45 protein-coding genes and 6 tRNA genes (2 of these 51 running past the window's edge) are annotated in these 57,671 nt (G+C 66.8%); 33 read left to right on the top strand and 18 right to left on the bottom strand.

The genetic code is table 11. The annotated features are described in order from the left end of the window. The 10 genes from AC0IZS_RS28980 to AC0IZS_RS28935 form a co-directional block, all read left to right on the top strand. Positions 1-554, top strand: the 3' portion of a protein-coding gene (locus AC0IZS_RS28980; RefSeq protein WP_471638840.1) for an SPOR domain-containing protein. It extends 346 nt beyond the left edge of the window; 554 of the gene's 900 nt are visible here — the last part of the coding sequence; its start codon lies off the left edge, out of view; its stop codon occupies positions 552-554. Between the two features lie 28 nt (positions 555-582). After that, on the top strand, positions 583-1,071 hold the full coding sequence (locus AC0IZS_RS28975) for a CvpA family protein (RefSeq protein WP_471639595.1): 489 nt from the start codon (positions 583-585) through the stop codon (positions 1,069-1,071). A gap of 72 nt (positions 1,072-1,143) precedes the next feature. Continuing rightward, complete coding sequence (gene purF, locus AC0IZS_RS28970; RefSeq protein WP_471638839.1) at positions 1,144-2,649, top strand: amidophosphoribosyltransferase; 1,506 nt, start codon at positions 1,144-1,146, stop codon at positions 2,647-2,649. A 214-nt stretch (positions 2,650-2,863) separates the two neighbouring features. Continuing rightward, complete coding sequence (gene gltX, locus AC0IZS_RS28965; RefSeq protein WP_471638838.1) at positions 2,864-4,288, top strand: glutamate--tRNA ligase; 1,425 nt, start codon at positions 2,864-2,866, stop codon at positions 4,286-4,288. Between the two features lie 99 nt (positions 4,289-4,387). Further along, a tRNA-Ala gene (locus AC0IZS_RS28960) sits at positions 4,388-4,463 on the top strand. Between the two features lie 36 nt (positions 4,464-4,499). Further along, positions 4,500-4,575, top strand: a tRNA-Glu gene (locus tag AC0IZS_RS28955). A gap of 58 nt (positions 4,576-4,633) precedes the next feature. Next, a tRNA-Asp gene (locus AC0IZS_RS28950) sits at positions 4,634-4,710 on the top strand. Between the two features lie 45 nt (positions 4,711-4,755). Next, positions 4,756-4,831 (top strand) — tRNA-Ala (locus AC0IZS_RS28945). 51 nt (positions 4,832-4,882) lie between these two features. Next, positions 4,883-4,958 (top strand) — tRNA-Glu (locus AC0IZS_RS28940). Positions 4,959-5,009: 51 nt separating this feature from the next. Further along, positions 5,010-5,086: transfer RNA gene (locus AC0IZS_RS28935), tRNA-Asp, on the top strand. Between the two features lie 274 nt (positions 5,087-5,360). Here the strand turns inward: AC0IZS_RS28935 and AC0IZS_RS28930 are convergent. Together AC0IZS_RS28930 and AC0IZS_RS28925 are read right to left on the bottom strand one after the other, a co-directional pair. Further along, the gene (locus AC0IZS_RS28930) at positions 5,361-5,996 is read right to left on the bottom strand and encodes a YbhB/YbcL family Raf kinase inhibitor-like protein (protein ID WP_471638837.1); all 636 of its coding nucleotides are present in this window, start codon (positions 5,994-5,996) and stop codon (positions 5,361-5,363) included. A gap of 77 nt (positions 5,997-6,073) precedes the next feature. After that, the gene (locus tag AC0IZS_RS28925; RefSeq protein WP_471638836.1) at positions 6,074-6,976 is read right to left on the bottom strand and encodes a LysR family transcriptional regulator; all 903 of its coding nucleotides are present in this window, start codon (positions 6,974-6,976) and stop codon (positions 6,074-6,076) included. Between the two features lie 184 nt (positions 6,977-7,160). On the opposite strand from AC0IZS_RS28925, the gene AC0IZS_RS28920 reads away from it, so the two are divergent. The 5 genes from AC0IZS_RS28920 to paoC all read left to right on the top strand — a co-directional run bounded on the left by AC0IZS_RS28920 (position 7,161) and on the right by paoC (position 13,232). Then, positions 7,161-8,306, top strand: a complete 1,146-nt coding sequence (locus AC0IZS_RS28920; protein WP_471638835.1) for a Bug family tripartite tricarboxylate transporter substrate binding protein — start codon at positions 7,161-7,163, stop codon at positions 8,304-8,306. After that, positions 8,236-9,297 carry a serine hydrolase domain-containing protein gene (locus AC0IZS_RS28915; protein ID WP_471638834.1) on the top strand — a complete coding sequence of 354 codons (1,062 nt, stop codon included), beginning with the start codon at positions 8,236-8,238 and terminating at the stop codon, positions 9,295-9,297. The genes AC0IZS_RS28920 and AC0IZS_RS28915 overlap by 71 nt, the downstream gene beginning before the upstream one ends. Before the next feature lie 120 nt (positions 9,298-9,417). Next, positions 9,418-10,074 carry an aldehyde dehydrogenase iron-sulfur subunit PaoA gene (paoA, locus tag AC0IZS_RS28910; RefSeq protein WP_471638833.1) on the top strand — a complete coding sequence of 219 codons (657 nt, stop codon included), beginning with the start codon at positions 9,418-9,420 and terminating at the stop codon, positions 10,072-10,074. Further along, a complete protein-coding gene (locus AC0IZS_RS28905) occupies positions 10,071-11,021 on the top strand; it encodes an FAD binding domain-containing protein (RefSeq protein WP_471638832.1) in 951 nt (316 codons plus the stop codon). The genes paoA and AC0IZS_RS28905 overlap by 4 nt, the downstream gene beginning before the upstream one ends. Positions 11,022-11,024: 3 nt before the next feature. Continuing rightward, a complete protein-coding gene (gene paoC / locus AC0IZS_RS28900; protein ID WP_471638831.1) occupies positions 11,025-13,232 on the top strand; it encodes an aldehyde oxidoreductase molybdenum-binding subunit PaoC in 2,208 nt (735 codons plus the stop codon). 11 nt (positions 13,233-13,243) lie between these two features. Here paoC and AC0IZS_RS28895 read toward each other — a convergent pair whose 3' ends face one another. Then, positions 13,244-15,835 carry a [protein-PII] uridylyltransferase gene (locus tag AC0IZS_RS28895; protein ID WP_471638830.1) on the bottom strand — a complete coding sequence of 864 codons (2,592 nt, stop codon included), beginning with the start codon at positions 15,833-15,835 and terminating at the stop codon, positions 13,244-13,246. Positions 15,836-15,916: 81 nt separating this feature from the next. Further along, the gene (gene map, locus AC0IZS_RS28890; RefSeq protein ID WP_057203586.1) at positions 15,917-16,732 is read right to left on the bottom strand and encodes a type I methionyl aminopeptidase; all 816 of its coding nucleotides are present in this window, start codon (positions 16,730-16,732) and stop codon (positions 15,917-15,919) included. 412 nt (positions 16,733-17,144) lie between these two features. Here map and purL point away from each other — a divergent pair, with 412 nt between their 5' ends. Continuing rightward, positions 17,145-21,152, top strand: a complete 4,008-nt coding sequence (gene purL / locus AC0IZS_RS28885; RefSeq protein WP_471638829.1) for a phosphoribosylformylglycinamidine synthase — start codon at positions 17,145-17,147, stop codon at positions 21,150-21,152. A gap of 81 nt (positions 21,153-21,233) precedes the next feature. Here purL and AC0IZS_RS28880 read toward each other — a convergent pair whose 3' ends face one another. Further along, complete coding sequence (locus tag AC0IZS_RS28880; RefSeq protein WP_471638828.1) at positions 21,234-21,938, bottom strand: class I SAM-dependent methyltransferase; 705 nt, start codon at positions 21,936-21,938, stop codon at positions 21,234-21,236. A gap of 206 nt (positions 21,939-22,144) precedes the next feature. Between AC0IZS_RS28880 and AC0IZS_RS28875 the strand changes: the two genes are divergently transcribed. Further along, positions 22,145-23,137, top strand: a complete 993-nt coding sequence (locus AC0IZS_RS28875) for a DUF808 domain-containing protein (protein ID WP_471638827.1) — start codon at positions 22,145-22,147, stop codon at positions 23,135-23,137. 309 nt (positions 23,138-23,446) lie between these two features. Then, positions 23,447-24,061 (top strand): OmpW/AlkL family protein, encoded by a 615-nt coding sequence (locus AC0IZS_RS28870; RefSeq protein WP_471638826.1) that lies wholly within the window; start codon positions 23,447-23,449, stop codon positions 24,059-24,061. Here the strand turns inward: AC0IZS_RS28870 and AC0IZS_RS28865 are convergent. From AC0IZS_RS28865 to AC0IZS_RS28855, 3 genes are all read right to left on the bottom strand, one after another. Next, entirely contained in the window at positions 24,058-24,684 is a 627-nt protein-coding gene (locus AC0IZS_RS28865; protein WP_471638825.1) for a LysE family translocator, read from the bottom strand. The two genes, AC0IZS_RS28870 and AC0IZS_RS28865, sit on opposite strands and share 4 nt — an antisense overlap. Next, positions 24,681-24,932: a DUF1272 domain-containing protein gene (locus AC0IZS_RS28860; protein WP_057203581.1), complete on the bottom strand. Its 252-nt coding sequence runs from the start codon at positions 24,930-24,932 to the stop codon at positions 24,681-24,683. Before AC0IZS_RS28860 ends, AC0IZS_RS28865 begins: the two co-directional genes overlap by 4 nt. Positions 24,933-25,045: 113 nt before the next feature. After that, on the bottom strand, positions 25,046-26,119 hold the full coding sequence (locus tag AC0IZS_RS28855) for a metal-dependent hydrolase (protein WP_471638824.1): 1,074 nt from the start codon (positions 26,117-26,119) through the stop codon (positions 25,046-25,048). A 387-nt stretch (positions 26,120-26,506) separates the two neighbouring features. Between AC0IZS_RS28855 and egtD the strand changes: the two genes are divergently transcribed. The 4 genes from egtD (at position 26,507) to AC0IZS_RS28835 (ending at position 35,455) form a co-directional block, all read left to right on the top strand. Further along, a complete protein-coding gene (gene egtD / locus AC0IZS_RS28850) occupies positions 26,507-27,463 on the top strand; it encodes an L-histidine N(alpha)-methyltransferase (RefSeq protein WP_471639594.1) in 957 nt (318 codons plus the stop codon). A gap of 100 nt (positions 27,464-27,563) precedes the next feature. After that, positions 27,564-28,877, top strand: coding sequence for an ergothioneine biosynthesis protein EgtB (egtB, locus tag AC0IZS_RS28845; RefSeq protein WP_471639593.1), 1,314 nt, complete (start codon positions 27,564-27,566; stop codon positions 28,875-28,877). A 204-nt stretch (positions 28,878-29,081) separates the two neighbouring features. Beyond that, on the top strand, positions 29,082-33,878 hold the full coding sequence (locus AC0IZS_RS28840) for an RHS repeat-associated core domain-containing protein (RefSeq protein WP_471638823.1): 4,797 nt from the start codon (positions 29,082-29,084) through the stop codon (positions 33,876-33,878). 620 nt (positions 33,879-34,498) lie between these two features. Further along, positions 34,499-35,455, top strand: coding sequence for a hypothetical protein (locus tag AC0IZS_RS28835; protein ID WP_471638822.1), 957 nt, complete (start codon positions 34,499-34,501; stop codon positions 35,453-35,455). Positions 35,456-35,863: 408 nt separating this feature from the next. On the opposite strand, the gene AC0IZS_RS28830 is transcribed toward AC0IZS_RS28835, so the two are convergent. Continuing rightward, positions 35,864-37,147: an O-acetylhomoserine aminocarboxypropyltransferase/cysteine synthase family protein gene (locus tag AC0IZS_RS28830; protein ID WP_471638821.1), complete on the bottom strand. Its 1,284-nt coding sequence runs from the start codon at positions 37,145-37,147 to the stop codon at positions 35,864-35,866. 163 nt (positions 37,148-37,310) lie between these two features. Then, positions 37,311-39,314, bottom strand: a complete 2,004-nt coding sequence (locus AC0IZS_RS28825; protein ID WP_471638820.1) for a peptidase U32 family protein — start codon at positions 39,312-39,314, stop codon at positions 37,311-37,313. A gap of 220 nt (positions 39,315-39,534) precedes the next feature. Between AC0IZS_RS28825 and AC0IZS_RS28820 the strand changes: the two genes are divergently transcribed. After that, positions 39,535-40,650, top strand: a complete 1,116-nt coding sequence (locus tag AC0IZS_RS28820) for a branched-chain amino acid ABC transporter substrate-binding protein (protein WP_471639592.1) — start codon at positions 39,535-39,537, stop codon at positions 40,648-40,650. A gap of 4 nt (positions 40,651-40,654) precedes the next feature. Here AC0IZS_RS28820 and AC0IZS_RS28815 read toward each other — a convergent pair whose 3' ends face one another. Then, positions 40,655-41,659 (bottom strand): GlxA family transcriptional regulator, encoded by a 1,005-nt coding sequence (locus AC0IZS_RS28815; protein ID WP_471638819.1) that lies wholly within the window; start codon positions 41,657-41,659, stop codon positions 40,655-40,657. Positions 41,660-41,758: 99 nt separating this feature from the next. Between AC0IZS_RS28815 and AC0IZS_RS28810 the strand changes: the two genes are divergently transcribed. The 4 genes from AC0IZS_RS28810 to AC0IZS_RS28795 all read left to right on the top strand — a co-directional run bounded on the left by AC0IZS_RS28810 (position 41,759) and on the right by AC0IZS_RS28795 (position 45,285). Beyond that, positions 41,759-42,379: a LysE family translocator gene (locus AC0IZS_RS28810; protein WP_471638818.1), complete on the top strand. Its 621-nt coding sequence runs from the start codon at positions 41,759-41,761 to the stop codon at positions 42,377-42,379. Between the two features lie 174 nt (positions 42,380-42,553). Continuing rightward, on the top strand, positions 42,554-42,817 hold the full coding sequence (locus tag AC0IZS_RS28805) for a hypothetical protein (protein ID WP_471638817.1): 264 nt from the start codon (positions 42,554-42,556) through the stop codon (positions 42,815-42,817). After that, positions 42,814-44,208, top strand: a complete 1,395-nt coding sequence (tadA, locus tag AC0IZS_RS28800) for a tRNA adenosine(34) deaminase TadA (RefSeq protein ID WP_471638816.1) — start codon at positions 42,814-42,816, stop codon at positions 44,206-44,208. The genes AC0IZS_RS28805 and tadA overlap by 4 nt, the downstream gene beginning before the upstream one ends. An 81-nt stretch (positions 44,209-44,289) precedes the next feature. Next, on the top strand, positions 44,290-45,285 hold the full coding sequence (locus AC0IZS_RS28795; protein WP_471638815.1) for an LD-carboxypeptidase: 996 nt from the start codon (positions 44,290-44,292) through the stop codon (positions 45,283-45,285). 40 nt (positions 45,286-45,325) lie between these two features. On the opposite strand, the gene AC0IZS_RS28790 is transcribed toward AC0IZS_RS28795, so the two are convergent. Beyond that, positions 45,326-45,682, bottom strand: a complete 357-nt coding sequence (locus AC0IZS_RS28790) for a hypothetical protein (protein WP_471638814.1) — start codon at positions 45,680-45,682, stop codon at positions 45,326-45,328. A gap of 417 nt (positions 45,683-46,099) precedes the next feature. Between AC0IZS_RS28790 and AC0IZS_RS28785 the strand changes: the two genes are divergently transcribed. The 3 genes from AC0IZS_RS28785 to AC0IZS_RS28775 all read left to right on the top strand — a co-directional run bounded on the left by AC0IZS_RS28785 (position 46,100) and on the right by AC0IZS_RS28775 (position 50,727). Beyond that, the gene (locus tag AC0IZS_RS28785) at positions 46,100-47,029 is read left to right on the top strand and encodes an adenylate/guanylate cyclase domain-containing protein (RefSeq protein WP_471638813.1); all 930 of its coding nucleotides are present in this window, start codon (positions 46,100-46,102) and stop codon (positions 47,027-47,029) included. Between the two features lie 124 nt (positions 47,030-47,153). Beyond that, positions 47,154-49,691, top strand: coding sequence for a penicillin acylase family protein (locus AC0IZS_RS28780; protein ID WP_471638812.1), 2,538 nt, complete (start codon positions 47,154-47,156; stop codon positions 49,689-49,691). Between the two features lie 25 nt (positions 49,692-49,716). Continuing rightward, the gene (locus AC0IZS_RS28775; RefSeq protein ID WP_471638811.1) at positions 49,717-50,727 is read left to right on the top strand and encodes an asparaginase; all 1,011 of its coding nucleotides are present in this window, start codon (positions 49,717-49,719) and stop codon (positions 50,725-50,727) included. Here AC0IZS_RS28775 and AC0IZS_RS28770 read toward each other — a convergent pair. Next, positions 50,716-51,453 carry a hypothetical protein gene (locus AC0IZS_RS28770; RefSeq protein WP_471638810.1) on the bottom strand — a complete coding sequence of 246 codons (738 nt, stop codon included), beginning with the start codon at positions 51,451-51,453 and terminating at the stop codon, positions 50,716-50,718. The two genes, AC0IZS_RS28775 and AC0IZS_RS28770, sit on opposite strands and share 12 nt — an antisense overlap. An 80-nt stretch (positions 51,454-51,533) precedes the next feature. Between AC0IZS_RS28770 and AC0IZS_RS28765 the strand changes: the two genes are divergently transcribed. From AC0IZS_RS28765 to AC0IZS_RS28755, 3 genes are all read left to right on the top strand, one after another. After that, on the top strand, positions 51,534-52,247 hold the full coding sequence (locus AC0IZS_RS28765; protein WP_471638809.1) for a hypothetical protein: 714 nt from the start codon (positions 51,534-51,536) through the stop codon (positions 52,245-52,247). A gap of 73 nt (positions 52,248-52,320) precedes the next feature. Further along, positions 52,321-52,746 carry an OsmC family protein gene (locus tag AC0IZS_RS28760; RefSeq protein WP_471638808.1) on the top strand — a complete coding sequence of 142 codons (426 nt, stop codon included), beginning with the start codon at positions 52,321-52,323 and terminating at the stop codon, positions 52,744-52,746. Further along, on the top strand, positions 52,743-53,144 hold the full coding sequence (locus AC0IZS_RS28755) for an OsmC family protein (RefSeq protein WP_471638807.1): 402 nt from the start codon (positions 52,743-52,745) through the stop codon (positions 53,142-53,144). The genes AC0IZS_RS28760 and AC0IZS_RS28755 overlap by 4 nt, the downstream gene beginning before the upstream one ends. 44 nt (positions 53,145-53,188) lie before the next feature. On the opposite strand, the gene AC0IZS_RS28750 is transcribed toward AC0IZS_RS28755, so the two are convergent. The 5 genes from AC0IZS_RS28750 to AC0IZS_RS28730 form a co-directional block, all read right to left on the bottom strand. After that, on the bottom strand, positions 53,189-54,463 hold the full coding sequence (locus AC0IZS_RS28750) for an acyl-CoA dehydrogenase family protein (protein WP_471638806.1): 1,275 nt from the start codon (positions 54,461-54,463) through the stop codon (positions 53,189-53,191). Between the two features lie 34 nt (positions 54,464-54,497). After that, positions 54,498-55,583, bottom strand: a complete 1,086-nt coding sequence (locus AC0IZS_RS28745) for a phosphotransferase (protein ID WP_471638805.1) — start codon at positions 55,581-55,583, stop codon at positions 54,498-54,500. 114 nt (positions 55,584-55,697) lie between these two features. Then, positions 55,698-56,417, bottom strand: a complete 720-nt coding sequence (locus tag AC0IZS_RS28740; RefSeq protein ID WP_007857510.1) for a Crp/Fnr family transcriptional regulator — start codon at positions 56,415-56,417, stop codon at positions 55,698-55,700. A 185-nt stretch (positions 56,418-56,602) separates the two neighbouring features. After that, complete coding sequence (locus AC0IZS_RS28735) at positions 56,603-57,382, bottom strand: oxepin-CoA hydrolase, alternative type (RefSeq protein WP_471638804.1); 780 nt, start codon at positions 57,380-57,382, stop codon at positions 56,603-56,605. 37 nt (positions 57,383-57,419) lie between these two features. Continuing rightward, a protein-coding gene (locus tag AC0IZS_RS28730) for a 3-hydroxyacyl-CoA dehydrogenase (RefSeq protein ID WP_471638803.1) crosses the window boundary here: on the bottom strand, positions 57,420-57,671 show its final stretch. 1,272 nt of this gene lie beyond the right edge of the window; only the last 252 of its 1,524 coding nucleotides appear in the window; its start codon lies beyond the right edge, outside the window; it ends in the stop codon at positions 57,420-57,422.

Genomic DNA, 57,671 nt, shown 5'->3' with positions numbered 1-57,671 from the left:
CTCCCCCCGTCCCGCCGTCCGGCAGTCGCACCGCCTCGCAGGGCCAGGGCAATGCCGGCAATGGCCTGAGCGAAGGCGAAGAGATCATCGCCAGCCCCAAGCCCGCGCTGGTGCCCAAGCCGCCCGTGGTGGCGGCCGCACCCAAGCCGGAGCACAAGCCCGAACCGAAGCCCGAGCCCAAGCCGGCCGTGGTGGCCGCCACGCCAGCGCCCGCGCCGGTGGCGCCGGCGCGTGCCAACGACGAAGCTGCCCGCGCCCGCGCACTGCTGGAAGGCCGCACCGCGGCGCCAGCCGTCGCGGCCGCCGCCTCGGCCAGTGCCGAGGATGCCCGTTTCATCGTGCAGGTGGGGGCGTTCGCCGATGCGGACAAGGCCCGTGAGGCGCGCACCAAGGTGGAGCGCTCCGGCCTCAAGACCTTCGTGCAGGTGGTGGATACCAAGGACGGCAAGCGCACCCGGGTGCGTGTGGGGCCCTTCAACAACCGCGCCGATGCGGACAAGGCCGCCGGCAAGATCCGTTCGCTGGAACTGTCGGCGTCGGTGCTGACGCTCTGATGTGATGCCGGAGCAGGCTGCGCCGCTGATGGCCGCGCTGGACTGGGTTTTCGTGGCCGTGCTGCTGGCCTCCATGCTGATGGGGGCCTGGCGCGGTCTGGTGTATGAGGTGCTGTCCCTGGTGGGCTGGGTGGCGGCTTTTTTTGTGGCGCAGTGGCTGGCCGACGATGTGGCGGCGCTGCTGCCCATGGGCGAATCGGCCGCCGGCCTGCGGTATGCGGCGGGCTTTGCCCTGGTGTTCATCGGCGCGGTGTTCGCGTGCGGGTTCCTGGCCTGGTTGGCCAAGAAGCTGGTGGAATCGATCGGCCTGCGCCCGGCAGACCGCACCCTGGGGGCGGTCTTCGGGGTGCTGCGGGGCATGGTGCTGCTGCTGGCCGTGGCCGTGGTGGCCGGGCTCACGCCCCTGCACGAGGCCGCCTGGTGGCAGGAATCGCGGGGCGCGCCGGTATTGGCCCAGGTGCTCGAAGGGTTGAAACCGGCGCTTCCGGAAGAATTTACGAGGCACTTGCCTTCGTGAGGCGGCAACGGCCAGAAGCTGTTGTCGTGGGTTTGCAGCGGGGATGTTCCCGCAAACGGATGGAAACGAACTATGTGTGGAATCGTCGGCGTCGTCAGTACCGCGCCCGTCAATCAGTTGATCTATGACGCCTTGCTGCTGCTGCAGCACCGGGGCCAGGATGCCGCCGGCATCGTGACCCAGCAGGGCCGCAAGTTCTTCATGCACAAGGCCAAGGGCATGGTGCGCGACGTGTTCCGCACGCGCAACATGCGGGCCTTGCCCGGCAATGTGGGCCTGGGCCAGGTGCGCTACCCCACCGCCGGCAATGCCTACAGCGAGGAAGAGGCCCAGCCCTTCTACGTGAACGCGCCCTTCGGCCTGGTGCTGGTACACAACGGCAACCTGACCAATGCCCAGACGCTGCGCACGGAGCTGTTCCAGACCGACCACCGCCACACCAACACCGACAGTGACTCGGAAGTGCTGCTCAACGTGTTCGCGCACGAACTCGAGCGTGCCACCGCCGGCGTGCCGCTGCAGCCCCAAAATGTGTTCGACGCCGTGCGTGCCGTACACAAGCGCATCAAGGGCTCGTACGCCGTGATCGCCATGATCGCCGGCCACGGCCTGCTGGCCTTCCGCGACCCGCACGGCATCCGCCCGCTGGCGATTGGCCGCAGCGCGGACGGCAACGTCATGGTGGGCAGCGAATCGGTGGCGCTGGAAGGCACCTCGCATGTGTTCGAACGCAACATCGAACCCGGCGAAGCCGTGTTCATCACGCTCGACGGCACCGTGCATTCGGCCCAGTGCGCCGAGAACCCGCAGCTCAACCCCTGCATCTTCGAGTTCGTGTACCTGGCACGCCCTGATTCGGTGCTGGACGGCATCTCGGTCTACCAGGCGCGCCTGAACCTGGGCGAGGCCCTTGCCAAGCGCGTGGTCTCCACCGTGCCGCCCAACGAGATCGACGTGATCATCCCGATCCCCGAGTCGAGCCGCCCCAGCGCCACGCAACTGGCGCACCTGCTGGGCGTTCCGTACCGCGAGGGCTTCGTGAAGAACCGCTACGTGGGCCGCACCTTCATCATGCCAGGGCAGGGCGTGCGCAAGAAGTCCGTGCGCCAGAAGCTCAACGTGATCGCCAGCGAGTTCAAGGGCCGCAACGTGCTGCTGGTGGACGACTCCATCGTGCGTGGCACCACCTCGCGCGAGATCGTGCAGATGGCGCGCGACGCCGGTGCCCGCAACGTCTACCTGGCCAGTGCCGCGCCACCGGTGCGCTACCCCAATGTGTACGGCATCGACATGCCCACCAGCAGTGAATTGGTGGCCCATGGCCGCACGGTGGAAGAGATCCGCCAGGTCATCGGCTGCGACGCCCTGATCTACCAGGACGTGGATGGCATGAAGCGCGCCATTGGCTCGCTCAACAAGGCTATCGTCGGCTTCGACGCATCGTGCTTCGACGGCACCTATGTGACCGGCGACATCACTGCCGAGGACATCGCGCGCCTGAACGAAGGCCGCGTGGGCGTGGAAGAGAACGAGGAAGACACCTCGCGTCTGGCGCTTCCCAACGCTCAAGACGCCTGAGCGCACTGAATGCAGCCTCGGGCGAGGCTGCATTCCTGCCTGGCAACCAATTCGTGGGCGCACCGATGAAACGGGGCGCCCATGCCGTTTGAGGAGCGCGGAACCGGGCGCAAAACCGGCGCCCGTGGCGCGGCACTTATCATTACCGGCATCGACCGCCGCCTTCGCACCTGCTTGACCGCGGCAGGGCAGGGCGGCCCACCCAGCAAGACCTATGACCGACCAGAACAACACCCCCGCCACCGGCCGCGTGCGCACGCGCTTTGCGCCGTCCCCCACCGGCTTCATCCACCTGGGCAACATCCGCTCGGCCCTGTACCCCTGGGCCTTCGCGCGTGCCATGGGCGGCGACTTCATCCTGCGCATCGAAGACACCGACGTGGAGCGCTCCAGCCAGGTCGCGGTGGACGTGATCCTGGAAAGCATGGAGTGGCTGAGCATGCAGCCCGACGAGGGCCCGTTCTACCAGATGCAGCGCATGGACCGCTACCGCGCCGTGCTCGAAGACCTCAAGGCCACCGGCCTGGTCTACCCCTGCTACATGGGCATCGCTGAACTCGATGCCCTGCGCGAAGCGCAGATGGCTGCCAAGGAAAAGCCGCGCTACGACGGCACCTGGCGCCCCGAGCCCGGCAAGACCCTGCCGGCCATCCCCGAAGGCGTGCAGCCCGTGCTGCGCTTCAAGAACCCGCAGGGCGGCGTGGTCGCCTGGGACGACAAGGTCAAGGGCCGCATCGAGATCAGCAACGACGAACTCGACGACCTGGTGATCGCGCGCCCCGACGGTACGCCCACCTACAACTTCTGCGTGGTGGTGGACGACATCGACATGGCCATCACCCACGTGATCCGCGGCGACGACCATGTGAACAACACGCCGCGCCAGATCAATATTTTCCGCGCCCTGGGCAAGGAGCCGCCGGTCTACGCCCACCTGCCTACCGTGTTGAACGAGCTGGGCGAGAAGATGAGCAAGCGCAACGGCGCCAAGCCCGTGACGCAGTACCGCGACGAGGGCTACCTGCCCGACGCCATGGTCAACTACCTGGCCCGCCTGGGCTGGAGCCACGGCGACGACGAGATCTTCAGCCGCGCGCAGTTCCTCGAATGGTTCAACCTCGATCACCTGGGCCGCAGCGCCGCGCAGTTCGACGAGGCCAAGCTGCGCTGGGTGAACGCACAGCACCTCAAGGCCATGGACGACGAGGCCCTGGCCGCCCTGGTCGCGGCCCAACTGGAAAAGCGCGGCTTGGCCGCCGCCGACCTGGCCGATGGCCGCCTGCCGCGCATCTGCGCATTGTTCAAGGACCGCTGCGACACCACGGTGGCGCTGGCCGACTGGGCCCAGGTGTTCTATGGCGACGTGACGCCGAACGATGCGGAACTCGCCCAGCATGTGACCGAAGCCATCCAGCCGGCCATCGCCGCCCTGGCCGAAGCGCTGGCCACCTGCGAATGGAACAAGGCTGCCATCAGCGCCGCCTTCAAGCAGGTGCTGGCCGCACACGGCCTGAAGATGCCGCAACTGGCCATGCCGGTGCGCGTGCTGACGGTGGGCACGGCCCATACGCCGTCGGTCGATGCGGTGCTGGAATTGATCGGACGCGAAAAAATTGGCGTTCGTTTGCAAAACCGCTAAAAACCTGTCTATAATTTGAGTCTCTGATGAAGACGACATACACAGTGTGAATGAAGTCGGAAAGAGCGGTCTGGGAAGGTATTTCCAGCCGCACCAAGTGGGGGTATAGCTCAGCTGGGAGAGCGCTTGCATGGCATGCAAGAGGTCATCGGTTCGATCCCGTTTACCTCCACCACCTTCCATCAGAACCGTTCGCAAGTTCCAAGGTTTTGACCCTATCGTCTAGAGGCCTAGGACATCACCCTTTCACGGTGAGTACCGGGGTTCGAATCCCCGTAGGGTCGCCAAGTTGTAGCGCTTGGCTTGTGAGGTGGCAACACCGCTGCAAGCGAAAGCTGCCTGCCAGGAGTGGTAGTTCAGTTGGTTAGAATACCGGCCTGTCACGCCGGGGGTCGCGGGTTCGAGTCCCGTCCACTCCGCCAGTTTATTGCCGTTGCATGTCGGTTTGATGATATGCAAGGGCCTGTGGGGGTATAGCTCAGCTGGGAGAGCGCTTGCATGGCATGCAAGAGGTCATCGGTTCGATCCCGTTTACCTCCACCACGGTTTTGATCGGGTTGGTTGAGTCAGTCAGTCGGTTAGCTCCAAGGTTTTGACCCTATCGTCTAGAGGCCTAGGACATCACCCTTTCACGGTGAGTACCGGGGTTCGAATCCCCGTAGGGTCGCCAAGTTGTAGCGCTTGGCCTGTGTTGAAGAATGCAGGCGAAAGCTATCTACCAGGAGTGGTAGTTCAGTTGGTTAGAATACCGGCCTGTCACGCCGGGGGTCGCGGGTTCGAGTCCCGTCCACTCCGCCAGTATCAAAGGGTTACGTCAGCAATGGCGTAACCCTTTTTTCGTTCTGCCCGGGTATTGATCTGGCCCGGATCGGGTGGCTGTGCCGGCAGGTATTGCGGGGCGTTTTTCGCCGATTTACCGGCAAGGCCCTGTTCGGCGGGATGCCAGCCGTGGGCGACGGGCGGCAGGGCGCTCGCACCGCCCCTGCCCTGGGTGACGAACGGCCGAGTGCCGTTCGTTCGCAAAGCCCGGGCTGGCAACCAAAGCCTGCGTCGGCGCCATCCACAAGGTCGCTCAGCCGACCGAGACCGCAGGGTTGAGGCTGTACAGCCCCGTGATGCTGGCTTTGCCGAGCACCGGGGCAGTGGCCAGCGCCGCGCGCACGTTGGCTCCGGTCAATGGGCCCGCGACCGCGAGGGTCGGCGCGGCCAGGGCATAGACGGTGAAGACGTAATGATGCACCAGCGTGTCGTTCCACGGTGGGCAGGGGCCGTCATAGCCGTAGTAGTCGCCCTTCATCTGTTCGTCGCCCGCGAACCAGCCGGTGTAGTCGTTGATGCCGTGGCGTGCGCCGCCGGGTGCGGCGGGGCCAGGCTTGCCGCGCGGCGTTACGCCGTCGGAGTGGCTGCCTGCTGCGATCTGCCGGGTGTCGGCTGGCAGGTCGAGCAGCAGCCAGTGGAAGAAGTCCACGCGCGGCAGCGCTGCGGGCACTTCGCGGCCCTCCTGGTTCACGTCGTCGCCGCGGCTGGGCACGTCCGGGTCGTGGCAGACCACCACAAACGACTGCGTGCCCTCGGGCGCGCCGCTCCAGGCGAGGTGCGGATTGCGGTTGGACGACAGCGCGACGTGCGTGGCGGCGTCCGGCACCGCGAACGCGAATTCGCCTGGGATCGCCTGGCCGTCCTGAAAGCTCTGGCTGCTGAGTTGCATGGTGTGTGTCCTGGGTTGGGGGCGAGGGAATGTGCTGCTGCCGAATTCTAGAGACATGCGGCGCCACAGAAGTGCCATCAGCGGTCGTGCATGCGCTGTGCGCAAAAGTCACGCGCCACCTTCAAGGCGGGCGCTTCGGTGATGCCTTCGAGCGTGACGAAGGCGAACTGCGAGCTCAGCTGCAACGGGCGGCTCAGCCTGAGTTCTGCCAGTTCACCCCGGTCGATGAGCGAGCGGGCGACCTCGATGGTGCCCAGGAACACGGTATCGGTGGTGCGCACCACGTCGAGCAGGCATGCCACTTCGTCCGACTGGAGCTGCACGGCTTCGCTGAAATGCGCGGGCTGGCCGAAGTGCGCGTTGAGGCTGTGTACGGCTTCGTTGCTCAGGCCTGTGCCCGCCAACGGGTACCCACGCAGTTGGGCGAACGACACCTGGGCCACACGGTGCAGGGGATGGCCGCTGCGGCAGACAAAACCCAGGCGCATTTCGGGGAACAGGTCCACGTGCAGGTCGCCCGCCGGGGGCAGCGTGCGCCGGTGGACCACCAGCGCATCCAGAGCCCGGGCGCGCAGGCTCTGCAATTGCAGCTCTGCCGGACCGCTGGAGAGCTGGACCTTGATGCGCGGATGGTGCGCCAGCATGTGCTGCAACAGCGGCACGGCCAGCATCGCCGTCGGCGCGGGCCCGAGGCCGAGCTTCACGGTGCCGATCTGCAAGTCCGCCAACAGGCTGGCACTGCGCTTGAGCTCGGACAGCTCCAGCCCGATGCGCCGGGCCCGCGCCGCAACCAGAACACCGAGCGGCGTGAGCTGCTTGCGCTTGCCGGAGCGCTCGATGAGCGGGGCGCCCAGCTCGTCCTCCATGGCCAGGATGCTGCGGCTGAGCGCGGGCTGCGTGAGGTACAGCTGCTCGGCCGCGCGGCTGAAGGAGCCCGTTTCGGCGACGGCGAGCAAGTGCTCGAACTGCTGGAGGTTCATGCAACAGCCTCGGGTTTTATGAGGGTGGGTAATGGTATTTCAAATAATTATGCATTGGACGTTCTGCCAGCCGCTGCATAGCATCGCCCTGCATCCACTCACTGCAAAGGCGCGCACCATGGTTTCACATCCTCTTTTTTCCGGGCTGGCGATGGGCCTCGCTGGCCTGGCGGTCTTCGCCGCCATGCCCCTGCAGGCGCAGCAGGCCTATCCGTCCAGGGCCATCACGGTGGTGGTGCCGGTGGCCGCAGGCGGTGCCGCCGACGGCCTGGCAAGGGCCTGGGCGGACCACCTGGGCAAGTCGCTCGGGCAGCCCGTGGTGGTTGACAACAAGCCCGGTGCCAATGGCGGCATTGCGGCCAGCTACGTCGCCAAGCAGCCCGCGAACGGCTACACCCTGCTGTTCGGCAGCACGTCGAACATGTCGCTCAACCGCTTTTCGTACAAGACGCTGGCCTACGACCCGGTGAAGGATTTCGACCCGGTGCTCATGCTGGCGGGCACGTCGCAGGTGCTGGTGGCCAACCCGGCGTCCGGCATCAAGTCGCTGGACGACCTTGTCAGGCTGGCCCGGGCCAAGCCCGATTCGCTCAACTACGGGTCCGCCGGCAAGGGCAATTCGACGCACCTCAACGTCGAGTTCCTGGCGCAGCACTATGGCCTGCAGATGACCCACGTGCCCTACAAGGGCGCGGCCCCGGCCATGGTCGGGCTGATCGGCGGCGAGATCCAGGTCACGGCCGATGCCATCACCAGCGTCGTGCCCCAGGCCAAGGGCGGCAAGGTGGTGCCGCTGCTGGTGTTCGGCAGCCAGCGCTCACCGGCCTTGCCGAACGTGCCCACGGTCTATGAAGCCGGGCTCAAGGACTTTCCTGCCGGCGGCTGGTATGGGTTGATGGTGCCCAAGGGCACACCCAGAAGAGGTGGTGGCGCTGCTGAATGCCGAGACGAAGAAATTCTGGGCCGACCCGACCGTCAAGGCCCGCATGGACGCGCTGTTCATGGACCCGCCGACGGCCCTGGGCCCCGAAGCGGTGGCCAGGACCATGCAGGACGAGGCCCTGGTATGGGGCCCGATCATCCAGCGGCTGGGCATCCAGAACGAGTGAGCACCCTCCATGCAGCGCAATACCGTGTCCGACATGCATTCCTCCCTTCCCATCGATGCGGCTCCCACCGCGCAAGCCCGGGTGCATCTGCCGCGCAGCGAGGACTTCCTGCTCTGGTCGCCCCCCCTGCAGGCCTATGGCTACCGCATCGTGGACCAGCTCTTCGCCACGCGCACCATCCGGCGTGGCCCAGTCGCCAGGCCTGTTGTGCGTGGCCGTGAACTGCAGCTGCGCTATGCCCACGCGGGCGAGCCGCGCACGGTCGGGGACTTCATGGACCGCAACAGCGTGGCCGGCCTGCTCGTGATCCGCGATGGCCAGGTGGTGCTGGAGCGCTATGGCCTGGGGCTGCAGCCCGGCGAGCGCTGGAGCACCATGTCCACCGTGAAGTCGATGACGGCGCTGCTGGTGGGGGCCGCGGTGCGCGACGGCGCCATCGGCAGCGTGGACGACCCGGTGGTGCGCTACCTGCCGCAGATGCAGTCATCCGGCTACGCCGAGGTCACCGTGCGGCAGCTGATGACCATGTCCTCGGGCGTGGCCTGGTCCGAGGTCTACACCGACAAACAGTCCGATGTGAATCGCTACAGCAAGTCGCTTGCGGACAAGGTGCCGGGCGGGGTGCTGCGCATGCTGCAGGCCGTGCCCCCGCAGCATGCACCCGGCAGCACCTGGCACTACAACACGGGCGATACCTACCTGCTCGGCTGTGTGCTGTGCGCGGCCACGGGGCAGACCCTGGCGGACTACCTGTCCGCGCGCCTATGGCAGCCCTGCGGCATGGAAGACGATGCCTACTACACGCTCGAATCGGAGGGCGGCCAGGAGATCGCGGGCAGCCGCGCGGGCATGTCGCTGCGCGACATGGGGCGGCTGGCCTCGCTGGTCGCTGCGGACGGGGTGCAGGATGGCGAGGCCATCCTGCCGCCGGGCTGGGTGGACGCCATGGCCACGCGCGCCTTCGACATCCCGGAGGCGTTCCATCCTTCCAGGCTGTCGCTGGGGCTCACGGGCTACGGCTTTGGCTGGTGGCTCACCGATGACGGCGCCATGGTGGCCATGGGCCATTCGGGCCAGCGCATCTACATCCACCGCGCAGAGAAGCTGGTGGTGGTGAACCTCGCGGTCTACCCCGAGCCGCGCTACGTGGGCGCGCACGAGCACGACCGGGATGCGGAGCTGCACAGCTTCATCCAGGCCTGCAGGGCCTGACCCCGTGCGGTCTCCTGGACAGGGCGGGGCCTTGTCCTACAGGAAATCAGGACACGGCCGCCATGGTGCGGCAGGCTGCAGCGCCCAGCATGCATTGATCCGCCCCCACAGGACAAAAACATGCAACAAGCGACTGCGCTGCCGATCTCCCGGCGCGATCTGCTGATCGTCGGCGCCGCTTCCGGCGCGGCGACGGCGGCCATGCCTGCCGACGCCCAGACACCGGCGGCCACCCAGCCGCCCGGTGCCACGGTTCCCACTCCCATGGCCAAGGTCACGTTCATCGTGAACAGCCAGCCGCGCGAGCTAGAGCTGGACACCCGCACCACGCTGCTCGACGCCTTGCGCGAGCACCTGCAGCTCACCGGCACCAAGAAGGGCTGCGACCATGGCCAGTGCGGCGCCTGCACGGTGATGGTGGATGGCCGGCGCATCAACGCGTGCCTCACGCTGGCCGTGATGCACGAAGGCGCGCAGGTCACCACCGTGGAAGGCCTGGGCACGCCGCGCAACCTGCACCCCCTGCAGGCGGCCTTCGTGAAGCACGATGGTTACCAGTGCGGTTACTGCACGCCGGGCCAGATCTGCTCTGCCGTGGGCATGCTCGACGAGATCCGCCGCGGCATCCCCAGCCATGTGAGCGCCGACCTCACGGCGCGGCCGCTGCTGTCGCCCGATGAATTGCGCGAGCGCATGAGCGGCAACATCTGCCGCTGCGGCGCCTATTCGAACATCGTGGATGCCATCACCGAAGTGGCTGCGGGAGCGAAAGCATGAAGCCCTTTACCTACGAACGCGCCCTGTCCCCCGCAGAGGCGGCTGCCGCCGTCGAACGCGTACCCGGCGCCAGGTTCATCGCCGGCGGCACCAACCTGCTGGACCTGATGAAGCTGCAGATCGAAAATCCCGTACACCTGGTGGACGTGAATGCATTGCAGCTCGACCGGGTCGAGCCCACGCTGGACGGCGGCCTGCGCATCGGCGCCCTGGTGCGCAACACCGACCTGGCCGCGCACGAGCGCGTGCGGCGCGACTATGCCGTGCTCTCGCGCGCATTGCTGGCCGGTGCCTCGGGCCAGTTGCGCAACAAGGCCACCACGGCCGGCAACCTGCTGCAGCGCACACGCTGCCCCTACTTTTACGACACCCACATGCCCTGCAACAAGCGCCAGCCCGGCAGCGGCTGCAGCGCCATCGGCGGGGTCACACGCCAGCACGCGGTGATCGGCACCAGCCCGGCCTGCATTGCCACGCACCCGAGCGACATGGCGGTGGCGCTGCGCGTGCTCGACGCCAGGGTGGAAACCGTGCGCGGCGACGGCCGCACGCGCGTGATCCCCATCGCCGACTTCCACCGCCTGCCCGGTACCACGCCGCATGTGGAGACCGTGCTGGCCCCCGGGGAACTCATCACCTCGGTGACGCTGCCCCGGCCGGTGGGCGGCACCCATGTCTACCGCAAGGTGCGCGACCGCGCCTCGTATGCCTTTGCCCTGGTGTCGGTGGCGGCCATCGTGCAGCGCAACGGCACGGGCCGCGTTGCACTGGGCGGTGTGGCCCACAAGCCCTGGCGCGTGGAGGCGGCCGAGGCGGAGCTGCCCAATGGTGCCCGGGCCACGGCGGCCAAGCTGCTGGCCGGTGCCCAACCGGGGCACGACAACGCTTTCAAGATCATGCTGGCCGAGCGCACCCTGGCGGCCGTGCTGGCGCAGGCAAGGAGCTGACGCATGAAATTCGACACCCCCGCCACCACCAACCCCATCGACCAGCTGCGCGTCATCGGCCAGGCCACCGACCGCATCGACGGGCCGATGAAGACCAGCGGAACGGCACCCTATGCCTATGAACGCCATGACGCAATCGCCCGCCCGGCCTATGGCGTGGTGGTCGGCGCCGCGATCGCCAAGGGCCGCATCGAGTCCATGGACCTGCGCGCCGCGCAGGGCTCGCCCGGCGTGATCACCATCGTGACGGCCAAGACGGCGGGCACCCTGGGCCAGGGCCAATTCAACACCGCCAAACTGCTCGCCGGACCCGAGGTGCAGCACTACCACCAGGCCATCGCCCTGGTGGTGGCCCACACCTTCGAGCAGGCGCGCGCGGCCGCGCAATTGGTAAAGGTGCAGTACACCCGCACGCCGGGCCAGTTCGATCTGGCTGCAGCCCGCCCTTCTGCGCAAAAGCCGCCCGAGCAGGACGGCTCGCCTGCGGACACGCGCAAAGGCCATTTCGACAAGGCCTTCGACGCCTCGCCGGTGCAGCACGATGCCACCTACACCACGCCCGACCATTCGCACGCCATGATGGAGCCGCATGCCACCACGGCGGCCTGGACCGGCGACAAGCTCACCGTCTGGACATCGAACCAGATGGTGGACTGGAGCGTGGGCGACCTGGCCAAGACGCTGGGCATCCCCAAGGACAAGGTGCGCCTGGTCTCGCCCTTCGTGGGTGGTGGCTTCGGCGGCAAGCTCTTCATCCGTGCCGACGTGCTGCTGGCTGCCCTGGGCGCCAAGGCGGCGCGCCAGCCTGTGAAGGTGGCGCTGCAGCGGCCCCTGATCGCCAACAACACCACGCACCGCCCCGCGACCATCCAGCGCATCCGCATCGGCGCGGCCAAGAACGGCAAGATCAGCGCCATCGCGCACGAGAGCTGGTCGGGCGACCTGCCGGAGGGCAAGCCCGAGACGGCCGTGAACCAGACGCGGCTGCTCTATGCCGGTGCCCACCGCATGACGGCCACGCGCCTGGCGGTGCTCGACCTGCCCGAGGGCAATGCCATGCGCGCCCCGGGCGAAGCGCCGGGCATGATGGCGCTGGAGATCGCCATGGACGAGATGGCCTACAAGCTCGGCATCGACCCGGTGGAGTTGCGCGTGATCAACGACACCCAGGTGGACCCTGAAAAGCCCGAGCGTCCCTTCTCGCAGCGCCAGCTCATCGAGTGCTTGCGCACCGGCGCCCAGCGCTTCGGCTGGAGCCAGCGCCGGACCGAGCCGGGCCAGGTGCGCGATGGCCGCTGGCTCGTCGGCTTGGGCGTGGCGGCGGCGTTCCGCAACAACCTGGCGATGAAATCCGGCGCGCGCGTGCGGCTCGGCCAGCGCGGCGTGGTCACGGTGGAAACCGACATGACCGACATCGGCACGGGCTCGTACACCGTCATTGCGCAGACGGCCGCCGAAATGCTGGGCGTGCCGGTCAGCAAGGTCATGGTGCGGCTGGGCGATTCGGCGTTTCCGGTGTCTGCCGGTTCGGGCGGGCAGTGGGGCGGCAACTCGTCCACAGCCGGGGTGTATGCCGCCTGCGTGAAGCTGCGCGAAGCCATTGCGCAAAAGCTGGGCATGCCTCCCGAGGCGGCCCAGTTCGCCGATGGCATGGTGCGTGCGGGCGAGCGCTCTGTGCCGCTGGCCGACGCGGCGGCCGATGGCGAGCTCGTGGTCGAGGACAGCATCGAATACGGCGACCTGCAGAAGAAGTTCCAGCAATCGACCTTCGGCGCGCACTTCGTGGAGGTGGGCGTGGACGTGGCCACCGGCGAAATCCGCGTGCGCCGCATGCTGGCCGTGTGCGCCGCGGGCCGCATCCTGAATCCCAAGTCCGCGCGCAGCCAGGTCATCGGCGCCATGACCATGGGCGTGGGCGCCGCACTGATGGAAGACCTGGCCGTGGACAAGCGCCAGGGCTTCTTCGTCAACCACGACCTGGCCAGCTACGAGGTGCCGGTGCATGCCGACATTCCGCACCAGGAGGTGGTCTTCCTGGACGAGACCGACCCCACCTCATCGCCCATGAAGGCCAAGGGCGTGGGTGAACTCGGTCTGTGCGGGGTGGGTGCGGCCATTGCCAACGCCATCTTCAACGCCGCGGGTGCGCGCGTGCGCGACTATCCCGTCACGCTGGACAAGCTGCTCGACAAGTTGCCAGCGGTGGCCTGAAGGCCTGAACCTCAGGCGCTCAATTCGCGCAGCAGCTCGGTTTCGATCTGGATCTGCCGCGCATTGTTCTGCAGCTCCGGTCCCTGCACCAGGAAGGTGTCTTCCACCCGCTCGCCCAGGGTGCTCACCTTGGCCAGCTGCACGCTCAGGTGGTGCTGGGCCAGTACACGGGCCACCAGGTAGAGCAGGCCGGCGCGGTCGCTGGCCGAAATGGCCAGCAGCCAGCGCTGGGCCTTTTCGTCGGGGCGCAGGGTGACGCGCGGGGCGATGGGGAAGCTCTTGACCCGGCGCGAAACGCGCTTGCGCGTAGGCTCGGGCAGCGGGCCGCCTTCCTCGATCACATGCACCAGGTCGCTCTCCACCATGTGGGTCAGTTCGCGGTAGTGGCCGGCCTGGTCGTCGGCCACGATCTGGAAGGTATCGAGCGCATGCTGGTTGTTGGCCGTGTGCACGCGCGCGTCCAGGATGCTGAAGCCCGCGCGGTCGAAGTAGCCGCAGATGCGCGCGAACAGGTCCTCCTGGTCGGGCGCGTAGACCATCACCTGCAGGCCATCGCCTGCCAGTGACTGGCGCGCGCGCACCACGGCGCGTGGCGCACCCACGTGGCGCGACAGGTGGCGCGTGTGCCAGGCGATGTCGGCGGCCTCGTGGCGCATGAAATAGCTCACGTCCAGCGTGGCCCACAGGGCCTTGTGCGCCTCGAAGGGCAGGGCGCTCAGCGCCAGCAGCACCAGGGCCTCGCGCTTGCGCGCCTCGACTTCGGCGGCGGCATCGGGCGCGCGCCCGCCCAGGGCGCGCAGCGTGGCGCGGTACAGGTCTTCCAGGAGCTTGCCCTTCCAGGCGTTCCACACCTTGGGGCTGGTGCCGCGGATGTCGGCCACCGTGAGCAGGTACAGCGCCGTGAGGTAGCGCTCGTTGCCCACGCGCTTGGCGAAGGCGGCGATCACGTCCGGGTCGCTCAGGTCTTCCTTTTGCGCGATGCGGCTCATGGCCAGGTGCTCGCTGACCAGGAACTCGACGAGCTGGCCGTCTTCGCGGTCCACCTTGTGCTGGCGGCAAAAGCGCCGCACTTCCATGGCGCCGATCTGCGAATGGTCGCCCCCGCGGCCCTTGCCGATGTCGTGGAACAGCGCGGCCAGGTACAGCAGCCAGGGCTTGTCCCAGCCGCCGGCCAGCTGCGAGCAGAAGGGGTACTCGTGTGCGTGCTCGGCCATGAAGAAGCGGCGCACGTTGCGCAGCACCATCAGGATGTGCTGGTCCACCGTGTAGACGTGGAACAGGTCGTGCTGCATCTGCCCCACGATGCCGCGAAACGCCCACAGGTAGCGCCCCAGCACCGAGGTCTGGTTCATGAGCCGCATGGCATGCGTGATGCCGGCCGGCTGCTGCAGGATGCGCATGAAGGCGGCGCGGTTCACCGGGTCGCTGCGAAAGGCACCGTCCATCACGCCGCGCGCGTTGTACAGGGCCCGCAGCGTGCGCGCCGACAGGTCCTTGAGCCCCACCGTGGTCTGGTAGAGCAGAAAGGTCTCCAGGATGGCGTGCGGGTCCTTGAGGTACAGGTCGTCGCTGGCCACCTCGATCAGGCCCGATTTTTCGAAGAAGCGCTCGTTGATGGGGCGCAGTTCGTGGGCCGAGGGGTTGAGCGCCTCCTCGATGTTGAGCAGCAAAATCTGGCTGAGCTGCGAAACCGCCTTGGCCGCCCAGTAGTAGCGGCGCATCATGGCCTCGCTGGCGCGCATGGGCAGGCGCGAGCCATCGGGCGCCTGCGAGCGGTAGCCGAAGGATTCGGCCACGGCGGTCTGCAAATCGAACACCAGCCGGTCTTCATGCCGGCCGGCGGCCGCATGCAGGCGCGCGCGGATCAGGCACAGCACGGCCTCGTTGCGTTCGATCTGGCGCACCTCGAAGGCCGTGGCCATGCCGTTGGCGGCCAGTTCCTTCCAGGTGCTCCCCAGGCCCGCAGCGCGCGCCACCCACAAAATCATCTGCAGGTCGCGCAGGCCGCCGGGCGACTCCTTGCAATTGGGCTCCAGCGCGTAGGGGGTGTTCTCGTACTTGTTGTGGCGCTGGCGCATCTCCAGCGTCTTGGCCACCAGGAAGGCCTGCGGGTCCATCTGCTCCAGGTACCGGGCCTGGAAGCGGGCAAACAGCTCGGTGCTGCCGCAGATCTGCCGCGCTTCGAGCAGCGAGGTCTGCACCGTCACGTCGGCGGCCGACTCGGCCAGGCATTCGGCAATGGTGCGTACGCTGGAGCCGATCTCCAGCCCCGCATCCCAGCAGCTGCCGATGAAGCCTTCGAGCTGGGCGCGCAGCACGCTGCAGCCATCGGCCGCGCGGTCGTCGGGCAGCAGCAGCAGCACATCCACGTCGGAATACGGGAACAACTGGTCGCGGCCAAAGCCGCCCACTGCCACCAGGGCCAGGTCAGGCGGCAGCTCGGCCCGGCGCCACAGCTCCTGCAGCAGGCTACCCGCCAGGGTGGAAAGCTTGCGCAGCAGCACGCGGATGCCGCGCGTGGACGCGCCCGTGGCCTGGATGGAGGCCATCAGCGCCGCCTTGTCGCGGCGGTAGGCGTCCCGAAGGGCGTGGATTTCGGTCATGGACGATAGGGGCGTTGCAGTCGATATGGCCATGCAGTGTTCCACGCAAGAGTCGTGCGCAGCGGGGTTCCCGCTGACTTTTTATGTCTTTGTGGCGGTCACAAAGGACGGCAGCGGCGGCGAGCCGGCCGACAGCGTCATCACCTCATAGCCCGTCTCGGTGACCAGCACCGTGTGCTCCCACTGGGCCGAGAGGCTGTGGTCCTTGGTGACGATGGTCCAGCCGTCGTTGCCGTGGTCTTTCACCTCGCGGCGGCCGGCGTTGATCATGGGCTCGATGGTGAAGACCATGCCCGGCTTGAGTTCGTCGAGCGTGCCGGGCTTGCCATAGTGCAGCACCTGGGGCTCTTCATGGAAGCGCTGACCGATGCCGTGGCCGCAGAACTCGCGCACGATGGAAAACCCCAGGCCTTCGGCAAACTTCTGGATCGCGTGGCCGATGTCACCCAGGTGGGCGCCGGGCTTGACCTGCACGATGCCATGCCACATGGCGTCGAAGGTCACCGCGCACAGGCGCTTGGCGGCGATGGAGGTCTCGCCGATCAGGTACATGCGGCTGTTGTCGCCGTACCAGCCCTCCTTGGTGATCACGGTGACGTCCACGTTCACGATATCGCCCTTCTTGAGGGGCTTGTCGTTCGGGATGCCATGGCACACCACGTTGTTGACCGAGGTACACAGCGACTTGGGGTAGGGCGGGTAGCCCGGTGGCTGATAACCCACCGTGGCCGAAATCGTGCCCTGCTGGACCATGCATTCGGCGGCCAGCCGGTCGATCTCGTTGGTGGTGATGCCGGGCTTGATGTGGGGGGCGATGTAGTCCAGCACTTCAGACGCCAGGCGGCAGGCCACGCGCATGCCCTCGATGTCCTGTGCAGTTTTGATGGTGATGCTCATGCAGGGATTATCCCATTGCGGTGAAGAACCTGTTCACGATCTCGCAGGGGATCGCGTTGGAGCGCAATCGGGATGAGTGGATGCTTCGGATGCGCCGCATGGGCTCGTGCCCATGCAAGCAGCCGGGGCGTCCAATCGCCCGATTTCGCTCCAACCCTTCGGGCAGCGGCCTTGGCGGGCGGTCTGCGGCGTTGCGGCGCTTGTTGATAGCCGGGCTATCAACTGCGCACCGCGCCTAGCATCCCATCCCGCCAAGGCCGCTGCGCGACCCCTGGGAGATCGTGAACAGGTTCTTATGCCGCATGGGGCGCAGCGCCGCCGGTTAAAATGGAAGGCTAACCGCCACCAAGCCTGCGTTTTTCGGATGGCGGCGGCGCCCACCGTACCCCTCACACCCCAACAGGCCGCTACCGTGACCTTGCACATGACCACGCTGGCGGGCGGCAACGCCCTCAGCACCTTTCGCGCCCAGCAACTCCAGCCTGCCCTCGAGGCCATCCATCCAAAAATCACTGGCATCGCTGCGCGCTTCGTGCACCTGGTGGCCACCGATGCGGCGCCGTCGCCTGCCGATCAGGAGCGTCTGGCGGCCCTGTTGACCTACGGCGACCCCTACGCCGGCCCCGAAACCGGTGCCGTCATCGTCGTCACGCCGCGCCTGGGCACGCTCTCGCCCTGGGCCTCCAAGGCCACCGACATCGCGCGCAACTGCGGCATCGCCATCCGCCGCGTGGAGCGCATCACCGAGTACCGCGTGGCCCTCAAGCCCGGCCTGCTGGGCGGCACGCCCGAGCTGAGCGCCGACCAGGTGGCCCAGGTCGCGGCCCTGCTGCACGACCGCATGACCGAATCGGTGGTGGCCGACCGCAGCGGCGCCGCAGCCCTGTTCACCGAACTGCAGCCCGCGCCCATGGAGCATGTGGATGTGCTGGGCGGCGGCCGCGCCGCGCTGGAGGCCGCCAACACCCGCTTCGGCCTGGCCCTGGCCGAAGACGAGATCGAATACCTGGTCAACGCCTTCACGGGCCTGGCGCGCAACCCGAGCGACGTCGAGCTGATGATGTTCGCCCAGGCCAACAGCGAGCACTGCCGCCACAAGATCTTCAACGCCGAGTTCACCATCGACGGCGTGGCGCAGGACAAGAGCCTGTTCGGCATGATCCGCAATACCCACCAGCTGGCGCCCCAGCACACGGTGATCGCCTATTCGGACAATGCCTCCGTCATGGAAGGCCACACCGTCGAGCGTTTCCTGGCGCGAATGGGCGATGCCGGCACGGTGGGCTACGCCAAGAGCGAAGCCACCCAGCACGTGCTGATGAAGGTGGAAACGCACAACCACCCCACGGCGATCTCGCCCTTTCCCGGAGCCTCCACCGGCGCGGGCGGCGAGATCCGCGACGAAGGCGCCACCGGCCGGGGCTCCAAGCCCAAGGCGGGCCTGACCGGTTTCACCGTCTCCAAGCTCTGGGGCAGCGAGGTCGGCAAGCCCGAGCACATCGCCAGCCCGCTGCAGATCATGGTCGAAGGCCCCCTGGGCGGTGCAGCCTTCAACAACGAATTTGGCCGGCCCAACCTGCTTGGCTACTTCCGCGAATACGAGCAGACCGTGGGCGTCAAGGATGACGCGGTGGTGCGCGGCTACCACAAGCCCATCATGATCGCGGGCGGCGTGGGCGTGATCGACGCGGGCCTCACCAAGAAGATCGAATTTCCCGCCGGTTCCTTGCTGATTCAGCTGGGCGGCCCCGGCATGCGCATCGGCATGGGCGGCAGCGCGGCCAGCTCCATGGCCACCGGCACGAATGCGGCCGAACTGGACTTCGACTCCGTGCAGCGCGGCAACCCCGAGATCGAGCGCCGTGCGCAGGAGGTCATCAACCACTGCTGGGCGCAGGGCGATGCCAACCCCATCCTGGCCATCCACGACGTGGGTGCGGGCGGCCTGTCCAACGCCTTCCCCGAGCTGACCAACGACGCCGGCCGCGGCGCGCGCTTTGACCTGCGCGCCGTGCCGCTCGAAGAATCGGGCATGGCGCCCAAGGAAATCTGGAGCAATGAAAGCCAGGAGCGCTACGTGCTGGCCATCGCCCCCGGTTCGCTGGCCCAGTTCCAGGCCTTTTGCGAGCGCGAGCGCTGCCCCTTTGCCGTGATCGGCACCGCCACCGAAGAGCGCCAACTGGTGCTGGACGACACGGCCGTGGCCAGTGGCGACCAGAAGAGCCCCGTGGACATGCCCATGAATGTGCTCTTGGGCAAGCCGCCCAAGATGCACCGCGACGTGACCACGGTGGAGCGCCAGTTCGCGCCCATGGACCTCACCGGCGTGCCCCTGCAAAAGGCCGTGATCGACGTGCTGGCCCACCCCACGGTGGCGTCCAAGCGCTTCCTCATCACCATTGGCGACCGCACGGTGGGTGGTCTGTCGCACCGCGACCAGATGGTCGGCCCCTGGCAGGTGCCGGTGGCCGACTGCGCCGTGACCCTGGCCGATTTCAAGGGCTTTGCCGGCGAGGCCATGAGCATGGGCGAGCGCACGCCGCTGGCGGCCATCAACGCCCCCGCATCGGGCCGCATGGCCGTGGCCGAAGCCATCACCAATCTTCTGGCCGCGCCCATCGAGCTGCCGCGCGTCAAGCTCAGCGCCAACTGGATGGCCGCCTGCGGCGAACCCGGCGAAGACGCCGCGCTGTACGCCACGGTGAAGGCCGTGGGCATGGAGCTGTGCCCGGCCCTGGGCGTGTCTATCCCCGTGGGCAAGGATTCGCTGTCCATGCGCACGCAGTGGCAAGAAGGTGGCGACAAGAAGAAGGTCACCTCGCCCGTGAGCCTGATCGTGAGCGCATTCGCCTCGCTGGCCGACGTGCGCGGCACGCTCACCCCGCAGCTCGATGCCACCGAAGCGGACACCACCCTGGTGCTGGTGGACCTGGGCAAGGGCCAGAGCCGCATGGGCGGCAGCATCCTGGGCCAGACGCTGGAGCAGAGCGGCGACGTGGTGCCCGACCTGGATGACCCGCAGGACCTGGTGAACCTGGTCAACGCCGTGAACGCGCTGCGCGCCAAGGGCCAGATCCTGGCCTACCACGACCGCAGCGACGGGGGCTTGCTGGCGGCCGCGGCCGAGATGGCCTTTGCCGGCCATGTGGGCGTGTCGCTCAACGTGGACCTGCTGGTCACCGAGGGCGACGGCATCAGCGACAGCCGCATGGAAACTGGCGACGCCAAGAACTGGGCCTCCCAGGTCAGCGCGCGCCGTGAAGAACTGACGCTCAAGGCGCTGTTCAACGAAGAGCTGGGCGTGCTGCTGCAGGTGCGCACCGCCGAGCGCAACGAGGTGATGCAGCTGCTGCGCGAGCACCACCTGTCGCGCTTCAGCCACTTCGTGGGCAAGACGCGCCCCGTGTCCTCGCCCATCGACGCCGGCAAGGGCGAGCTGCAGGTCTGGCGCGATGCCAAGGCCGTGTTCAGCGCGCCGCTGGTTGACCTGCACCAGGTGTGGGACGCCGTGAGCTGGAAGATCTGCCAGCAGCGCGACAACCCTGCCAACGCCGATGCCGAGCACGCCGCTGCCGGCGCCGCGGCCGACCCCGGCATGCACATACACCTGAGCTTCGACGCGGCCGAGAACGTGGCCGCGCCCTACCTCAACCTGGCGCGCCCCAGGGTCGCCATCCTGCGCGAGCAGGGCGTCAACTCGCACATCGAGATGGCCTACGCCTTTACCGAGGCGGGTTTCGAGGCCTACGACGTACACATGACCGACCTGCAGACCGGGCGTGCCCAGCTGGCGGACTTCAAGGGCGTGGTCGCCTGCGGCGGCTTCAGCTATGGCGACACCCTGGGTGCCGGCATCGGCTGGGCGCGCAGCATCACCTTCAACCCGGTGCTGGCCGAGCAGTTCCAGGGCTTCTTCGGCCGCACGGACACCTTCGGCCTGGGGGTGTGCAATGGCTGCCAGATGTTTGCTGAGCTGGCCGATATCATCCCCGGTGCGCAGGACTGGCCGCGCTTCACCACCAACCAGAGCGAGCGCTTCGAGGCCCGCCTGTCGATGGTGGAGGTGCTCGAATCCCCGAGCTTTTTCTTCCAGGGCATGGCTGGCAGCCGCCTGCCGATCGCCGTGGCGCACGGCGAGGGCTACGCCAACTTCCGCTACCGGGGCAATGCCGACAAGGCGATTGCCGCCATGCGCTATGTGGACAACCACGGCGCGGCCACCGAGCAGTACCCTTTCAACCCCAACGGCAGCGCGGGTGGGCTTACCGCTGTGACCACGGCCGATGGCCGCTTCACGGCCATGATGCCGCATGCCGAGCGCGTGTTCCGCAACGTGCAGATGAGCTGGACCAGCGAAGACCGCAGCCAGCTGAGCCCGTGGATGCGCATCTGGCGCAATGCCCGCAAGTGGGTGGGCTGATCGCTGGCATGGCCGAAAGGCCGTAACCACGATCAAGACGGGGCTTCGGCCCCGTTTTTCATGGGCCTGCCGTTTGCTGCCTCAGCTTTCCAGCGCAGCCCGCTGGTACACCAGCAATCGGCCCTTGTAGGCGGGGCGGTCGCCCAGGGCCGGGTGGTCCAGGCGCTCTTCCACCACCTCGAAGCGGTGCACCGCCATCTGTTTGTGGAAGGCGCCGCGGTTGCCGCGGTCGGGATCCACGATCCAGATCTGCGCGCCGACCTCGGCATGGCGGTCGATGAAGCCGGCCAGGGTGGCGCGCGCGTCGCGCTCGTAGAGCACGTCGCTGCCCATGATCAGGTCGAACCGGCCGTTCACGGTGCTGGCAGCGGGGCCGTCGCTCTCGATGTCCTGTGGTGGGTTCCAGTGGCCGGCGCAGTATTTCATGGGCGGCAGCGCGTTCAGTCGCAGGTTTTCGAGCAGAAAGCGGTCGGCCAGCGGGTGGCCGTCGCTGGCGGTGATGTCCACGCCGCGCCGGTGGCACACCAGGCTGGCCAGGCCCAGGCCGCAGCCGATCTCCAGCACGCGCTCGCCGGCCAGCATTGGCCGGGTGGCCATGCGCTCTGCCAGCTGCGTGCCCGAGGGCCACAGCAGGCCGAACAGCGGCCACAGGGCGGACGAGATGCCCAGCCGCTCGGCCTCGCCCAGGGGGTCGGAGAACTGCTGCTTGTCCAGCAGCGAACGGATGGTGAGGTTGGCGGCGCCGGCGATGGCGACGCTGTCTTGCTTGGTGAGGTAGCCTGGCATGGCTCGGGCGAGAAGCCCGTTGTCAAGGGACCCCAAAAGGTTGGTGGTATGGCCGCCGAGTATGCGCCTTTTGCCGAAACCACGGCGGGCCGCGCCCTCTGCAAGGCCTTTGCCCGGCTGCGCGGTGGCCCCTGGCCGCGTGTGGAATTGACCCAGGTCATTGCTATAGTCGGCGCTTTGACCGAAACACCACCCAAGGACATCCCATGGCCGCTGGCAGCCTTCTAGCCCTGTTGGACGATATCGCCACCATCCTCGACGACGTCGCCCTCATGACCAAGGTGGCGGCCAAGAAGAGTGCCGCCATGGCCGACGACGTGTCGGTCATGACCAAGGTGGCCGCACAGAAGACGGCGGGCGTGCTGGGCGATGACCTGGCGCTCAACGCCCAGCAGGTCACCGGCGTGCGCGCCGACCGCGAGATCCCCGTGGTCTGGGCCGTCGCCAAGGGCTCCATGGTCAACAAGGCCATCCTGGTGCCGGCGGCGCTGCTGATCAGCGCCTTCGCCCCCTGGGCCGTCACACCGCTGTTGATGATCGGCGGCGCCTTCCTGTGCTTCGAGGGCTTCGAGAAGATTGCCCACAAGTTCCTGCACAGCGAGAGCAAGGACGAGGCCGAGCATGAAAGCCGTGCCCAGGCCAATGCCAACCCGGCCGTGGACCTCGTGGCCATGGAAAAGGACAAGATCAAGGGCGCCGTGCGCACCGACTTCATCCTCTCTGCCGAAATCATCGCCATCACCCTGGGCACGGTGGCGACGGCCTCGTTTGCGCAGCAGGTGGCCGTGCTGGTGGGCATCGCCGTCATCATGACAGTGGGGGTGTATGGCCTGGTGGCGGGCATCGTCAAGCTCGACGACCTGGGCCTGTGGCTCAACAACAAGCGCAGCGCGGTGGCCAAGGCCCTGGGCACGGGCATCGTCAATGCGGCGCCCTGGCTCATGAAGTTTCTGTCCATCGCCGGCACGGCCGCCATGTTCCTGGTGGGCGGTGGCATCCTGGTGCATGGCGTGCCGGCCCTGCACCATGCTGTGGAGGGGGCAGGCGCTGCGTCCGCCCTGTGGCCCGTGGGCTGGCTGTGGGCCGTGCTGGTCCCCAACCTGCTCAATGCCGTGGTGGGGATCATTGCTGGCGGCCTGGTGGTGGCCGTGGTGACCGCCGTGCAAAAAATGCGCGGCAAGGGCGCGGCCGCGCACTGAAGTGAAGCACCCCCTGAGGCGCTGCGCGCCTTCACCCCTGTCTCGACTCGCTACGCGATTCGGGAGGGGGACGCCCCCAGCGCGGCGGGGCGTCCCTTGCGCGGGGGCGCTGGCTTAGGCCGCGCCAGTTTCATGCGCCGCAGGTGGCGCACAGATTGTTGATCCAGATCGAAGCCTGGGCGCTGGGTCGGTGGCGCGCCGCGCCAGCGGTGCCGATGGTTGATCTTTGGCAAGGCGCATCGGTGCGCGTGGAGGCCCAATGCATGCACGGGGGTCGTCCCCGTTCAACTGCATCGAACCATCGCTCCCATGAACAACAACAAGCTGCTGAAACTGGCCCTGGTGGCCGCCTGCGCGCTGGCATCCGGCGCCACCATGGCACAAGGCGCACAAGACGCCAACGGCCCCTGGCTGGTGCGCGCCCGCGCCGTGAACCTCGACAGTGCCAACAAGGACGGCACCGGCCTGGGCCTGTCGATCAACGACAAGGCCATCCCTGAAGTCGACGTCTCCTACTTCTTCACCAAGAACATCGCCGCCGAGCTGGTCCTGACCGTGCCGCAGAAGCACGACGTGCGCGCCAGCACGCTGGGCGGCAAGATCGGCACGCTCAAGCACCTGCCGCCCTCGCTGCTGCTGCAATACCACTTCGACGCACCCGGCTTCAAGCCCTATGTGGGCGCGGGCTTGAACTACACGCGCTTTTCCAGCGTCCACCTGCCCGCTGGCGTGGGCATCGACAAGAGCAGCTGGGGCGCGGCCCTGCAGGCCGGGGTGGACATTCCCCTGTCCAGGAACCTGTATTTGAATGTGGATGTGAAGAAGGTCTATATCCAGACCGATGTGTTTACAGGTGGCGTGAAGGCCGGTACCTTCAAGGTCGATCCCGTTCTGTTCGGCATCGGCCTCGGCTACCGGTTCTAAGCGCTTCGGCGGTAGAACGCCAACGACCCAGCCAAGGCCAGCAGCGCACCGCCGCAGCAGCGGTCGAGCCAGAGCACGGCGCGGCGGTGCAGCAGCTGCACCGCCTTGGCGCCCACGATGGCGTAGGCCAGCATCACCGCGAAATCCAGGCCGGCGAACACCACTGCAATGGCTGCGTACTGCGGCCACTGCGGAGCGCCGGCGTCGATGAACTGCGGCAGCAGGGCCGAGCAGAACAGATAGCCCTTGGGATTGGTCACCGCCACCAGGAACGACTTGGCAAAAACGCTGCGGGCAGTCACGCCCCCGGCACCGCCGGCCTGCGACAGGTCCAGCCCGCCCTGCGAGCGCAGCAGGCGCAGGCCGAGCCATGCCAGGTAGGCCGCCCCCACCCATTTGACGACCGAGAACCAGAACTCCGAGGCGGCCAGCAGCGCGCCCAGGCCTAGTGCTACGGCGCCGACCAGCACGAAGTCCGATGCCACCGCGCCCAGCATGCCCGGCACGGAGCGGCGCACGCCATAGCGCGAGCCATTGGCCAGCGCCAGCAGCACCGTGGGCCCGGGCGTGGCAATGGCCACCAGGGCCACCAGCGCAAAGACCAGCAGGGTGGCGGGGTTCATGCCAGCACCGGGCCGCAGCCTTGCGGTTTGTGTACGCGATCGGTTGACGCGGGAAACTTCGCGAGCTTGGATGCGGGCCGGCGTGGGCGCTGCAGCAGCTCACCGCCGCAGTTCGGGCAGATGCCCCCCAGCGGGCCGCCCGCACAGGTGCTGCAGAAGGTGCACTCGAAGGTGCAGATGCGCGCGGCAGTCGTATCAGGGGGCAGGTCTTTGTCGCAGCATTCGCAGCTGGGGCGCATCTGGAGCATGGCGGGGCCTCGGGTGGTCGGTATACCGCCCACTCTATGCGCAGCCGCCTTGCCCGGCAAGGTACAGACAGCTGCTGCCACCAGCGCCATCTGTACTGCTGCTGCCTGCGTGCTCAGCCCGCTGGGGTGGCCATCGGCGCGGGCGTCCTCGGCTCGGTGCCTGGCGGTGGGCGCAGGGGGCCGTCATCGAGCGCCCACATGCGCCGCCACAGCCAGGGCAGGGCGGTCTCCAGGTCGGGCCGCTGCCACTCCTGCCGTGCCTTGGCGGTACCTGCCAGCACCTGCTGCGGCGTGCCGATGTCGAAGTGGAACGAGTACGCGGGCTCCATGCCCATGCGCAGGTCGGTGATGTAGACATGCCCGCCCGCCTCGTTCATGCGGTAGAAGCCGTGGGTGAAGCGCGAGAGGCGCTGCACATGCGCATTGCCCTGGTAGGTGGCGAACAGGTCCGCTCCGCGCTCATGCCGCGTCCAGCGCATGGGTTGGTGGCCGCCATCGGCCAGCGAGCGAAAGCCCTCCAGGTAGTGCGTGGGCGTCATCGCCACCACGCGCCACAGCACGGCAGAAAACGGCGCCGGCGTCACCAGCACGCGCTCCGCAGTGATGCCCTCTGACTGCAGCGAGGCACGCGCAATGCCCTCTACATGCTGCTGTGCCAGCACGCCGACGCCCAGGTAGGCGGTGCTGAACACCAGCGCCCAGGCATTCCAGCGCAGGCCGCGCCGGCCATCGCGCCCGCGCGCCACCAGTGCGGCCACCACCCCGATGATCAGCGGCACCGTGTACAGCGGGTCGATGATGAACACGCTGCCCACGCCGTAGGGGTGGTTGGTGAACGGGTACAGCAGCTGCGTGCCGTAGACCGTCATCGCATCGAGCAGCGGGTGGGTGACCAGCGCCAGCCACAGGGCAAGCCACCAGCGCAGCAGGTGTGGCATTTCGCCATGCAGGCGTGCGACCAGCCAGGCCAGCGGGCCTGACAAAAGTGTGAGGGTGAGCAGGGCATGGCTGCTGCTGCGGTGCAGCACCATGTTGAGCATGGCATCGCCATGGTCGATGAAGGCATCCAGGTCGGGCAGGGTGCCGGCCACAGCGCCCCAGAAGACGGCCTTCCACGCGGCGGTGCGGCGGCCCATGGTGGCGAGGGTGACTGCGGCGCCCAGGGCGATCTGGGTCAGTGAATCCATGGGTCGGGGTGTCCTTGTCTGGTGTATTTGTGGCAAAGATGTGTCTGCAAGCGAAATGCGGGCCAGCCACAACAGGGCTTGCCGTGCCCGCGCCAGGGGCCCATGATTGTGGCGTGGCCTGATGACAGCCCATACCCGCCATGCCGCCCGCGCAGCGGCACCCCCGGCGCGGCCACGACCCAAGCACATGCGCAATCGTCCTACTTGGGGGCCCCGGCCCCGCCGCTAACCTTCCGAACCATGGCCCACGCACTCCTCCAGAATCCGTCGCCCTTGCTTCCAACCCGGGGCGCGCCGCGCCAGGCGGCCTGGAACGCCAAGCCACCCCACCTGGCCTTCGAAGCCTTTGAAGGCCTGCCCAGCGAGCCGGGCGGCGCCGAAGCCGCCGTGCCTGCCCAGGCACTGGCAGACCAGTCCATCTTCGACGAGATCACCGAGGGCCTGCTGCAGCAGCCCGCCACCATCTCGCCCAAGTATTTCTATGACCAGCTCGGCTCGGAACTGTTCGAATCCATCACCCGCCTGCCCGAGTACTACCCCACCCGCACCGAGCATGCCGTGATGCAGCACCACGCCGCCGCTATCGCCGAGGCCGTGGGCCAGGGCCGCACGCTGATCGAGCTGGGCGCCGGCAACTGCGAGAAGGCGCGCACCCTGTGCCGCACGCTGGCGCCGGCCTGCTTTGTGGGCGTGGACATTTCGGCCGACTTTCTGCAGGACGCCGTGGCCCGCATGCGCGAAGAGTTCCCGCACATGGACGCGCGCGCCGTGGGGGCGGACATGACGCGCGGCGTGACCCTGCCGGCTGACATCCCGCGCACCGGGCGCCTGGTGTTCTACCCCGGCTCGTCCATCGGCAACTTTGACCCGCCCCATGCGCTGATGCTGCTCGAGCAGATGCGCGACTTGGTAGATGGCGAGGGCGAGCCGCATGCCGACGGCGGCCTGCTCATCGGCATCGACCTGCCCAAGGACGTGGACGTGCTGGAGGCCGCGTACGACGATGCAGCCGGTGTCACCGCCGCTTTCAACCTCAATGTGCTCACGCACGTGAACCGCCTCATCGGCAGCAACTTCGACCCCGCGCAGTGGCGCCACCTGGCCTTCTTCAACACCCTGCAGTCGCGCATCGAAATGCACCTGCAGGCCATGTCGCCCCTGCAGGTGCGCTGGCCCGGCGGTGGCGTGCGTGACTTTGCGGCGGGTGAATGCATCCACACCGAGAACAGCTACAAGTACACGCTGCCTGCCTTTACCGACCTGCTGGCGCGCGCCGGCTTCACACGCGCCCGGGCCTGGACCGACCCGCGCGGCTGGTTTGCGGTGGTGCATGCGCAGCCTTGATCACACACGGCTTGCGCCGCCACCACTGCACGGCAACGGGGGCTTGCCCCAGCGATTTTCCCAGCCGAATGCCGCCACGCTGGGGCACACTGGCAGGATGATGAACCCGCCGGCGACGACGACGAACCCGCCCCCTCAGCCCGCAGACTATGCCGCCGTGCGCCAGCGCTCGGTAGCGCTGGCGGCCCCCCTGTCGGCGGAAGACGCCTGCGCCCAGTCCATGCCCGACGCCAGCCCCGCCAAATGGCACCTGGCGCACACCACCTGGTTCTTCGAGACCTTTGTGCTGGAGCCGCACGAACTGGCGTTCGCGCCGTTCCACCCGGCGTTTCGCGTGCTGTTCAATTCGTACTACAACGGCGTGGGCGCCAAGCACCCGCGCCCGCAGCGCGGCCTGCTTACCCGCCCCTCGCTGGCCGAGGTGCTGGCCTACCGCGCCAATGTGGACGAGCGCGTGCAGCGCCTGCTGGCCCGCCACACAGACAACGCCAGGCTGCTGGCCCTGGTCGAGCTGGGCCTGCACCACGAACAGCAGCACCAGGAGCTGCTGGTCACCGACATCAAGCACTTGCTCTCGTGCAACCCGCTGTTTCCGGCGTACCACGATCTCACGCCTGTGGGTGCCAGCGGCCCCGCCCAGCCCCTCACCTGGCACCGCAGCGACGGCGGCGTGGTCGAAATCGGCCATGCCAGCGGCAACAACAACAACAATAACAACGGCGTTTTTGCCTTCGACAACGAACTGCCGCGCCACCGCGTCTACCTGCAGCCCCACGCCCTGGCATCGCGCCTGGTGAGCAATGGCGAATATGCCGCCTTCATCGAAGACGGCGGCTACCGCAACCCCGCGCACTGGCTGGCCGAAGGCTGGGACTGGCGCACCGCGCAGGGCCTCACGCAGCCCATCTACTGGCACCGCGCAGGGCAGGGCGGTGGTGATGGGGGTGACGCCTGGCACGAGTTCACCCTGGCCGGCCTCGTGCCCCTGGTCAGCGCACTGCCCGCCGTACACCTGTCGTACTACGAAGCCGATGCCTACGCCCGCTGGGCCGGCGCCCGCCTGCCCACCGAGGCCGAGTGGGAATGCGCCGCAGCGCGCCAGCCCCTGCAAGGCCACTTTGCCGACGGCCCCGATGCCCTGCTGCACCCCGGCGCGGCCGAGGGTGGGGGCATGGCGCAGATGTTTGGCGATGCCTGGCAGTGGACCCAGTCGAGCTACGCCCCGTACCCCGGCTTTCGCACGGCCGAGGGCGCCGTGGGCGAGTACAACGGCAAGTTCATGGTCAACCAGTATGTGCTGCGCGGGGGCTCGTGCGCCACGCCTGCGGGGCATGTGCGGGCCACGTACCGCAATTTCTTTCCGGCGACTGCGCGGTGGCAGTTTTCGGGGGTGCGGTTGGCGCGGGATGTGTAGCTCTTCAGGCAATCAGACGTGCTTGTGGGGTGACAGCCGGCATTGAGCAAATGCTCAATGTGTCTCGACACGTTGACGGATACAAACGCTTGCAATGTTGGACCGTGTCTGGCTTTCGTTGGCGGCGCTAGTAAGCCTTCTTCGGTACATTTCCTCCCATCAAAAAAAGTGCCCGCGGGGCACAGATCATGAGGGGAGAGGCTGATGCGTTCATGGATGGCCAGGCTGCTGGCGGTATTGCTCGTCGCGTTTTCGGGGCATTCGTTTGCCCAGTATGACTATAAAAAAATGTGCATTGAGTGGGCCCCCGTTGATGGATGGGTCACCTGCAGATTGACGCCGGACAAGTTTGATGCGTGGGTGTATAGCACCGGATATGGAGTAACTCCGCCTGGCCAGATTGATGGCCGGACGGGATACGCATCGGAAGACATCGCCAAGCAGGAGACTTTGGATTATTTTGTATATAAAAATACAAATTATCCAAAAATGTGCCAAATCTTAATTGAGATGGGCGAATTTGAGGTTCAGGAGGTTGATAAATTCGTCAATTCTCAAGAGCCGGTGCGAAAGTGGAAAAAACTTCGCATATCTTATGGTTTGACAACCAGTGGTGCCTGCCAAAATGTGGGGGAGAAACACGCTGCCGACATGGGCGCCGTTCGAGGGCCCCGGTGCAATGACACCAGCGCGTTGCGGTGGGCGGCGGACGTCAACAGCTACGTCTGCACCAACGACATCAAGAAGAACCCAGAGCCATGCGATCTCTGCGCGGCCCAACGTGCCCATGCGACCCACGGTAATCCCATCCTTAGCCTTGATCAGGAAAAGATCGAATCCGTTGTCGACCTGACTTCCGGTGAAGCCTTTCCGCTCACCTTCGAGCGCATTTACCGCAGCCACCGGGCGCGGGACAAGGACATCTGGTTCAACAGCTATTTCAAGGACACAGGCAACCATTCTCTTGGTGATGGCTGGTTGCACAACCACGATATTCGCCTGTCGGTTGCGAAAGGGGGCGGGGGCATAGGCTCGTCACCCTCCGGCGGTTCTAGCGGCGGCACCTCAGGGCAGGTCGGGGTTGAACTGGCGGGCGGATTTTCGGTGGTGCGCATCCAGATGGGGGATGGCAGCTTCAGCTACTTCCACAAGAAAAATGGCGACCCCTCGTACACCGGGCGCAACCCACTGAAAATCCTGACCGGAAGTTCCGAATCGGGCTGGGCGCTGCAAGACAACGAGACCGACACCCGCTACGAATTCGACCCGAAAGGCCGAATCGTCCGCAAGGTCCATCGCAATGGCTGGTACTTGCTGTACGGCCATTCGAACGATGGCCTGCCCATGAGCGTGCAAAACAACTTCGGCCGCACCCTGACCTTTGTCTACGGCGACAGCAATAGGCTCATCCAGGTCATCACCGACAACCAGCGCACCATGAACTATGGCTACGCCAATGGGCGGTTGAGCACGGTGCGCCAGCTCGACGGCACCAGCGTCGAGTACCTCTACACCGATTCCACTCCAACCGTTCCGCCCCTGCTGGCAGGCATCAAGGACGAGAACAGCGCGCGCTACTCCACCTACACCTACGACACCGAAGGCTGGGCCATCCGAACAGAAAAGGCCAGCTCAGCAGACCGCTACGCCACACCCACCCAGCGCGAAGTGATCGACCCGCTGGGCACCTCGCGCACCTACAGCTTCGCCCGGTACGGCAATGAGCTGACCTATGTGGGCGCGTCGAAGGCGCCTGCATCGCCGGATGTCGCGCCGTACTACACGGGGACGCTCAATGCGGCAGGGCTGGTCAACTACTACCAGGACCAGAAGTACAACCAGACCACCTACACCTGGGACACCAGCCGCCGCCTGCCGCTGAACATCCAGGAGGGAACCGGAACCCCCCAGGCCCGCAACACCATCATTGCCTGGCACCCGCAGTGGCGCCTGCCGGTCACCATCACCGAAGCCGGCCGCGTCACCACCTACACGCACGACGGCTCGGGCAACGTACTAAGCCAGACCGTCACCGACACCAGCACAGGCACGACCGGCATGGCCCGCACCACCAGCTGGACCTACCACGCCACCGGGCTGGTCGCCACGGAAACCGCCCCCAACGGTGCGCTGACCAGTTACACCTACGACCCCCAGGGCAACCTCACCAAGACCACCAACGCCCTGGGCCATGTGGATACCTTCACCCACGATACCGAAGGCCGCATGCTCACCCACACCGCGCCCAACGGCCTGGTGGTGGCCTACACCTACGATGCGCGTGGCCGCGTGCTCAACAGCACGCGCGGTAGCCAGGTCACCACCTTCACCTACCACCCCACGGGCGCTTTGGCGACGGCGGCCTTGCCGCAAGGCCACACCATCACCTACAGCTATGACGGTGCCCACCGCTTGGTCGGCTGGAGCGACAACCGGGGCAACACCGGCAGCTACGGGCTCGATGGCATGGGCAACCGCACCAGCGAGGAGGTGCGCAATGCCCAGGGCCAACTCGTCTGGCAACTGGCGCGCAGCATCAACAGCCTCAACCGCCTGGAAACCAGCACGGCCGGTGGAACGCAAACCACCACCTACACCTACGACAGTAACGGCGACCTGTACCAGGCCAAGGACGGAACCAACAACTCCGACTACTACGTGCGCGACCCGCTGCGCCGGGTCAAGACCCTGTACAACGGAGAAAACTCCACGGCCTTGCTGACCTACAACGCAGTGGACGACGTCGCCTCGGTCAGCGACTTCAAGGGCATCACCACCGCCTACACCCGTGACGCCCTGGGCAACGCCACCAGCGAACGCAGTTCCGACATCGGAGAAAAAGCCGCCCAGTACGACGCCCTGGGCCTGCCCGCCAGCATCACCAACGCCCTGGGCCAGGCCACCACCATCACCCGCGACCTGCTGGGCCGGCCCACCTCCATCGTGCACTCTGGTGGCACCACCTCCCTACGCTACGACCAAAGCACCACCGCCAAGGGCTACCTGAGCGAGATCGAAGACGCCAGCGGCACCACCACCTACCAGCGCGACGTACACGGCCGCGTGACCAGCCAGACCCAAAAGCTCATCAACAACGACACCCGCACCCTGGGCTACAGCTACAACGCCACCACGGGTTTGCTGAGCGCCACCACATACCCGGGCGGCCAGGTCCTGCAGAACGTCTACGACGCCACCGGCCAACTAACCGGCCTCACCTGGGCTGGCCAGCCCATCGTCAGCGGCATTGGCTGGAGCCCCCTGGGCCAGCCCACCGGCTGGAGTTGGAACCTGCCCGGCAGCGCAGCCGCCATTGCGGCCAGCCGCACTTACAACACCGCGGGCCAACTCACCAACACCGAGTTCAGCAGCTACACCTATAACGCCGCAGGCCGCATCACCAGCCTCACCCAGAGCCTGATGCAGCCCGCCAGCGCCGACGCCCAGGCCAGCACCGTGGTCGCGGCGGCCCCCGCCACCTGGACCGTGCAGTACAGCTGGACAGGCCGCATCACCGGCTTCACCAAGACCGTCACAGGCGGCAACGCTGCCAACACCGTCACCTACACCTACGACAAGAACGGCAACCGCCTCACCAGCAGCCAACAGCGCGCTGGCACCACCACCAACCGCACCTACACCCTCACCGCCAATCGCCAGACCGGCTTCAGCCAAACGCAGACGGGTGCCAGCACCGCCAGCACCAGCGTCACCTACCAGTACAACGCCGCCGGCGACCTGCTGAATGATGGCCTGCGCACGTTCCAGTACGACAGCCAGGAACGCCTGGAAAAAGTCACCACCGGCACGGGTGTGGACGCCCCCAGCACCCAGTACGCCCACAACGCCCTGGGCCAGCGCGTGTTCAAGACCGAACCGCTGTTCGCCAGCGGTAGCGGATCAGGTGGAACCACCAGCGGCAAGAACCTCAACAACCTGCTGGCCGACCCCGAAGACCAGGAAGCAGAGCAAGACAAGAGCCTGATCCAGACCGCCTACGAATTCTTCACCCGCCTGTGGAGCCCCGGCAGCAGCGACGCGCAGAAACTCGGCTTTGCCTATGTCTACGGCCAGGACGGCACCCTGCTGGGCGAATACGGCATGGGCGGCAGCAACAGCACCGGCACCACCCAGTACATCTACCTGCCCACGGCCAACGGCCCCATGCCCATTGCCGCCATCGTCAATGGGGTTGCCTATGCCGTGCACAGCGACCACCTGAACACCCCGCGCAAGCTCACCCAGCCCGACGGCCAGGTAGCCTGGCAATGGGCCTACAGCGCCTTCGGCGACGAACAGCCCACCCTGGGAGCCAAGCGCTTCACCAACGAAACCACCAACCCCACCACGGGCACCACCCCCATCCCCGAGGTGACCTTCAACCTGCGCTACCCGGGGCAGTACTACGACAAAGAGAGCAACCTGCACTACAACTACTTCCGCAGCTACAGCGCGGAGCGGGGGCGGTATACGCAGGCGGATCCAATTGGGCTGGATGGTGGGTTCAATCGGTTTGGGTATGTGGATGGGAATGCATTGAAGTATGTCGATCCATTTGGTTTAGATGTGTTGACGACTATTTCTGACCGGGTCGCAGGAATTCCGGATGGCCGTGCAGGAGATCAATACGACACTACATTCACCATCACAAAAACAGGAGTTTGTGATAATTCCACGGATCCTATGTGTGCGGCTGGACTGGCTGCTGCGGGGCTGAAGGGGCCATATTTTAGCGAAACGAAAAACTATAGCTCAATGTGCATGCTTGGTATGGGTGTGGTAGTAAAGGGGGGCGGCGCTGTTGCGGGCAACGCACTCGCAAACCAATTGCCAAATGCTGCGGCTAAACTGGGTTTTGGTGCGCGCGCTATGGGCCTAGTATGGAGAGGAGTCTCTATTTTTACAAACCCAGCTACTGCTGCAGCTTCGCTTGGTTACGCAATTGGACCTTTGCTTGAACACTGCGAAGTGAAGCCCCCCATATGTGAGGTTTCGCAGTGAATTTTCGACGTGCTTTAGGATCGATTCTCTTGGCTCTCGCCGTGGGGGCCTTGGTTTTGCAGAGATTTTTTTTGTCGAACTTTTCGCCTTGGGTTGATGTGATAGTTTTGGGGTTTAGTGCTGTCTGTGTTTTGGGGGCCTTTTTAGCAGCCAAAGGTAAATAGATTTTGGCGAATTTACGGTCAACAGCAACGAATAAAAGCAGGGTTGTGCGTGTGGGGTCTTTCAAGATTTTTTAAAAATTCATAGTTCACTATTGTGAGCCATTGATCTTGGTGGGTGTAAGCATCAGCAGATGCGGCGCTGTGCCTGCACGTGCCGTTGGCACACGCGGATCTGTATCGCTGCTCTTGACCTCAAAGTTCAGGCATCACCGATACACGCTCGCCCAGATGGCGTTGCGCATGTTCGGGTGGGGCAGCGTAGCGGGCCCACTCGACCTTAGGTTGGGTCTGCCGCGGCCGGGCGATTGGCGGGGCGATGTCGTCTATAGGGTTCTTGCTCGAATGGTGTTTGATAGGTGCAGACACGCTGGGCCATTGCAATGGATTGCAAAGGTGCGGCTTGTTCTGGCAACCGACTGGCAACTGGCCCTCGTTCGATCCTGCGAAGATGGCAACATGCAAGCAAAAAAGCCAAGACAAATGACAGATGCGATGAAGGCAGCGGAAGGCTTGGCGCAGCACTTCAAGCATCGGAAGGACATGGCCAGAGCACACTTAGAAGCCTTAGGCGGTGTTGCAGAACACTGCTTCGCATTGTCTGGCCTCTCCTTGGACGCTGGCCCATATGTGTTCTCCGGGATAGCAACGCTGCGAGAAGTACAGCGGCCTCCAGGGGAAATAGAACTTGCCGGGGCGTTGAGGAACAAGGGCCTCATGAGCGCAATTGCGCGTCACATGCCAGGGGTGACGCATGAACTGGCCGTGCCGCGCGACGTGCCCGGCGATCCGCAGCAGCCTTTCAATCTGGGCTGGTGGATCATCTCGGCTATTCGCTGTCGTACTTTAGCGGATCTTCTGGTTCCAGCGGTTGCCAGCGTGTCATGGGATGCCATCCCTGCGGTGGAGGCCGGAATGTGCGAGGTGCAGTTGCTGGAAGATGTCCCTGCTGCCCGCAGAATGGGTCAGGTTGTGGCGGTGTCGAGTGAATCGCTCGATTGGGTTCATCAGCACTTGGCGGCATGGATTGATCTGTTGGAGCGGCCTGCTTTCCGGCTTGCGGTTGATTCGCTGACAACCCACCATCAACAAGCGAATTTGCGCATGTCTGCCGCTTCCTTGTGGGCAGGCTTTGAAGCCCTGTTCGGCATTAGTTCGGAGCTGCGCTTCCGGCTGTCTGCGCTCGCAGCTTCGTATCTTGAGGAAATGGGGCCGGGTCGGCTGGCGCTATATCGGCGCATCAAAACGCTGTATGACTACCGATCAAAGGCAGTACATGGGGCCGCGACCACGGATGCCCAGCTTGAGGAACACATTGTTGAGGTTCGGAGTCTGCTGTCTCGCTTGATGTGTCAAATGACTGAAGCCGGAGCCTTTCCCTCCACCGAGGACTTCGAGGCACGCTTATTCATTTGACTCTGCCCTGCAGAAGACTGCCAATTTGGAATTGGTAGGCTGATCCTGGGCTGTATGGGCTGCTCGGCACGGGCGAATGCCTGGCAATCGCGAGGAGCTGAGCGTTCCGGAATCGCGCGCCTCCCCTGCCCGCGATGGGTAAGGGAATCCTTTGATTTACCGAGCGATCTCCGGCGTTGGAGGCCTGGAATTCCAGTTATGTTCTTTGGAACTCAATGGCCAAGATGAAGGTGGGGAGGGCGACGATTTGATCTTTCCTGCGCGATAGCCTGACAGCCACCTCATGGCTACCTGGTACTCGGAGGGCCATCGACAACGAGGGCTATTTGCATAGCCCTTCGCGATCCGATTCGTGATGGCAGGCGCTACTAACCTACGGGAACGGCCTGTTGACAGGCCAGCCCGCCATCACACCTTTGCCAATGCCTGCTCCAAATCCGCCTTCAAATCATCGATGTGCTCAATCCCCACCGACAAGCGCACCATCCCCTCGCTCACACCCGCCTTGGCCAGTTCCTCGGGATTGAGCTGGCGGTGCGTGGTCGATGCAGGGTGCGTGGCCAGTGACTTCGCATCGCCAATGTTTACCAAGCGGGTGAAAAGCTGCAACGCATCGAGAAAACGCGCACCCGCAGCCCGCGGATCGGCATCGCTGTTCTTCACCCCAAAGCTTAGGATGCCCGACGCGCGCCCGCCCAGTTGGCGCTGCACCAGCGCATAGTCCGGGTTGTCGGGCAGGCCGGCGTAGCGCACCCATTCGACCTTGGGGTGGGCCTGCAGGTACTGGGCGATGGCCAGGGTGTTGTCGCAGATGCGGTCCATGCGCAGGGCCAGGGTCTCTATGCCTTGCAGGATGAGAAAGGCGTTCTGCGGTGCCAGCGCGGCGCCCGTGTTGCGAAGGGGCACGACGCGGGCGCGGCCGATGAAGGCGGCGGGGCCCAGGGCTTCGGTGTAGACCACGCCGTGGTAGCTCACGTCGGGCTCGTTGAGGCGCGGGAAGCGGGCCTTGTGCTGGCCCCAAGGGAACTTGCCGCTGTCCACAATCGCCCCGCCCACGCTGTTGCCGTGGCCGCCCAGGTACTTGGTGAGCGAGTGCACCACGATGTCGGCGCCGTGTTCGATGGGGCGCAGCAGGTAGGGGCTGGGTACGGTGTTGTCCACGATCAGCGGCACGCCATGGTCGTGCGCCACCTTGGCCAGGGCGGCGATGTCGGTCACGTTGCCCAGCGGGTTGCCGATGCTTTCGATGAAGATGGCCTTGGTGCGTGCGTCAATGTGCTGCGCAAAGCTGGCCGGGTCGCGCGGGTCGGCAAAGCGGGTGGTGATGCCTTGTTGCGGCAGGGTGTGGGCGAACAGGTTGTAGGTACCCCCGTAAAGAGTACTCGCGGACACGATGTTGTCGCCCGCCTCGGCGATGGTCTGGATGGCGTAGGTGATGGCGGCCATGCCCGATGCGACGGCCAGCGCGGCAATGCCGCCCTCCAGCGCCGCGATGCGCTTTTCGAGCACGTCGTTGGTCGGGTTCATGATGCGGCTGTAGATATTGCCCGGCACCTTGAGGTCGAACAGATCGGCGCCGTGCTGCGCGCTGTCGAAGGCATAAGCCACCGTCTGGTAGATGGGAACGGCGACCGCTTTGGTCGTTGGGTCAGGGCTGTAGCCGGCGTGCACGGCCAGGGTTTCGATCTGCATGGTTGGCTTGTCTCTTGGAAAGGGGTGGTGCGAATGGGCAAGGCACCCCAATGGAGTGCCTGAACCATTCTTCCACCGCCCCTCCAGAGGCAGATCGAATCGTTTCGTATGTGCTTATGCGGCCAGTGACGGCAGGGGTGGACCTGCCAGGCTGGCGCCCCGCTCAGCTGCCCTGCTGCGGTCGCGTGCGGTAGAAGTTCAGCGGCGTCTCGCGTGCCTGATTAAGCACCTGGCGCTTGATCTTGCCCACCACGTGCATCTCGCAGGGCTTGCAGTCAAAGCGCAGGGTCAGCTTTTCCTTGCCGTTGATGAGCATCAGCGGTTCGGCCTTGATGGTGCCCTGCACGCCGGTGACGCCCTTGGCCTGCTTGGGGCACAGGCTCATCGAGAAGCGCACGCAATGCTTGGTGATCATGAGGCTGACTTCGCCTTCTTCCTCGTGCGCCTCGTATGTCGCATCGATCACCTTCACGCCGTGGCGCACGTAGAAGTCGTGCGCCTTGTGGTTGAACACGTTGCCCAGAAAGCTCAGCGTGTCTTCGGGGTAGGGGGCGGGGGGCTCCACCGGGGTGGCGCGCTGCAGGCGCGTAAAACCCTTGGCGCGGTTGGCCTCCAGGTCGGCCAGGGCGTCGCGGCGCAGCGCGTTCACGGCCGATGCGGGGATGAACCAGGGCTGCGAGAGCTGCAGGCCCACGTCGTTCACCGCGAAGATGGTGGCGCCAAAGCGGGCCAGGTGCTCGCGCAGGCTGGCCTCGGCCTTGGCGGCATCGGTGGCTGGCTGGTGCGCGTGGTCGAGCTGTGCGCCGCCGGCATAGCCGTCTTCATCCGTCAGCGTAAGGGCAAAGCCGGTGGGCGTTTCCGACAGGTAGACCCACAGGCCGATGCGGCGGTCGCTCGACTTCTTGTCGAGCGTGCGCACCCAGTCCATGTCGCGGTTGCGGTTGATTTCGGTGCCCTTGCGCAGGTCCTTGAAACCCTCCATCGGGTCCTTGGGGAACACGCGCCACTGCGCGGTGCTGCGCGGCGACACGGGCTCGGCCCGGTTGATGGCCATGCCCACCAGGTCCTTGTGCAGGTCGTAATAGCACAGGCCGTCGCCGTTGTGCAGCACGGTAGCGGGGCTGCTCACTTCGAGCTCCACGAAATCGGCGCCCACCTTGGTCACCCAGCCGATGGCCTGGCCGGGGTTCTTGGGGGTGTCGAAGGCGCCGATGTCCTGCTTGCGGCCGGTGACGAAGTAGTCGGTGAACTCGCGGTTGAAGTTCTGCAGCGGGTCGGGCGTGAAGGTGAACGTGGTGCGCCCGCTCGACGAGCGCGACAGCGGGTGTCCCGAGGACTCGCGCTCCTCCATGATGCCGTCGATGAGGGTGCGGTAGTGGGCCGTGATGTTCTTCACGTAGCCCATGTCCTTGTAGCGGCCTTCGATCTTGAAGCTGCGCACGCCGGCATCGATCAGCGCGCGCATGTTGTCGCTCTGGTTGTTGTCCTTCATGCTCAGCACGTGCTTGTCGTGCGCGATGAAGCGGCCCTGCGCATCGGTCACCTGGTAGGGCAGGCGGCAGGCCTGGCTGCAGTCGCCGCGGTTGGCGCTGCGGCCGGTCTGCGCATGGCTGATGTTGCACTGGCCGCTGTAGGCCACGCACAGCGCGCCGTGGATGAAGAACTCGATGTTGGCGCGCCCGGGCGCGTCCACCGGGCCCAGGGCCTGGTGCACTGCGGCGATCTGCTGCACCGTGAGCTCGCGCGCCAGCACGATCTGCGACAGGCCCGCGTCCTGCAGAAAGCGCGCTTTCTCGGGTGTGCGGATGTCGGTCTGCGTGCTGGCATGCAGCTGGATGGGCGGCATGTCGATTTCGAGCAGGCCCATGTCCTGGATGATCAGCGCATCGGCCCCGGCCTCGTAGACCTGCCAGGCCATCTGGCGCGCGTCTTCGAGCTCATCGTCGCGCAGGATGGTGTTGAGCGTGATGAAGATGCGGCTGTTGAAGCGGTGCGCGTGGCGCACCAGGCGCGCTATGTCACGGATGTCGTTGCCCGCCCCGGCGCGTGCGCCGAAGGCCGGGCCGCCGATGTAGACGGCGTCGGCACCGTGGTTGATGGCTTCGATGCCAATGTCCGCATCGCGCGCAGGCGCGAGCAGTTCGAGCTGGTGGGGCAGGAGAGACATGGGGCGCAATTATCCCAGCGCCTGCCACTCCCGGTCCAATGGGATTCCAATTAGCTCGACTAATGCTGTATGCAATTCTGTTGTGCAAGTCTGATGTGCCGAAGTCGGGATAGGATGGCGGCGCCTGGCCTGTCCCTCTGGTCAGCGCGCTCTCCCTTGTCCTTGCTCATCCGGAGTTTTGCCTGTGTCCTTTGCTTCCCGTTCGCGCTTTCACCTCTCTCTGGTTGCTGCGGCAGCCGCCACCGTTGCCTGCACCGCCGCCCTGGCGCAGGACGTGCAGGTCGTCAAGATCGCCCATGCGGGCCCGCTGTCGGGCGGCATTGCCCACATCGGCAAGGACACGGAAAACGGCGTGCGCCTGGCGCTGGATGACCTGAATGCGCAGAACCTGGTGATTGGTGGCAAGAAGATCAAGTTCGAGCTCGCGGCCGAAGACGATGCGGGCGACCCGCGCCAGGCCACCGCCGTGGCGCAAAAGCTGTGCGACCAGAAGGTGGCCGGCGTGGTGGGCCACCTGCAGTCGGGCACCTCCATCCCCGCCGCGGCGGTGTACGACAAGTGCGGCGTGCCGCACATCACGGCCGCCGCCACCAACCCCGACCTGACCAAGCCCGGCTACAAGACCACCTACCGCCTGATCGCCAACGACAGCGCGCTGGGTGCGGCGCTGGCCATCTTCTCGGCCGACCACCTGAAGCTCAAGTCCGTGGCCATCATCGACGACCGCACGGCCTACGGCCAGGGCGTGGCCTCGGTCTTCAAGGCCACGGCGCAGCAAAAGGGCCTCAAGGTAGTGGGCGAGGAGTTCACCACCGACAAGGCCACGGACTTCATGGCCATCCTGACCGCCATCAAGAACAAGAAGCCCGATGCCATCTTCTACGGCGGCCTCGATGCCCAGGCCGGCCCCATGCTGCGCCAGATGGAACAGCTGGGCCTGGGCAACGTGAAGTTTTTCGGCGGCGATGCGCTGTGTACCGAAAAGCTGCCCGAGCTGGCCGGCAAGACGCCTGCCCTCAAGAACGTGACCTGCGCCACGGGCGGTGCATCGGTGGCCAAGATGCAGGGCGGCGCCGACTGGAAGAAGCGCTACGACGCCAAGTTCCCCGGCCAGTTCCAGATCTACAGCCCCTACGCCTACGACGCGGCCATGGTGCTGGTCGATTCGATGAAGCGCGCCAACTCGGTGGACCCCAAGGTGTACATCCCCTTCATCGGCAAGACCGAGTACAAGGGCGTGACCGCGAACATCGCGTTCACCGCCAAGGGTGAGCTGACCACGCCTGCCGTCACTCTGTACACGTACAAAGATGGCAGCCGCGTAGCACTGAACTGATCTTTCAGGGCGCGGCTTTGGCCCGCCCTGCGCGCACCGCACCAGGGCTGGTGCCATAGTGCTTGCGGAACAGCCGTGCCAGGCTGCTGGCATTGCCCAGACCGACTTCGTCGGCAATGGCGGCCAGGCTGTGGTGCGAATTGCTCACGCGCCAGTGGGCGTGCTCCATGCGCATCTTTGTCCAGTGCTCGTGGGCGCTCATGCCCATCTGCTCGGTGAACAGCCGGTCCAGCTGCCGGCGGCCGATGCCGATGCGCGCTGCCAGGTCGGCCACGGTCAGGCCATCGGCCAGGGAGCTGCGCATCAGCGCCACCGCGCGCGCCAGGTGGCGGGTGAGGTCGGGCCCGCCGCCTTCCATCGACTGCAGGTGGTGGCCCTGGTGCCGGGGCGCGTCCACCAGCATGTCGGCCAGGCCCTTGAAGGCCCGCACCCGGCCGCAGTGGCGTGACAGCAGTTCCACCGCCATGTCGATGGCCGCCGTGCCGCCCGCGCAGGTGATGCGCTCGCGGTCAAAGCAATAGATCTGCTCGCTGGCCACCGCGATGCGCGGAAAGGCGTGGCGGAACTCGGCCACATGGCGCCAGTGCAGGGCCACGCGGTGGCCCCTGAGCAGGCCGGCTTCGGCCAGCAGAAAGCTGGCGTTGTCGATGGCCACCAGCGGCAGGCCCCGCGCCGCCGCCTTGCGCAGCACCGGGCCGTAGGCCTGCACGTACCCGCGCGAGGCCTGCACCGTGCGGCTGCCAAAGACCACCAGGTAGTCGAAGGCCGCCAGGTCCACGGCGTCGGCCGTGGTGTCCAAGTTCACCTGCACGCCGCTGCTGGAGAGCACGGGTGCGCCGTCGATGCCGAGCAGGGTCCAGGCGCAGTAGCGCTGGCGGCTGTGGTCCTCGTCGTCGGCCGAAAAGCGCAGCTTGTCCAGAAAGCCGCCAAAGGGCAGCAGTGCGAAGTCGGGCAGCGGCAGCAGCAACAGGCGCACGTCGGGGCGGGGCAAGGGGCTGGAGGTGCTCATGCGGGTGTCTAATTTGGTATCTATGGTAGCCAGATTGGGTGCTGTTGGGGCAGCAATGCACGCCTAGACTGCAGGCCTGCTTCAAGAGAAAGTGCTGCAATGGAACTGAACATCTGGCTGGTCTACCTGCTCGCGGTCGTCGGTCTGTCGTTGACCCCCGGGCCCAACAGCCTGCTGGTGCTGGCCCATGGTGCCCTGCACGGGCGAGCCCGCACGCTGTGGACCATTGGCGGCGGGGCGGTGGGCTTCGTGGCGCTGATCGGGCTGTCGATGCTGGGCATCGGTGCGCTGCTGCAGTCGTCGGCGCATGCGCTCACGGTGATGAAATGGGTGGGCGGCGCCTACCTGGTGTGGCTGGGCATCCAGCTGTGGCGGGCCCCGCCCATGCAGCTGGAGGCATTGCCGAGTGCCCGGGGCGAGCGGGCGGTCACCGGCGGCAGGCTGTTCCGGCAAGGGCTGCTGGCGGCTATCTCCAACCCCAAGGTGCTGCTGTTTTATGGCGCCTTCCTGCCGCAGTTCATCGCCCCGGGGCGCGACCTGTGGCTGCAGTTCGTGGTCATGGCGTGTACGTTCGCGGCGGTGGAATGCCTGGTGGAGTTTGGCCTGGCCAGCCTGGCGCACCGCATCCGCCCCTGGCTGCAGCGCACGGGCAAGAAGTTCAACCGCTCCTGCGGTGCGCTGTTCGGGTTGATGGGTGCGGCGCTTCCCATGACGCACTGAGTGGTGCTTGCACCATCCCGGTTTACAGTGCGGGTTGCACAGTAAGACAAGCGGCTGACAAAACTCAGCGAAGCGGTTCTGGCTAGGCGCTGTGTCGCAGGCAGTACGGTAGTACGACAAGACGCAGCAACGACGCCAGAAGAGTTTTGTCAGTCGCGTACCGGGAGCACAGGCATGCGTGGATTGTTCGGGTTGGTGGGGCTGGTCGTGGTGCTGGCCATCGTGGGCATCGTCGCCAAGAAGCAGTTGTCGGCCACGCGCGCGCCCGTGCCTGCGCTGCAGCAGGTGCAGATACCGGGCACCGGCGCATCGGCCCCGGTGATCAATCCCACGGGCAATGTGCGCGAGCAGAGCCAGCAGGCGCAGCAACAGGTCCAGCAGCAGCTCGATGAGATCGCCAAACAGCGCGCGGAAACCCTGCGCGACATGGAGAAATGACAGGCCCGTTCACCGACGAGGATGGCATGCGCCTGGCGCTGGCCGAGGCGCGCGCCGCTGCCGAGGCAGGCGAGGTGCCAGTGGGCGCGGTGGTCGTCAAGGATGGCCAGGTGATCGCCACCGGCCGCAACGCCCCGGTGCAAGCCAACGACCCCACAGCCCATGCCGAGATCGTGGCCTTGCGCGCGGCGGCGCAGCGCCTGGGCAACTACCGGCTCGACGGCTGCACGCTCTATGTCACGCTGGAGCCCTGCGCCATGTGCAGCGGGGCGATGCTGCATGCGCGGCTGGCGCGCGTGGTCTATGGCGCCACGGAGCCGAAGACGGGCGCCGCAGGCTCGGTGCTCGACCTGTTTGCCCACACCGCCATCAACCACCAGACCCAGGTGCAGGCCGGGGTGCTGGCCACCGAATGCAGCGCGCTGCTCACCGGCTTCTTCGGCGCGCTGCGCAGCCAGCAGCGTGCCGATGCGCTGGCACGCCACCCGCTGCGCGACGACGCGCTGCGCACGCCCGACGCGGCCTTTGCCGACCTGCCGGGCTACCCTTGGGCGCCCAACTATGTAAGCGACCTGCCCAGCCTGGCCGGGTTGCGCCTGCACTACCTCGACGAAGGCCCGCAGGACGCGCCGCGCACCTGGCTGTGCCTGCACGGCAACCCGGCGTGGAGCTACCTGTACCGCCACATGCTGCCCGTGTGGCTGACGGCGGGCGACCGCGTGGTGGCGCCCGACCTGATTGGCTTCGGCAGGAGCGACAAGCCCAAGAAGGAGGCCGTGCACCGCTTCGAATGGCACCGCCAGGTGCTGCTGGAGCTGGTGGAGCGCCTCAACCTGCAGCGTACCGTGCTGGTGGTGCAGGACTGGGGCGGCATCCTGGGCCTGACCGTGCCCATGGACTGCCCGGAGCGCTTTGGCGGCCTGCTGGTGATGAACACGCTGCTGGCCACCGGCGATGTGCCGCTGCCGCAGGGCTTTGTGGACTGGCGTGCCATGTGCCGCGACAAGCCTTTGTTCGGCGTGGGCCGGCTGCTCGCGCGCGGCAATCCGCAGCTCTCGCCGGCCGAATGCGCGGCCTACGATGCGCCGTTTCCCGACAAGGGCTACCGCGCTGCGCTGCGCGCCTTCCCCGAGCGCGTGCCAGCCGGGCCGCAGGACGAGGGCGCTGCCATCTCGCGCCGGGCGCGCAGTTTCTGGCAGCAGCAGTGGCAGGGCCAAAGCCTGATGGTGGTGGGCGCGCAGGACCCGGTGCTGGGCCCGGCGACCATGCAGGCGCTGCAAAAGGACATCCGCAACTGCCCCGATCCCGTGGTGCTGCCGCAGGCCGGGCACTTCGTGCAGGAGCATGGGCGGGGCATTGCCGAACGGGCTGTGGAATACTTCGCACCCTGACCGCACGCCAGCGCCGCTCTTTGTGGCCCGCCAGCGGCATCCATTTCACGGAGCAGGCCCGCCGACCGGCGCCTGAACGCTTTGCACAACGATCACGATCACCACCACCATCACGACCACGCCGATTGCGACCACGACCATGGTCCCAAGCACATCTATATCTACTCGCCGTCCAGCGCCGTGCGCGACAAGGCGGCCTTCAAGCGCGGCATTGCCCGCCTCAAGGCCCTGGGCCACGAGGTCGAGGTGGATGTGGACGCCCTGGCCAGCCACACCCGGTTTGCCGGCGATGACGCCACCCGTCTGGCCGCCATCCACCGCGCGGCCGCCAGCGGCGCGCATGTGGCGCTGATCTCGCGCGGGGGCTACGGGCTCTCGCGCATCCTGCCGGGCATCCGCTACAAGGCGGTGGCCAAGGCCATCGACAAGGGCATGAAGTTCGTCGGCCTGAGCGATTTCACGGCCTTCCAGAACGCGCTGCTGGCGCAGACCGGCGCCGTGAGCTGGGCCGGCCCGGCCCTGGGCGCCGACTTCGGCGTGGCGGGCGAGCCCGACGACATCATGGAAGCCTGCTTCGACGACCTCTTGACGGGCCATGGCGAAGGCACGGGCTGGCGCATGCACCGCGAAAAGCCCCATGCCACCACCGGCAAGCCGGCCGTGCCCGACACCTATGTGAAGAGCGCCCAACTGTGGGGTGGCAACCTGGCGGTGCTGGCATCGCTGGTGGGCACGCCCTACCTGCCCAGCGTGAAGGGCGGCATCTTGTTCCTCGAAGACGTGAACGAGCACCCCTACCGCATCGAGCGCCTGCTGACCCAGTTGCTGCACGCCGGCGTGCTGGCGCAGCAAAAGGCGGTGGTGCTGGGCCAGTTCACCCAGTTCAAGCTGGTGCCGCACGACAAGGGCTACAAGCTGCAGTCGGTGGTGGACTGGCTGCGCAGCCAGATCAAGGCGCCCGTGCTCACCAACCTGCCGTTCGGGCATGTGGAGACCAAGGTGCTGTTGCCCGTGGGGGCTACGGTGTCACTGTCGGTGGAAGAGCGCGACGCGCTGATTTATTGGGGGCATCTGTAGGCCCTGCACAAAGGCGCCGCGCGCCGCAGGGGCTTGCCGCTCAGGATGCCGACGACGCGCGTGCCACCGGCGTACCCAGGGCGCGCGGCAACAGGCCCTGGAACAGGAGTGTCACCTGCGCGATGACGTTTTTGGCAGATGGCTCTCCCTGCAGAGGCGCCAGGGTGCTCTGCAGGTCGGTGCGCAGGTACCACAGCGCCTCGATGTCACCCGCGTAGCGCAGGCGGATGTTCATGCGCGCCACCTCGCAGCCGGAAAACCCCGACAGGCTGCTGATCATGGCGCGGCGCACTTCTTCCAGTTGCTGGTCACGCACCCAGGCGGTCGACGCAGGCGCATCACGGCCAATCAGGCCGTGCAGGCTGCTGCCGCGTACATAGGGTTTGTTCCAGCGCATGGAATGGTTCTTCACCATAAATAGGTAACAGGGTCTCAAGGTAAGTGGCCGACCGTGCAAATGCAAGGGGGCCACCCCCGTTTTTCGCAGAAAGCCAACAGGCTCTGATAGCTTTTTGCAAACAATTGCAAGCTCTCGATGCCTTTTTGCTTCTAGTATGAAAGGATTAAGCAGGAGTCATGCCCGGTACGCTGCGCTGTGGGTGCCGTGCGCCGACAAAGGCCTGCAAGGCGCTGCCGGCCTTGCGAATGGGTGGAGAACGGGGCGCCTGGTGCTTGCGCGCACGGTTGGGCAGGGCGCACCCCAAGGGGCCTGGCCCCATGCTTCCCACAGGCCCGCCCCATGACATGGCGCCATGCACATTGCAGGCGCTTGAACTAAACTGGGTCACATGATGTTACCTGCGCCTGCGTGCCCATGACGGTTCTATCGACGGTGGTCTTTGCCGACATTTCCGGGAGTACGTCGCTCTATGAGACGCTGGGGAACGAGCGCGCCACCGAAGCGGTGACGCAGCTGACCCAGTGGATCGCCGACACCATCGAGGGCAATGCGGGGCGCGTCGTCAAGAAGCTGGGCGACGGCGTGCTGGGCATCTTTGGCGATGCCGCGGGCGCCGTGTCGGCCATGGCCGAGATGCAGCGCAAGCACCTGACCCGGCTGGACCGCTGGCCCCACCCCCTGCGCATGGACATCCGCGTGGGCGTGGCCAGCGGCGAGGTGGTGGATGTCGATGGCGATTGCTATGGCGATGCCGTGAACGTGGCCTCGCGCCTGTGCGAACGGGCCGGCCCGTCCGAGATCTGGGCCACCGAAACTGCGGTGCTGCTGGCCGGTGCTGCGGCCTCGGTCTGGTACCGCAAGCTCGGGGTGATGGAAATCCGTGGCAAGGCCGAGACCCTGATGCTCTACCAAGTGGAGTGGCGCCAGGATGAAGAGCCCGACTCGCTCACCATGCAGTCGGCGCTGGTCAGCAATTTCTCGCCGGTGGATTCCATCCTGGGGCAGATCCAGTTCTCCTGGCATGGGGTGGATCTGTCGTTCAGCTCGGCCGATGCCCCGGTGCATCTGGGTCGGGCCACCGAGATGCAGCTGCGCATCAACGACCCCCGGGTGTCACGCCTGCATGCCCGCATCGACTGGCGCAACAGCGGCTTCGTGCTGACCGACATGAGCAGTTTCGGCACCTGGGTGCGCTTTGAGGGCAGCGACTCACCCGTGCGCCTGCGCCGCGACGCCTGCATCCTGCACGGTACCGGGGAGATTGCGCTGGGCGTGTCTTTCAGCGAGCCCACCGCGCCCAAGATGCACTTCCAGGTGGTGGGCGGCAACGTGCATTTGGGCTAGGGCCCGGTGCATCGGCATGGCCCTTTTTTGCAGGGGCGATCCGAAACGTTCTGACACAATGCTCGGCGACTAGACCGAGACAAAACAGGACAGAACGATATGGCGTGGATCAAGAAAAACGGCCGTGGCCCTGGTGGCCGGGGCCTTGCTGGTGGGGGCGGGGGCCGCCATCTATGTGCAGCGGACCTTTGCCGTGGTGGACGGAAAGATCACGGTCGCCGGCCTGGCCCGGCCTGTGAGCGTGCAGCGCGATGGGGCGGATGTGACGCACATCGGCGCGCAAAGCCCGCAGGACGCCTGGTTTGCCATGGGCTATGTGCATGCGCAGGAGCGCACCTGGCAGCTGGAGTTCAACCGCCGCGTGATGCACGGCCAGCTCTCCGAAGTGTTTGGCGAGGCCACGCTGGAGACCGACAAGCTCATGCGCTCGCTGGACATCGTGGGCACTGCGCGCAAGCAGTACGCCGGCCTGCCCCTGTACGCCCGCGAGGCGCTGCAGGCCTACAGCAAGGGCATCCATGCCTTCCACAAGGACCGCCCGCAGGCCCTGCCGCCCGAGTTCCTGGTGCTGGGGGTGAAGCCCGGCGGCGAGGCTGGCGCCGTGTGGGAGCCCGAGGACAGCGTGGGGTGGGCGGTGATGATGGCGCTGGACCTGGGCGGCAACTGGGGCAATGAATTCGCGCGCCTGTCCGTGGCCCGCACGCTCGATACCGACCGGCTGTGGCAGCTGATGCCACCGTACCCGGGCGAACCGCCTGCCGCGTCGGCCGACCTGGCGGCGCTGTACCGGCAACTGGGGGTGTACCGTGGCGAAGCTGCCGCAGGCGCTGCGCCCAATGCCGGCCTGGACCGTGGCGCAGCGCTGCAGGCCGCCAGGAAGCCCGGGGCGGATGCGCCAGGGCAGGGCGGCGGCCCGGTGGCGCGCCAGATCAGCGCGGGCATCCTGGCCTGGGCCGACGAGCTCGGCCGCAATGCCGGCACCAACGACGGCAAGGGCAGCAACAACTGGGTGCTGGCCGGCTCGCACACCGAAAGCGGCAAGCCGCTGCTGGCCAACGATCCTCACCTGTCCCTGAGCGCGCCCGCCATCTGGTACTACGCCCGCCTGCAGGCGCCGGCCGGCAAGGCATCGGACGGCTCGCCGATCGGCGCCATCGACGCCCTGGGCGCCACGCTGCCGGGCCTGCCCTTCGTGGTGCTGGGCCGCACGGCCAGCGTGGCCTGGGGCTTCACCAACACCAGCCCCGACGTGCAGGACCTGTACCTGGAGCAGATCAACCCGGCAGACGCCACGCAGTACCGCACGCCCGAGGGCTGGGCGCCATTCGCGGTGCGCAAGGAGCTCATCCGCGTCAAGGGCCAGCCCGACGTGGAGATCGCGCTGCGCAGCACGCGCCACGGCCCGGTGCTCAGCGACGCCCAGAAGTCGCACGCCGACGTGCTGGACCTGAAAAAGTACGTGCTGGCCCTGCGCTGGACGGCGCTGGACGCCGACAACCAGACCGTGCTGGCCGGGCTGATGGTCAACCAGGCCACCACGGTGCAGGACCTGTTCGCCGCCTTTGAGCACCACCAGGCGCCCATGCAGAGCGTGGTGGCGGCCGACCTGAACGGGCGCATCCGCTTCCAGGCCATGGGCCGCGTGCCCGTGCGCGCGCCGGACAACGACATCCGCGGCGTGGCCCCATCGCCCGGCTGGGACGCGCGCTACGACTGGAAGGGCTGGCTTCCCCTGGACCAGACCCCGCAGGACGAAGGCGCCAAGGGCTGGATCGCCACGGCCAACCAGCGCGTGACGCCGCCCGGCTACCCGCACTACCTGACGCAGGACTGGGCGCTGCCCTACCGCTACGAGCGCATTGCCCAACTGATCGAGGCCCGCCCCAAGCACACGGCCGCGAGCCTGCAGGCCATCCAGCTCGACACCGCATCGCTGGCCGCACGCCACCTGCTGCCCTACCTGCAGCAGGCGCAGTCCGGCCACCCACTGGCCGCCAGGGCGCAGGCCCTGCTCAAGGACTTCGACGGCGTGATGGATGCCGGCCGCGCGGCGCCGCTGATCATGGCCGCGTGGACCGACGAGCTGGTGCGTGGCCTGGTGGTGCCGCGCATCGGCGAGGCGCGCTTTGCCGCGACCTACGGCAAGCGCGACTACCGTGCCGGCATCGAAGGCATGCTCGCGCGCAACGACACCTGGTGGTGCCAGCCGTCCACCTGCGCCGAGCAGTCGGCCGCGGCGCTGGGCCGGGCACTGGACCGGCTGCAGGCCGCCTACGGCGCCGATCCCGCTGCCTGGCGCTGGGGCGATGCCCACCCCGCGGTCAGCGGGCACCGGCCGTTCGGCAACGTGGCGGCGCTGGCGCGCTGGTTCGACGTGAGCGTGCCGTCCAATGGCGACTCGTACACGGTGAACGTGGGCCAGTACAACGCGGGCGATGCCAAGACCCCGTTCGCGAACCGCCACGCCGCATCGCTGCGCGCCATCTACGATCTGGCGGACCTGGAACAATCGACCTTCATCTACCAGACAGGGCAGAGCGGCCTGGTGTTCTCGCCGCGTTACCGCGACATGGCGACGGCCTGGGCGGGGGCGGGCAACCGCCTGCTGCAGCGCCAGCCGACCCGCTTCGCCCACTCCCTGACACTCGCACCAGCGCCCTGAACCAAGAACAGTTCCAAGGATTTCCATGGGTTTCGTACCGTTGATCGAAGTCACCCGGGGCGCCCTGGTCGAATGCCAGCACTGGGGTGCCGTGGCCGTGGCCAACCGCGCGGGCCAGGTGCTCGCCCAGGTGGGCGACCCGCAATCGGTGGTGTTCACGCGCTCCACCATCAAGGCGTTTCAGGCGCTGCCGTTCATGCAATCGGGCGGGGCCAAGGCCCTGGGCTGGGGGCCGGCCGATCTGGCGCTGCTGTGCGCCAGCCACAATGGCGAGCCCATGCACGTGGAGCAGGTCGAGCGCATGCTCGCCAGCGTCGGCAAGGACTACCACGCGCTGCGCTGCGGCTGCCACCGGCCGCTGTTCGCCGAGCTGGGGCTCGGGTCGCTGCCGGCGGGTTTCGTGCCCGATGAGCGCCACAACAACTGCAGCGGCAAGCATGCCGGCTTCGTGGCCTGGTGCGTGCAGCAGGGGCTGCCGCTGGATGATCACCTGCACCCAGGGCACCCGTTGCAGGTGGCGGTACGCAGCCGCGTGGCCCAGGCCGTGGGCCTTGCGCCGGAGGACCTGGCGGCCGGCACCGACGGCTGCTCGGCCCCCAACTACGCCATTCCGCTGGCCAACCTGGCGCGCGGCTATGCGCGCCTGGCCGGCGGTGCGCCGGACACTGAATTCGACGAGAGCTTCACGGCGCTGGCCGATGCCATGGTGGCGCGGCCCGAGCTGGGCTCGGGCACGGGGCGGCACGACCTCGACTTCATGCGCGTGGGCGCGGGCGACTGGGTGTCGAAGACCGGTGCCGACGGCGTGCAGGTGGTGGGCAGCCGCAGCCGGGGCGAGGCCTTTGCGCTCAAGGTCATGGACGGCAGCATGTTGGCGCAGGTGGCGGCGTCGGTCGAGGTGATGGACCAGCTGGGCTGGCTCAGCGAGGCCCAGCGCGCGGCGCTGGCGCCTCGACGCTCGGGGCGTATCGTCAATGCGCGCGGGCTGGAGGTGGGCGGGCGCAGACCCGTATTTCGCCTTGGTTCAGGACGGTAGCCGAGCCAGCGGGTAGGCCGCGTTCGCCGCCGGAAAGAAGGCGGCGAACGGCTCCGCGTCAGGCAGCACATAGACCACACCCGCCTCGCGGCCGAACCAGGGGGCGATGCAGCGGTTGTAGAAGTCCGTCGGGGCATTCACGCAGCCGTGGCTGATGCGCCGCTCGGCCAGCACGGGGCTGGCCAGGCGCTGCACGCGGCGCTCGGCCGGGTTGCCGCGCACGCGGTGCAGGGAGACGGCCGACGGGTAGTCGATCCACACGATGTCATGGCCCTGCAGGTTGCTGCCGGGCTCGCTCACGAAGCGGCCGGCCGGTGTGGTGCGCTCGTGCGGGCGTATCTGCGACAGCGGCCGCTGGCCGATGCCGGGCGCCGAGTGGTCGCCCAGGGCCGAACCCAGCAGCACCGGCGCGCTGCCGGCATGGCCGCCGCCAGGGCCGAACACGTGGATGGTGGCCGCAGGCTTGTCGATCACGGCAAAGGGCATGCCCTGGTGGTTGGCGGTGGCGGACACCCAGCGCACCAGCCGCTGCGCATCCACCGTGGCGCCGGAGCGGGTCCACGGATCGGCCGCAGCCCGCGCAGAGGGCGACCAGACGGCTGCAGCCAGGCAGGATGCGGCCCCCGCCGCCAGCATGGCGCGGCGCTGCAGGGCATGCGGCGTTCGCCCGGTCGAAACCGCCAAAAATTCACGGACCGGGGAGGGGATGTCGGGTGGCAAGCTCATGGTGTCCCCCAATCGTAGCGGTTTGTGCCAATAATGGCGCTACCCGCGACTTCCGCAAGGCCCCCGGGCCTGTGAACACCATGTTTGATCGCATTCGCCAGGCCCTAGCCGGTGCCCCGTCCGACGCCTCCGATGGCCTGTCTTCCAACCAGCCCGTGACGGGCCCGCAGCTGGCGCGCTGGATTGCCGATCAGCACCTGAGCAGCGTGCCGCAGGTGGTGGCGGGCCATTTCGACGTGGGCGGCGAGATCCTGGGCCACCCCTGGCGGCTCGAGTGCGGTGCGTCCACGCGCGATTACATCCTGGGGCTGGAGCTGCGCGGGCGTGCCGACGTCAAGGCCGACCCCGACGCCGCCGTGCTGGTGCTCAACCGCCCGCTGCGCGATGCCCTGGAGCGCCACGCCTACAACGCCATCACCGACAACCTGCAGACCAGCGTGGACGCGCGCATGCCCGAGGAGATGCGCTGGCTGTCCATGTTCGACGAGGTGTCCTGGCCCGAGCTGCCGGGCTCGTTCCGGCGCCATTTTGCCGTGGTGGCCGAGCGCATCGAGCATGCCGAGCACTGGATCCACGCGCACCTGGTGTCGGCGCTGCTCAATGCGGTGGAGGGGGAGCAGGGCGCGCTGCGTTCGGAAACCCCCATGGTGCTGATGCTTGCGCGCGGCCACGTCTACCTGCGCACCGAGCACACCCGGCGCACCCTGACCGAGATTGCGCATGCACGCACGGTGCTCGTGACCGCCGCCCAGGCCGCCGCGCAAAACCTGTCGGCACCGCGACCCGAGGCGTGATCCTGGGACCTGGCCCGGTTCTCCTATGATCCCGGACCACCGGTGCATGGGCGCCGGGCCTGAGAGCATTTGAATGAGCACACCTTCTGTCCGCGCCATCGGCGGGACCACACCCTATGCCGTGACCTTGGTTGATGAGGCCGGCCACACCTGGATGGGCGACGAGCCAGAGGACCTGGGCGGGGCCGATGCCGGCCCGTCCCCGTTCCACCTGCTGCTGTCGAGTCTGGGGGCCTGCACCGTCATCACCCTGCAGATGTTCGCCAAGCGCAAGCAATGGCCCCTGGCCGGCGTGGAGGTGGCACTGCAGCTCAACCCCGAAGGGGCACCCGCCAGCGGCACCGACATCACGCGCAACATCACCCTGTCGGGCGCTCTGAGCGAAGAGCAGCGCGCGCGCCTGCTGCAGGTGGCCAATGCCTGCCCGGTACACAAGCTGCTGACCGGCGAGGTGCGCATTGCCTCCGCACTCGCGGCATCGGAAGGCGGACTGCCATGACGAAAATGGGATCGGCTTCGGTGGTGTCGGGTGATGCCAACTACGTCCACAAGCTGCGCGCAGGGCATTTCGACCTGATCGCCGATGAACCCAAGGCGCTCGGCGGCCAGGGGCAGGGCCCGGCTCCGTTCGACTACTACCTGGCGGCCCTGTCGGCCTGCACGGCCATCACGCTGCGCATGTACGCCGAGCGCAAGGGCTGGAACCTCGGCGAGTTCCGGGCCGAGTTGTCCCTCGCCAAGGACGAGGAGGGCCGGTTGCACATCCACCGCGTGCTGCATTCGAACCAGGCACTGAGCGACGCGCAGTGGGAGCGGCTGCTGGAGGTGGTGGCGAATACGCCGGTGACCAAGGCCCTGCGCGAAGGGGCCGAGATCACCAGCGAACGGGGAGTCTAACCCCGGCGCCAGTGGCAGAAGCGCCCCCGGGCCGCGGGCTCGTCTTAGCTGCCGCGCGTGATGGGCACGCCGGCATCGCGGCCGTAGGCGCCGTACTTGCCCAGCTCCCACTTGGCGATGGCGTTGCGGTGCACTTCGTCCGGGCCGTCGGCAAAGCGCAGGGTGCGCGCGCCGGCATAGGCGTAGGCGAGCGGGAAGTCGTCGCACATGCCGCCGCCGCCATGCACCTGCATGGCCCAGTCGATCACCTGGCAGGCCATGCTCGGGGCGACGACCTTGATCATGGCGATCTCGGTCTTGGCGACCTTGTTGCCGGCCACGTCCATCAGCCATGCGGCCTTCAGGGTCAGGAGGCGGGCCATGTCGATCTTGCAGCGGGCCTCGGCAATGCGCTCCTGCGTCACGGTCTGCTGGGCCACGCTCTTGCCGAAGGCCACGCGCGCGCTGGCGCGCTTGCACATCAGCTCCAGCGCACGCTCGGCCAGGCCGATCAGGCGCATGCAGTGGTGGATGCGTCCAGGGCCCAAGCGGCCCTGGGCGATCTCGAAACCACGGCCTTCGCCCAAGAGGATATTGGAGACGGGCACGCGCACGTTGTCGAAGGTCATTTCGACGTGGCCGTGGGGCGCATCGTCGTAGCCGAACACGTTGAGCGGGCGGATGATGGTGATGCCCTTGGCATCGGCGGGCACCAGCACCATGCTCTGCTGCGAGTGGCGCGGGGCGTCGGGGTCGCTCTTGCCCATGGTGATGAACACGGCGCAGCGCGGGTCGGCTGCGCCCGAGATCCACCACTTGCGGCCGTTGATCACGTACTCGTCGCCGTCGCGCTCGATGCGCGTCTCGATGTTGGTCGCGTCGCTGGAGGCCACGTCGGGCTCGGTCATCGCGAAGGCCGAGCGGATCTTGCCTTCCAGCAGTGGCTTGAGCCAGCGCGCCTTGTTGGCATCGTCGCCGTAGCGGGCGATGGTTTCCATGTTGCCGGTGTCGGGCGCGGAGCAGTTGAACACCTCGCTGGCCCATGGCACGCGGCCCATGATTTCGGCCAGGGGGGCGTATTCCTGGTTGGTCAGGCCGGCGCCTGCGTAGCCCGACGCGGCGGCGCTGTCCACCGGCAGGAACAGGTTCCACAGGCCGGCGGCCTGGGCCTTGGGTTTGAGGTTCTCGATGGTGGACAGGGCAGACCAGCGCTTGCCGGCGGCGGTGTTGGCCGCCAGTTCGTTCTTGTACGCCGCCTCGTTGGGGTAGACATGCTCGTCCATGAACTGGAGCAGTCGGGCCTGCAGGTCCTTGGTCTTGGGGGAATAGTCAAAGTCCATGGGGGTCTCCGTTGGTAATCGGTGGGGTGTGTTCTCAACTGCGCTGGGCGAACGACCAGGCCAGCTCGGCCATGGGCCGCGCGGTGTCGCCCGAGGCCTTGGCCTGGGCGCTGGAGGCGGTGCCTGCCTCCACCCGCTTGGCAATGCCTTGCAGGATGGCGGCGATGCGGAACATGTTGTAGGCCATGTAGAAGTTCCAGTCGGCAGCGAGCGCCTCGGGCGTGGTGATGCCGGTGCGCTCGCAGTACAGGCGGATGTAGCTGTCCTCGTCGGGGATGCCCAGCGCCGCGATGTCCTGGCCCGCGATGCCGCGGCCCATGCCGGCGGGGATGTGCCAGCTCATGCAGTGGTAGCTGAAGTCGGCCAGCGGGTGGCCCAGGGTGGACAGCTCCCAGTCGAGCACGGCGATCACGCGCGGCTCGGTGGGGTGGAACATCAGGTTGTCCAGGCGGTAGTCGCCGTGCACGATGGAGACGTGGCCCTCGTCACGCGCGCTGGCCGGCATGTGCGCCGGCAGCCATTCCATGAGCTTGTCCATCTCGGGGATGGGCTGGGTGATGGAGGCCACGTACTGCTTGCTCCAGCGGCCGATCTGGCGGTCGAAGTAGTTGCCGGGCTTGCCATAGCTGGCCAGGCCGCGCTCGGCGAACTTCACGCTGTGCAGCGCGGCGATCACGCGGTTCATCTCGTTGTAGATGTCGCCGCGCTCGGAGGGTGTCATGCCGGGCAGCGACTGGTCCCATAGCACGCGGCCCTGCATGCATTCCATGATGTAGAAGGCGCGGCCGATCACCGATTCGTCCTCGCACAGCACATGCATGCGCGGCACGGGCACGTCGGTGCCTGCCAGGCCGCTCATCACCGCGAACTCGCGCTCCACCGCGTGGGCCGAAGGCAGCAGCTTGGCCACCGGGCCGGGCTTGGCGCGCATCACGTAGCTCGCCTTCGGCGTGACCAGCTTGTAGGTGGGGTTCGATTGCCCGCCCTTGAACATCTCCACCGTCATCGGGCCTTCGAAGCCCTGCATGTGGGCGGTGAGCCAGGCAGTGAGGGCGTCGACGTCGAACGCGTGCTGCTCCGACACCGCGCGGGTGCCGACGAAGTGGTCAAAATTGCTCATGTACTAAGGTTCCTCACGCGGGTTGCCACGTGCTTGTCTCTGTCCACCGCTGCGCGCAGGCGGTGGTGTTCTTGTAGGTGGCGAGGGCCGTGCCGGCCTTCGCTGCGGCCCAATTCAGGTGTCCGCGTCGGCTATGCGCATCAGCGCTTCGCGGTCGCGAATGACGAGGCCGCCCGGCTCGATGCGGATGGCGTCCTCGCGCTCCATCGACTTGAGCTCCTGGTTCACGCGCTGGCGCGATGCGCCCAGCAGTTGCGCCAGTTCTTCCTGCGCCAATTGCAGGCCGATGCGCATTTCGCTGCCGTCCGACAGGCTGGGCACGCCGTAGCTGCGCACCAGGTGGACCAACTGCTTGGCCAGGCGCGAGCGCAGGGGCAGGGTGTTCAGGTCTTCCACCAGCCCGAACAGCTGGCGTATGCGCCGCGCATGCAGGCGCAGCATGGCTTCGTACAACTCGGTGTGGGCTGCCAGGATCTTCTTGAAGTCGGCCTTGGCCACGCACAGGATGGTGGTGTCGCCATGCGCGTAGGCATCGTGCGTGCGCCGGTCCCCGTCGAAGATCGCCACGTCGCCGAACCAGATGCCCGGCTCCACGTAGGTCAGCGTGATCTGCTTGCCCGAGATGGAGGTGGAGCTCACCCGCACCGCACCGCGCGCGCAGGCAATCCACTCCTCGGGCGGGTCCCCGCGGGCGGCTATGAGGCCGCCATCCTTGAAGCGTTTGACGTAGGCACATCGCAGGATGTCGTGGCGTAGAGAAGGTGAAAGGGATGAAAACCAGCGACCTGAGTTGATCGCTTCACGTTCTTCGATGGTAAGAATCGGGTCGTCCATGGCCTGTCTTTTGCGTGACTAGAAACAGGCCCATTGTCGCGTGAGGGACCGGCGTGCTGCGTCAGGGTTGTCACCTGAGCGTCTTGGATACCCCTTGGGCCCATGCGCGCACCAACGCACACGGCCCTGTGCAAGGGCCGTGTGTGTGTTGAAGAGGGTGGTGGTGGCCCGGGGCGGGCCCTGGCCTACTCGTAGGTCGGCGTGCGCTTGTCGAGGAAGGCCGAGATGCCGATGCCACCATTGGCATGGTGCAGGTTCTTCACGAAGTGGTCGCGCTCGCTCGCGAGGTGCTTCGTGAGGTGATTACCGGGCGCGTCGTTCAGCAGTTCCTTGATGCTGGCCAGCGCATTGGGCGCGCGCCCGTTCAGGCGCTCCGCCAGGGCCAGTGCCACCTCCAGCGCGCTGCCCGGGTCGGCCAGCTGGTTGACCACGCCCAGGGTGTGCAGGCGCTCGGCGGGAATGCGGTCGCCGCACATCAGGATCTCGGTGGCGATCTGGCGCGGCAGGGCCTGCGCCAGGCTCCAGCTGGCGCCGCCATCGGGCGACAGCGCCACGTTGCTGTAGGCCATCACGAACACGGCGTTGCGCGCGGCCACCACCATGTCGCAGGCCAGGGCCAGCGAGAAGCCCGCGCCCGCAGCCGCCCCTTCCACTGCTGCGATGATGGGCTTGGGGTAGGTGCGCACCATCTCGATCCAGTTGTGCAGGCCTTCGATGCTCTGTGCCTGTACTTCGGGGGCCTCCTGGCGGTTGGCCAGCAGGCGCTGCAGGTTGCCGCCCGCGCTGAACATGTTGTCCGAACCGGTGATCACCACGCTGCGGATGTCGTCACTGCTCTCGGCCACGCTCAGGGCCTCCACGCCGGCGGCATAGATGGCCGGTTCGATGGCGTTGCGCCGCTCGGGGTTGTGGATGGTCAGGACCAGGGTCTTGCCCTGGCTGGTGCTTTTGAGTTCTGCGGGCATCGTGTCTCCGGGTCGCTTTTCTTTTCTGGAAGGGGGCTCAAGCTTCTTCGACGTGGGTCAGGCTCAGGCCGATGGCGCCGCGCCGGCGCAGCCAGGGGCTGGGGCGGTAGCGCGTGTCGCCGTACACGGTCTGCATGTTGAACAGCACTTCGAGGATGTTGGTCGGGCCCCAGCGGTCGCCCATGGCCAGTGGGCCCAGAGGGTAGCCCAGGCCCAGGGTGACGGCGGTTTCCAGGTCGCGCGGGCTGCAGATGCCCTGCTGGCAGATGTCGCTGGCGATGTTGACGAT

It is taken from the genome of Acidovorax sp. AC410 (genome assembly GCF_979253235.1).
The sequence above is the reverse complement of the archived record's forward strand: the minus strand, read 5'-3'. Positions and strand labels throughout refer to the sequence as shown.

Coding starts and splice junctions, on each gene's coding strand:
- AC0IZS_RS28975 (WP_471639595.1), top strand. CDS start 583: ATGGCCGCGCTGGACTGGGTTTTCGTGGCCGTGCTGCTGGCCTCCATG.
- purF (WP_471638839.1), top strand. CDS start 1,144: ATGTGTGGAATCGTCGGCGTCGTCAGTACCGCGCCCGTCAATCAGTTG.
- gltX (WP_471638838.1), top strand. CDS start 2,864: ATGACCGACCAGAACAACACCCCCGCCACCGGCCGCGTGCGCACGCGC.
- AC0IZS_RS28930 (WP_471638837.1), bottom strand. CDS start 5,996: ATGCAACTCAGCAGCCAGAGCTTTCAGGACGGCCAGGCGATCCCAGGC.
- AC0IZS_RS28925 (WP_471638836.1), bottom strand. CDS start 6,976: ATGAACCTCCAGCAGTTCGAGCACTTGCTCGCCGTCGCCGAAACGGGC.
- AC0IZS_RS28920 (WP_471638835.1), top strand. CDS start 7,161: ATGCCCCTGCAGGCGCAGCAGGCCTATCCGTCCAGGGCCATCACGGTG.
- paoA (WP_471638833.1), top strand. CDS start 9,418: ATGCAACAAGCGACTGCGCTGCCGATCTCCCGGCGCGATCTGCTGATC.
- AC0IZS_RS28905 (WP_471638832.1), top strand. CDS start 10,071: ATGAAGCCCTTTACCTACGAACGCGCCCTGTCCCCCGCAGAGGCGGCT.
- paoC (WP_471638831.1), top strand. CDS start 11,025: ATGAAATTCGACACCCCCGCCACCACCAACCCCATCGACCAGCTGCGC.
- AC0IZS_RS28895 (WP_471638830.1), bottom strand. CDS start 15,835: ATGACCGAAATCCACGCCCTTCGGGACGCCTACCGCCGCGACAAGGCG.
- map (WP_057203586.1), bottom strand. CDS start 16,732: ATGAGCATCACCATCAAAACTGCACAGGACATCGAGGGCATGCGCGTG.
- AC0IZS_RS28880 (WP_471638828.1), bottom strand. CDS start 21,938: ATGCCAGGCTACCTCACCAAGCAAGACAGCGTCGCCATCGCCGGCGCC.
- AC0IZS_RS28875 (WP_471638827.1), top strand. CDS start 22,145: ATGGCCGCTGGCAGCCTTCTAGCCCTGTTGGACGATATCGCCACCATC.
- AC0IZS_RS28870 (WP_471638826.1), top strand. CDS start 23,447: ATGAACAACAACAAGCTGCTGAAACTGGCCCTGGTGGCCGCCTGCGCG.
- AC0IZS_RS28865 (WP_471638825.1), bottom strand. CDS start 24,684: ATGAACCCCGCCACCCTGCTGGTCTTTGCGCTGGTGGCCCTGGTGGCC.
- AC0IZS_RS28860 (WP_057203581.1), bottom strand. CDS start 24,932: ATGCTCCAGATGCGCCCCAGCTGCGAATGCTGCGACAAAGACCTGCCC.
- AC0IZS_RS28855 (WP_471638824.1), bottom strand. CDS start 26,119: ATGGATTCACTGACCCAGATCGCCCTGGGCGCCGCAGTCACCCTCGCC.
- egtB (WP_471639593.1), top strand. CDS start 27,564: ATGAACCCGCCGGCGACGACGACGAACCCGCCCCCTCAGCCCGCAGAC.
- AC0IZS_RS28840 (WP_471638823.1), top strand. CDS start 29,082: ATGCGTTCATGGATGGCCAGGCTGCTGGCGGTATTGCTCGTCGCGTTT.
- AC0IZS_RS28835 (WP_471638822.1), top strand. CDS start 34,499: ATGCAAGCAAAAAAGCCAAGACAAATGACAGATGCGATGAAGGCAGCG.
- AC0IZS_RS28830 (WP_471638821.1), bottom strand. CDS start 37,147: ATGCAGATCGAAACCCTGGCCGTGCACGCCGGCTACAGCCCTGACCCA.
- AC0IZS_RS28825 (WP_471638820.1), bottom strand. CDS start 39,314: ATGTCTCTCCTGCCCCACCAGCTCGAACTGCTCGCGCCTGCGCGCGAT.
- AC0IZS_RS28815 (WP_471638819.1), bottom strand. CDS start 41,659: ATGAGCACCTCCAGCCCCTTGCCCCGCCCCGACGTGCGCCTGTTGCTG.
- AC0IZS_RS28810 (WP_471638818.1), top strand. CDS start 41,759: ATGGAACTGAACATCTGGCTGGTCTACCTGCTCGCGGTCGTCGGTCTG.
- AC0IZS_RS28805 (WP_471638817.1), top strand. CDS start 42,554: ATGCGTGGATTGTTCGGGTTGGTGGGGCTGGTCGTGGTGCTGGCCATC.
- tadA (WP_471638816.1), top strand. CDS start 42,814: ATGACAGGCCCGTTCACCGACGAGGATGGCATGCGCCTGGCGCTGGCC.
- AC0IZS_RS28790 (WP_471638814.1), bottom strand. CDS start 45,682: ATGCGCTGGAACAAACCCTATGTACGCGGCAGCAGCCTGCACGGCCTG.
- AC0IZS_RS28785 (WP_471638813.1), top strand. CDS start 46,100: ATGACGGTTCTATCGACGGTGGTCTTTGCCGACATTTCCGGGAGTACG.
- AC0IZS_RS28775 (WP_471638811.1), top strand. CDS start 49,717: ATGGGTTTCGTACCGTTGATCGAAGTCACCCGGGGCGCCCTGGTCGAA.
- AC0IZS_RS28770 (WP_471638810.1), bottom strand. CDS start 51,453: ATGAGCTTGCCACCCGACATCCCCTCCCCGGTCCGTGAATTTTTGGCG.
- AC0IZS_RS28765 (WP_471638809.1), top strand. CDS start 51,534: ATGTTTGATCGCATTCGCCAGGCCCTAGCCGGTGCCCCGTCCGACGCC.
- AC0IZS_RS28760 (WP_471638808.1), top strand. CDS start 52,321: ATGAGCACACCTTCTGTCCGCGCCATCGGCGGGACCACACCCTATGCC.
- AC0IZS_RS28755 (WP_471638807.1), top strand. CDS start 52,743: ATGACGAAAATGGGATCGGCTTCGGTGGTGTCGGGTGATGCCAACTAC.
- AC0IZS_RS28750 (WP_471638806.1), bottom strand. CDS start 54,463: ATGGACTTTGACTATTCCCCCAAGACCAAGGACCTGCAGGCCCGACTG.
- AC0IZS_RS28745 (WP_471638805.1), bottom strand. CDS start 55,583: ATGAGCAATTTTGACCACTTCGTCGGCACCCGCGCGGTGTCGGAGCAG.
- AC0IZS_RS28740 (WP_007857510.1), bottom strand. CDS start 56,417: ATGGACGACCCGATTCTTACCATCGAAGAACGTGAAGCGATCAACTCA.
- AC0IZS_RS28735 (WP_471638804.1), bottom strand. CDS start 57,382: ATGCCCGCAGAACTCAAAAGCACCAGCCAGGGCAAGACCCTGGTCCTG.